Origin of the sequence: [Pseudopropionibacterium] massiliense (genome assembly GCF_900607225.1) — a bacterium.
In the GTDB taxonomy this organism is placed as follows: Bacteria; Actinomycetota; Actinomycetes; order Propionibacteriales; family Propionibacteriaceae; genus Arachnia; species Arachnia massiliensis.
In genome coordinates this window covers 2,520,284-2,577,954 of sequence record NZ_LR027842.1, presented here as the reverse complement: position 1 = coordinate 2,577,954, position 57,671 = coordinate 2,520,284, and the positions used below count along the sequence as shown (strand labels likewise).

Sequence of the window (57,671 nt, the reverse complement as noted above, 5' to 3'; positions counted from 1 at the left end):
GCAGCGCGGAACCGAATGACCTCCACGCCGCCCCGCGCGGATCAGCCCCGGCGAAGATGCGAAGAACAGCCGAGAACTCGCCTCACTCGGGCAGCGAGCGGGTGCCGTAGATCTTCTCCCAGTCGTCGATGAAGGTGTCGACGGCGGCCTCGATGCCCGGCGCCGACAGGGCGACGCGCAGCAGCTTCGGCGACAGCGTCACCGCGTCGGCCCCCGCTTCGAGCGCGTGGGAGACCTGGGAGACGTTCTTGAAACTCGCCGCCATGATCTTGCTGGGGGCATCGAATCGGCGGATGAAACCGGCGAGGGCCTCCAGGGTGCCGCGGGTGTCGATGTCGAGCGACTGCATCCGGTTGTAGTACGGCGCCAAGTAGTCGACCCCGGTCGCGATCGCCAGGAATCCCTGGGTCTTGGAGTAGATCGCGGTAGCGGTGACCCTGACCCCCTCGGCCTTCAGGTGCCGCATGGCCGCGATACCGGCCTCGGTGGTGGGGATCTTGGGGTAGACCCTGTCGTCGATCCTGTCCAACAGCTTGTGGGCATCGTCGATCATGCCCCGGGTGTCCTTCGCGAGGACCTGCACGTGCAGGGTGCGATCCGGGCCGATGATCTCCCGGATCCGGCGGAAGTGCGCGTAGAAGTCGACCCTGCCCTCGGCCTTGAGGATCGTGGGATTGGTCGTCACGCCTGTGACGGGGTAGATCGGGGTCAGCCTCTCGATGTCGTCGAGATTGGCCGTGTCGAACAGGATGTCCATGGCGCACACCCTAACGCCGGGCCCGCCACCACTGCATCCAATGTTCAGCAGTGCTGTGTGACCACGTCAGTCACTCCTTCAGCGCGTACAACCAGGCCAGCAGGAGGGAACGGGAGAACCCGTCGTCGATGGGCACCGTCTCCGCCAGGTCGATCGCCTGCTTCCGGGCATCCGGCCCGGACATGGCCCAGTAGGCCAGCAGCAGGTCCCCGTAGGTGCGGTTGAAGGTGTCAGCCGTCAACGCCTCGTCCACATTGGTTGCCACCCGGCTCCGGTCCACCCCCAGATAGGTTGATGCGGGGGTCACGGGAAGGACCTGGATCGCCAGGCCGGCTTCCGGGTCGGGGGAGAACCACGTGGCGAAGTCCCGTTTGCCGCCGAAGTTCAACGGCAGGTAGCTGTGGTCGAGCGGGGCGTACAGCGGATCGTCGACGTTGAAGTTCAACCAGTACTTCAACGCGGCGTCAGCCTCGCCGGACTGCATCCATGTGGCCTGATCCGCCAAGGCCTGATCACCACTCGCCTCGGCCCAGAGCCGCAGTCCCATCCAGGCGGCGACGGCCTCGCTGGTGGATTCCTGGTTGTTGGCGTCGGCGAAGGGTGAGGTGCCGGAGGCCCACGAGTGGGAGGCGTAGACGTCGTAGACGCGCATGGCGGGGAAATTCTCCGAGGCCGCTGGGCGGGCGATGTCGGAGGCCAGCAGGGTCGCGACCGGTGACAGTTCCGGGAGCAGGGCCGGGTCGTCCATGGCGACGAGGGCCGCGGCGTGCAGGAAGTAGCCGTAGTGGAAGTGGTGGTCGTTGAACTCGTCGCTGCCGAAGGTGGACACCAGACCGACCATGCCGTGATTGGTCTGGTCGTAGAAGAAGCAGCGGTCGGCCTTCGAATCAGCGCATCCTGCGGGGTTCAACCACGTCTTCAGCTCGGGCACCAGACGGTTGCGGACCACGTCGGCCAGGTCGTCACGCCCCAGCGTTTTCGCCAGGTGCATGAGCTGGGCGTCCCGGGCCAGTGCCTTCCCGGCGAAGTAGGTGTCGGCAGGGTAGGCGGCAAGGTTCTGCACGTCCGTCTCGAGATGTGTTACGAGGTTCGTCCGGGCGGTGTCGTCCAGACCTTCCAGGGCGTAGGTCGCCGGTGCTGGCTGCTTCGGTACGCTCCATGTCACCGATGGGGAAAGACACAGCTGGAGCGTGCCGTAGACGCTCTTGTAGGTTCCCAGGTTGCATTCCTGGGTGGTGCCCGCCGACTGGTGGGGCATGATGGCCACCAGGGCGGGTGCCCCGTCGCTGGTGTGCCACTCGATGGTTGTGGAGACCTTCTCGTCACCGACCTGCCACGACGTTTCGGACGACGTCACGGGGTGGATCTTGTCGAGCAGGTCCGCCTTCGACATCCCGTCGGGGACGGCGGTCCACGTTGCCGTCTGCCCCTCCGTGAGCTGCAGCTGGGAGGCCCCGGACCCGGGGTCGGGGGTCAGGGCGAAGTGGTCGGGCAGCGGGGAGGTCTCCAGACTCACCGACCTCGATGCGGTGAAGGTGACCTGGGGGGAACCCTGGGCCAGTGTGACGCGGCCCACAGGGCCGGATGCGTCCCGCGCCTCCGCGACGACGGTGACCGTGTCGTAGGCCACCACGTGCCAGCCATCAATGCCCGGCAGGGTCACGGAGACCTCGGGCCTGTGGCCACCGAACAGGGTTTTCTCGGTGGACTGCACATCCGGAAGCCCGAAATCGAACCCGGTCGTCTTCAGCTGGAAGCTCAGCGGCAGGGGGAAGACCGGTAGGGATTCGGGGCCGAAGACCATCCCGGAGAACCATCGGTTGGTGGGTGGTACGAGACCATCCGCGAGTCGGGCCGGGTTGAGATCCTTGCCCTGGCGATGGTCCACCGCATCCAGGGCGGTGGCCTCGCCGGACATCTCGCTCGTCGGTTGGGCCGTCGGCGTCGGTGTCGGGGGTGTGGGTGACGGCTGGCCCAGGCACCTGCTGATCAGCAGAATGATCGCTATCAGGCAGACGAGGGCCAGAAGATACTTGAAATAGCGTTTCACCGCAGACCGATCTTCACGAGGAACTCCCGCAACGTTTGAGTGGGGCCGGCCAGGATCCCGTCGTCACGCAGGCTCATGACTGCGGTGACGGGTGTGTTCCGGCGGGTGAGCAGCGCGAGATCCTCCTCCTGGAGCCTGTCGCTCGAGACCGTCACCTCGGTGATGGTCTTCTTCGACTCCTCGTCGGTGCCGATGTTGACACCCATGACCTGTCCCTCCACGAGCTGGCCGTCCGGCAGGTGGATGGCAACCTTGGCGTTGGTCTCGATTCGCCCGTAGTCGGAGGGGTTGAGCTGGAAAGTCGCCACCACTGTCTTGTTCGTACTGGCGACGATCTCCGCCAAGCGTTCGCTGCTGTTGACATAGCTGCCCTTGACCGCCGTGAAATTGTCCAGATAGCCATCGACGGTGGCTTTGAAGGTGATGGTTCCGGCATCCATGTCCACTGTGTAGGCGTCGGTGCTGGTGGGATTGATACCGAGCCTTATCAGGTCTCTCAGATTGCTGCTGATGGTGAAGAGGTCTTCACCGCTCGACACGGAGTCACCGGTGTTCTTGTAATGCTCCTTGACCACGCCGGAATACGGGGATGCTACCACCGTGCGAGGAGCTTCGACACGAGCCGCGACGCTGGTCACCTGGTTCTGCCGTTGGTTGAACAGCAGTGTCAAGACACCGAGGAGAAGGATTACCAGGACGATACCGACGAGGAGTTTGAGGCGATTCAGGAAGGACACGGGTCAGCCCTTTCGGTTGTGAAGTTCGGGGTTCTCGGCAAGGACGCCCTTTGCTGCCTGGGCGTCCAGAATTGCTTCTGCGTCCAAGGCCTCGGGGTGTTTGGTCTCCGATGTCAGTTGCTTGTTCGAATCGAGAGGATCGGATGCCGCCACGCCGCGCTTGGGTCGGGTGTCATCACTTCGATTCCGCTCTTGCTTCCTCTGCCGGTTCTCCAAGAAGGCCGTCACGACGAAAGCGCCGAGGAAGAAGGTGTTCAAGAGGCACCAGAACGTGGCAATGTTGACGTGCCCCATCGAGTAGTCCCGATAGATCGAGACGATGGAGGTTCCGAGCATGAAAACGAATGCCCACACCTGCACCATCATGAAGTTGAAGGCCGATGCCTTGCCGCCGGTAGCGCCAGTTACCGACCATTTCGTGTCCACCTTGAGCAGGGCGTTGAAGAACGCCTTGATGTAAATCGGGAAAGAGTTCGCCGCCAGTAGGAGTACCTCCCAGCGGAAAGTTCCTGCTATCACTGCCGCCAGCAATATCTGCATGCCATAGAAGCCGGGGTAGAACAAGGCCCATTCGTACCATTTGACTGCAAGCGTCACGGGGCGTAGATCGAAGAAAACCTCCAAGATCGGGACCAGCATGAGAAGACCCGGGGCTATACCCGTGAAATAGAAGGTGCATGTTGCGAAGTACATGATTCGCTGGTCCATGCGGAGGCGCCGGCGTGGGCTGAGAGGGTTGTGTGTGAAGAGGATCTCGAACCCGCCGGTGGCCCAGCGGAGCTGCTGCTTGCTGTAGGACTCGATGGTGTCGGGGGTGTCGCCGACGGCGAGTTCCTTGGGCTGGAAGATCGAACGCCAGCCCCGCTCGTGCATGAGGATCGAGGTCCAGATGTCCTCGGACTTGGACTGGGTGTAAATCCCGCCGATGTCCTTGACCGCGGCGCGCCGGAACAACACGTTGGTGCCGACGCAGAAGGCAGCGTTGAACTCGTTGCGTCCCGGCTGGATGAAGCGGTAGAAAACCATCTGGATGAAGCCGGCGCCCCGGGAGACGATGTTGTTGAGGTTGCCGTAGACCTGAGGGGTCTGCACGAAGGCCACGTTCGAGTCCTCCATGAACGGAACCGTCTCGTAGAGAAAATTGGGTTTGGCCACGAAATCGGCGTCAAAGATGACGAAGAACTCGGCTTTTGCAACGGACAACGCGTTGTTGATGTTTCCCGCTTTTGCTCCGGAGCTGCCGAGGCGACGAACGTAGCGACAGCCGAGGGATTTGGCGAGGTCGCGTACCTCGTCGGAATCTCCATCGTCCAAGATCCACGTGGTGTGGCGGCCGTGCATGGCCATGGCGGCCTTGACCGTGGTCTCGATGACATCCAGTGGTTCGCCGTAGACCGTGATGAGCACATCCACATCGACCTGACGATCATTCAGGTACATGGGCCACTTCGTGGGGTCGGAGTTGATCCTCAATCGGCTGTTGAGCTGCGGGTTGAACAACTTGGCCTGGGCGGTTTGGAACCTGTAGCTGGGTTGGCGGCCATAGCCCGACAGCATCGTCCACAGCGCCATGGAAGCCTGGAAGATGAGAATCAGCTCGCATGTCATGACGATGAGCCAAGGAATGAGGTCACCCCTGAAAGCGGGAGTGAGGATGAAAGCCGTATAGGCGAATACGCCGATCGACGCGAGTAGGGCCACCAGAAGCAGGGTGGGGGAGTAACGACCCGAGGTTGAGGCTCGGCGTTCCTCGGGGGCGAGGTCGTCGACGAGCGCGAGTTCGGTATTGGCATTGACTGTTGATAAGTCAACTTTCGATCGGTGGCGCCGGGAACGGCGTGACGATGACACGGAGCCTCCTGCTGAAGTTTGTTGTGCGGCTATCGCCTTTGGGAGCTGAAGGTTGTGGGGCGCGGCTACGGTTAACTTTCGCCGATCGAGAGCATACCGTACGTGCTCCGTTTTTCGTGTATTGACGGGGCCGTGCGGGGGAAGGTTATTCGCGGCCATCTGCAAGTGCGGTCTGGCTAGGGGTTTCGCTGAGCAGGGGGGTGATCTGTGAATAAGTTTCGAGGATTGTGGGTTCGCTCGGGCCTCTGGGGCCGCAATGCGATTGTGTCGGTTGTTCGGCCGGGTTGGGGTGGGCGTGGTCGTTCCCTCGTACCCGGGGATCTGTCCCGTGCGTGCTGACCGAGTGCATGCTGATCGATGGCGGGGCTCCGGCGCCCGCCGTCCTCGGGCGGGCGGCGTCCGGGGCGTGCGAGGGCGTGGATGATGCGTGTTGTTGTTTCTTGACGCTCTCAAACGATGGAGTATCGTAGGTCTTACGAAAGAGTTTCGTAAGTGAATGGAAGGGTCCAGCGATGGCGGTGGAACGCACGGAACGCGAGAGCGCGATCCTCGCGAAGCTGGCCGACGACGGACGACTGAGCGTCTCCGGCCTGGCCAGCGACTTCGGGGTCTCCGAGGTGACCATCCGCGGCCACCTGCGCACCCTCGAACAGCAGGGCATGCTGGTGCGCACCCGGGGCGGTGCGCGGCCCATCACCCTCCAGGGAATCCTGCAGCGCCAGCAGGTCAACGTGGAGGCCAAGGAGAGGATCGCGCAGGCCGCTGCGGAACTGATCGGTGACGACGACACCGTCATGATCGAGGCCGGTACCACCGCGGCGCTGATCGCCCGGCACCTGACCGGCAGGCGGGGAGTGCAGATCGTCACCAACTCGACGCTGGTGTTCAACAACGCCCGCGCCAACCCCGCGCTCAACATCATCCTCGCCGGCGGGGTGTTCCGGCCCGAGTCGGAATCCCTCGTCGGACCCCTCGCGGAACGCGCCATCGCCGATTTCAACACCCGCATCGCCTTCCTCGGCACCGACGGTTTCTCCCCCGAACGCGGCCTGACGACGCGTTTCGTCGAGGGGGCGCAGGTGGCCACCACCATGCGGGAACGCGCCGAACAGACCTGGCTGGTGGCCGACTCCACCAAGTTCGGGCAGGCGGGGTTCGTCTCCTTCCTGCCGCTGAATGCCATCACGGGCATCATCACCGACTCCGGTCTCCCCGCCGATGCCGTGGAGGCCCTCAAGGAACACACCCACGTTCGCATCGTCTAGGAGAAACCAAATGGCAACCGTCATAGTCATGCCGGCCCTCGGGAACAGCGTCGAGTCCTGTCTCATCGTGTCCTGGTCGGTCAGGGAGGGCGACACCATCGCCGAGAACGGCATCCTCTGCGAGGTGGAGACCGACAAGGCCTCCATGGAGGTGCCCAGCACCGCGTCCGGGACCGTGCTGAAGCTGCTGTGGGCCGAGGGCGACGACGTCCCCGTCATGCAGCCCCTCCTCGTGGTCGGGGAACCCGGCGAGGACCCCGCCCCCGTGCTGGCCGAGGTGGGTTTCGGCGCCGCGCAGGAGGAAGCACCCGAACAGGTCGCCGCCGCGGTCGCCGAACCCCCGGCGCCGCCGGCCACCGTCGCACCGGCGGCCGGCGATGAACGCGGCTCCAGCCCGCGCGCCCGCAACCTGGCCGCCGCCGAGGGCATCGACATCGCTGCCGTTCCCGCGGGCACCGGCCCCGGGGGGCGCGTGATCGCCCGCGACGTCGCCGCCGTCGCCGAGACCACCACCAGGGCGGCGGCCCGGGCCGGAGCGGTCGCGGGGCAGGGCACCGGGCTCGGTGGCCGCGTCAGCCAGGCCGACCTCACCACCCCCGCCGCACCGGCGGAGGAGACCCCCGCGCAGGCCCCGGTCCCCGCGGCGGCCGCGGGAGCCGACCCGGACTTCCCCGGGCCCAGCGCGACGACCCCGCTGAAGGGCATCCGCAAGGTGATCTCCGAGCGGATGATGCACTCCCTGGCCAGCTCCGCGCAGCTCACCTACACCACCACCGCGCGCGCCCAGGGCCTCCTCGACATGCGCAAACGGCTGAAGAACTCCGACCCAGCGCTCGGCCTGAACAAGGTGACCATCGGCGACCTCGTCGGATTCGCCGCCGTCAGGACCGCCGTCAAGCACCCCACCCACAACGCCCACCTCATCGACGGCGCGCTGACCACCTTCGAACGGGTCCACCTCGGTTTCGCCTGCGACACCCCGCGCGGCCTGCTGGTCCCGACGGTGCGCAACGCCTCGCAGCTCAGCCTCGGCGCGTTCTCCGCGATCTGCAAGGACCTCGCCGCGCAGGCCATCGAGGGCAGCATCAACCCCGACCTGCTGGGCGGGGCCACCTTCACCGTCTCCAACTTGGGTGGGTTCGGCATCGAACACTTCACCCCGCTGCTGAACGTGCCCCAGACCGCGATCCTCGGCGTCGATGCCATCTTCCCGCGCGCCCACCTCGACGAGAAGGGCAAGGTCCGCATCGAGCAGCGCATCGGGTTGTCGCTGACCGCCGACCACCGGGTCATCGACGGCGCCGACGCGGCCCGTTTCCTGCAGGACCTCGTGGCCTTCATCGAGAACATCGAACTGGCCGCCCTGAGCTGAGAGGACGAACAATGACCGACCACGACGTCATCGTGCTGGGCAGCGGCCCCGGCGGCTACATCGCCGCCGAGAGGCTCGGCCACGCGGGGAAGAACGTGCTCCTCGTCGAGGCCGCCTCGCTGGGCGGCACCTGCCTGAACGTGGGATGCATCCCCACCAAAACCCTCCTCGGGGCCGCCAAGACCTACGACCACGCCCGCCACGGCGCCCGGTTCGGTGTGAAGGTCGACGGTGCCCATATCGACTGGCCCGCCCTGCAGAAGTGGAAGGACAAGGTGGTCTCCACCCTCGTCGGCGGGGTCGCCGCCACCGAGAAGAAGGCCGGGGTCACCGTCGTGCACGGCCACGGCACCTTCGAGGGTCCCGGGAGGGTCACCGTCGACGGCGTCACCCACACCGCCACCCACGTGATCCTCTCCACCGGGTCGGTGCCCGTGATGCCCCCCATCCCCGGAGCCGAGGACAACCCGTTGGTCATCGACTCCACCGGCGCCCTCTCGCTGCCGGAGATCCCGGAACGCCTCACCGTGATCGGCGGCGGCGTCATCGGGGTGGAGTTCGCCTCGCTCTACTCGATGCTCGGCACGCAGGTCACCGTCGTCGAGATGCTGCCCGAGATCGTCCCCTTCGCCGACGACGACGTGGCCGCGCAGCTCCGCAAGGCCCTCGGCGAGGTCACCTTCAAGCTCGGCTGCCGGGTCACCTCCATCGACGGCGGAAAGGTGAACTGGACCACCGCCGACGGCGCCGAGGAATCCGTGGAGGCCGATCACGTGCTGATGGCCGTCGGGCGCCGGCCCGCCGTCGAGGGCTGGGGCGCGGAGAACACCGGCCTGGAGTACACGGGACGCGGAGTGGTCGTCGACGATCGGATGCGCACCAACCTGCCGAACGTGTGGGCGATCGGCGACGTCACCGGCCGCAGCCTGCTGGCCCACGCCGCCTACCGCATGGGCGAGGTGGCCGCCGCCAACATCCTCGACCCCGAGGCCCACCGCCGCGGCGAGGTGATGCGCTGGCACACCGTCCCGTGGGCCGTCTACACCGCCCCCGAGTGCGCGGGCATCGGACTCACCGAGACCGCGGCCAGGAAGGCGGGCCACGACGTCGTCACCGCGAGCGTCCCCGGCTACATGTCCGGCCGGTTCGTGGCCGAGAACGGCCTCCAGGCCCCGGCGCTGGCCAAGCTCATCCTCGACGCCGGGACCCGCCGGGTGCTGGGCATCCACGTGCTGGGCAGCTACGCGGCCGAGATGATCTGGGGAGCCTCCGCCGTGCTGGAAACCGAACTGGACCTCACCGACCTGCGCCAGCTCGTCTTCCCCCACCCCACCGTCAGTGAACTGATCCGCGAGGCCGCCTGGGCGGCCAAGGCCTGATCGACAAGGAAAGAGACAACGAAACCATGACCCGCTCACTCATCGTCGATCCGACGAACGTGCGTGCCAAGGGCGTCATCACGGCGCCCGAGATCCCCGTCAACGCCTACGAACCCAACTTCAAGGCGGAACTGAAACGCCACGGCAGGCAGGGGCTCATCGACATCCTGCACGACATGATCGCCGTGCGCTCCTTCGAGACCATGCTCAACTCCATCAAGACCACCGGCGCCTGGAACGGCGTGGAGTACAACCACCGCGGCCCCGCGCACCTCAGCATCGGACAGGAATCCGCCGTGGTGGGGCAGGCCTCGCAGCTCGGTGCCGACGACTTCGTCTTCGGATCCCACCGCAGCCACGGCGAGATCCTCGCCAAGTGTTTCTCCGCCTCCCGTAAACTCGATGCCGCGGACCTGGAACGCATCATGAAGGAGTTCCTGGACGGCGAAACCCTCTCCTTCGCCGAGCAGGTTTCCGACGATGACCTGCCCGATGTCGCCGAGAACTTCATCCTCTACGGTGCCGTCGCCGAAACCTTCGCCCGCAAGGCCGGTTTCAACCGCGGCCTCGGCGGCTCCATGCACGCCTTCTTCACCCCGTTTGGTTCCATGCCGAACAACGCCATCGTCGGTGGCTCCGCGGACATCGCCACCGGTGCGGCCCTGTTCAAGCGCATCAACCGCCGGGCAGGCATCGTGATCGCGAACATCGGTGACGCGTCGATGGGCTGCGGTCCCGTCTGGGAATCCATGATGCTGGCCGCCATGGACCAGTACCGCACCCTGTGGAAGGACGGTGTGGAGGGCAACCCGCCGATCTGGTTCAACTTCTTCAACAACTTCTACGGCATGGGTGGCCAGACCTCCGGCGAAACCATGGGCTACGACATCCTGGCGCGCGTCGGTATGGGCGTGAACCCGGAGGCCATGCACGCCGAACGCGTCGACGGCCTCAACCCGCTCGCCGTCGCCGACGCCGTCGCCCGCAAACGCGAGCTCCTCGACGCGGGTCGCGGACCGGTGCTCACCGACACCATCACCTACCGCTTCTCCGGGCACTCCCCGTCGGACGCCTCCTCCTACCGCACCCGCGAGGAGGTGGAGCTGTGGGAGAAACACGATGGCCTCAAGAACTACGCCGCCTACCTGATCAAGAACAAGGTGCTCACCCAGGCCGACGTGGACGCCATCCAGCAGGGGTTCGACGAGCGCCTCACCAAGGTGATCGCTCTGGCGACCCGGACCGAGGACCTCAGCCCGCGCGTGCACATGGACTTCATCGACACGGTGATGTACAGCAACGGCACCAAGGAGAGGCTGTCGGAGGAGGAACCGCAGCTGCTCACCCCGCTGGCCGAGAACCCGCGCGTCAAGGCGCTGAGGAACAAGATCCGCACCGCCCGCGACGAGAACGGCAAACCGGTCTCCAAGAACAAGGCCTTCGCCTACCGCGACGCGATCTTCGAGGCCGTGGCGCACCGTTTCGCCACCGATCCGACGCTCGCCGCGTGGGGCGAGGAGAACCGCGACTGGGGTGGCGCGTTCGCCGTCTACCGCGGCCTGACGGAGCTGCTGCCCTACCACCGCCTGTTCAACTCGCCCATCTCGGAGGCCGCGATCGTCGGTGCCGGTGTCGGCTACGCCCTCTCGGGGGGTCGCGCGCTGGTGGAGCTGATGTACTGCGACTTCCTGGGGCGCGCAGGTGACGAGATTTTCAACCAGGCCGCGAAATGGCAGGCGATGTCCGCGGGTCTGCTGGAGATGCCGCTGGTGATCCGCGTCAGCGTCGGCAACAAGTACGGCGCCCAGCACTCCCAGGACTGGTCGGCGCTGTGCGCGCACATGCCCGGTCTGAAGGTCTACTACCCGGCCACCCCTTATGACGCCAAGGGCATGATGAACCTGGCGTTGCGCGGCACCGACCCGGTGGTGTTCTTCGAATCCCAGTTGCTCTACGACAAGGCCGAGGAGTTCCAGCCCGGCGGTGTTCCGGAGGGCTACTACGAGGTTCCGGAAGGGGAACCGGTGGTTCGCCGCGAGGGCACGGACCTGACCATCGCCACCCTTGGCGCCACCTTGTACCGGGCCCTCGAGGCCGCCGACATCCTGCAGTCGAAGTACGGGCTGTCGGCCGAGGTCATTGATCTGCGGTTCGTCGCCCCGCTGAACCTCGACCCGGTGGTCGAGTCGGTGAAGAAAACCGGTCGGCTGCTGCTCAGCTCCGACGCCGTGGAGCGTGGCTCCTTCCTGCAGGACGTCGCGTCCAAGGTGCAGAGCATCGCGTTCGATCACCTCGACGCGCCCGTCACGGTGGTGGGGTCGCGCAACGCCATCACCCCGGCGGCGGAACTGGAGAAGGAGTTCTTCCCGCAACCCGAATGGCTGGTCGACGCAGTCCACGAACGGATCCTGCCGCTGCCGGGTCACGTGACCATCAGCAACCAGACCACCGCCGAACTGGCCCGCCGCACCCGCGAAGGGCTCTGACCCCACCCCTCGAAGTTGGTTGAGCCGTACTGCGATGTCTCCTCCCGAAGCTGGTTGAGCAGGACTGCGACATCCCCTCCCGAAGCTGGTTGAGCAGGACTGCGGCGTCCCCTCCCGAAGCTGGTTGAGCAGGACTGCGACGAAGGAGCAGTCCGTGTCGAAACCATCTGGCCCAGGTCCTCGGAGATGGTCGTCTTGGTTTCGACTCGATCTGCTCGCTGGCGCTCGCGGATCGGCTCAACCAGCTTCGAGAAAGGCAGAGCTGGTTGAGCCGGGTCGCGACGAAGGAGCAGTCCGTGTCGAAGCCATCCGACCCGGGTTCTCGGACAGGCGCGGTTCGGCTCAACCGACTTCAAAGGAAACAGGAAACACATGAAGCAGATCAATGACCCGGGGATCTCGCCTGAGGAACGGTTGGCGGTGTTGCGGATGGTCGCCGGCCAGGAGACTTTCCCCGACTGGGTGGTGGAATCCAACAACCACATTCACACCTGCTACTCCTTCAGCCCCTACACCCCCTCCGGTGCGGCCCTGGGGGCCAGGCGCGCCGGGTTGCGTGTGGTCGGTTCCGTCGACCACGACTCCATCGCTGCCGCTGCCGAGATGACCGAGGCCACCCGCATCCTCGGGATGGGCAGCGTGACGGGGTTCGAGTGTCGCGCTTTCTTCGACCCCGGCGGCCCCTTCGCCACCAGGAAACTCAACAACCCCGACTCCGCGGGGATCGCCTACATGACCGTGCAGGCAGTCCCCGCCCCGGCCAGGGCGGCGGTGGATGCGTGGCTCGCCCCGCGGCGGGCCGCGCGGCTGGAACGCACCCTCGCGATGGCGGAAGCCGCGAACTCCATCCTCACCGGCCTCGGCCTGGCGCCCTTCGACCCGCAAACCGGCATGGTGGCCCGCTCCCAGTACGCCAGTGGCGGCGGCATCACCGAACGCCACCTGCTGGCGGCCATGGCCGACGCCCTCATCGACGGTTTCGGCCGGGGAGACGCCCTCGTCACGGGGCTGCGCGGGATGGGCGTGACCATCCCACTCGCCCTGGAGAAAACCCTCGCCGAGACCCGCAACCCGCACCTGACCTACGACCTGTTGGGCGTGCTGAAATCGGAATACCTGGCCCGCATCTACATCCAGCCCACCGGTGACGAGTGCCCGACAGCCGAGGAGGTGGTGACCCTCGCCGACTCCGTCGGGGCGATCGCCACCTACGCCTACCTCGGCGACGTCTCCGCCTCGCCGACCGGCGACAAGAAGGCCGAGAAGTTCGAGGACGACTACCTCGACGAACTGTTCGACGCCATGGCCGAGCGCGGACTGCGGGCCGTCACCTACATGCCACCCCGCAACACCCCCCAGCAGCTGCGGCGCATCCACGAGCTCGCCACCCGCCACGGCATGTACGAGATCTCCGGGGTGGACATCAACCAGCCCCGGCAGTCGTTCACCTGTCCCGAGCTGCGGGATCCAGGGTTCGCGGCACTCAACGAGGCAACCTGGGCGCTCGTCGCCCACGAGGCCCTGACCTCCATCGACCCGTCGCTGCACATCCTCGGCGAGGGCCGTCCACGACCCGAGCGGCTCGCCGCCCGCATCGCCGCGTTCGCGCCTCTTGGTCGCGCCTTGGCCGACGGTGCCGACGCCGCCGAACTCGCCGCCACCGCCCCCAGACTGTGAAACCTGAAACCGGGAGAACACCATGAGCAATGCCCCGAAGGTGAGGGGAGCGTTCCTCACCGCCCTGAACCGCCCCGTCCTGGTGCGCCCCAGCGACGCCGAGGCCACCATCGTCCTCGACGAGACCACCATCCCCGCCGACGTCTCACTGCCCGCGGTGGTGCGTCTGGGGGAGGAGACCTACGAGGTCACCGCCACCCCGCGCGGCGAACGCGAGATCAGCGGCCGCGTCGCCCTGGTCACCGGCGGCGCGCAGGGATTCGGCGCGGAAATCGCCAAGGGCCTCGTCGACCAAGGGTGTTTCGTCTTCATCGCCGACCTCAACGGCGACGGGGCCGCCGCCAAGTGCGCGGAACTCGGAGCGGACCTCACCCACCCCATCACAGTGAACGTCGCCGACGAGGAATCCGTCGCCGCGATGGCCGCCGAGGTGGAGCGGGTTGCGGGCGGACTCGATCTGGTGATCTCCAACGCCGGGGTCGTGCGCGCCGGATCCGTGCTGGAACAGGACGCCTCCGCGTTCAGGCTTTCCACCGACATCAACTACGTGGCGTTCTTCCTCGTCACCAAACACCTGGGCGGTCTTCTGGCGCGCCAGCATGAGGCCGCACCCGGGTGGCTCACCGACATCATTCAGATCAACTCGAAATCCGGGCTCGTCGGCTCCAACAAGAACGCCGCCTACGCCGGCTCCAAATTCGGCGGCATCGGCCTGGTGCAGTCATTCGCGCTGGAACTCGTCGAACACGGCATCAAGGTCAACGCCGTGTGCCCCGGGAACTTCTACGACGGCCCGCTGTGGTCCGACCCCGACCGGGGACTGTTCGTGCAGTACCTCAACTCCGGAAAGGTACCCGGTGCGACAACGATCGAGGACGTGCGGGCGTTCTACGAGGCCAAGGTGCCGATGCGCCGCGGCACAACCGGCATCGACGTGCTGCGCGCCATCTACTACATCGTCGAACAGGCCTACGAAACCGGCCAGGCCGTACCCGTCACGGGCGGCCAGGTCATGCTCAACGCCTGAACCCCGAGAAATCGAAGGAAGAAACATGAGTGACATTCCCGCAACCCAGCAGGCCATCCAGATCGTCGGGGTCGATGAGTTCGTGCTCAACCCCGCCAAACCCGTCGACAAGGTGGGGCCTCACCAGATGCTGCTCAAGGTGGAGGCCTGCGGCATCTGTTTCAGCGACACCAAACTGCTGCACGCCTTCGACTCCCACCCGCGCAAGGCGGACGTGATCTCGGGGATCGCGCCCGAGGCCCTCGCCGAGATCCCGGGCTACCGTCCGGGCGGGCAGGCGACGGTGCCCGGCCACGAACCGGTGGGACGCATCATCGCCGCCGGGGAACGGGTGACGCACTTCAAGGTGGGGGACCGGGTGCTGGTGCAGGCCGACTGGAAGCACCTGCGCACACCGAAATCGAACGGTGCGTTCGGCTACAACTTCGAGGGTGCGCTGCAGGAGTACGTCGTCATCGACGAACGCTGCGTGGTCTCGCCGTCGGGTGAGGAGTTCCTGATCCATGTCACTGACGGGCCGTCGGCGGCCGCCGTCGGGTTGATCGAGCCGTGGGCCACCGTCGAGGGTTCCTACGCGTGGGCGGAACGCAATCACGTCGCCGATGGTGGTCGGTTGCTGGTGGTCGGCGACGGTGACCTCGGTTCCCTCACGTCGCAGCACCAACCAGCGGAGACGGTGCTGGCCGCCCTGCAGGAGGTCGCGGGGCTGGGCGGGGAAACCTTCGACGACATCGTCTGTTTCTGCTCCGACGCCGAGGTGATTGAGGCCTGCGCGAAGCTGCTCGGCACGCGCGGTGTGCTGTGTGTCGTGCTCGGCGGTGGGCGGATCGACCGCACGGTGAGCCTGGACATCGGTCGCGTGCACTACGACTTCATCCGGTTCTGCGGCACCACCGGCGATGATCCCGCCGATGGCTACGCCTGGATTCCCGCGACGGGTGAGCTGCGCACCGGCGACAAGGTGGCGATCATCGGGGCCGCCGGTCCGATGGGGCAGATGCACACCATGCGGGCCGTCACCTCCGGGGTGCCGGGCGTCACCGTCACGGGCACCGACGTGAGCGACGACCGCCTGGAGCATCTGCGCGGGGTCGTGGGGCCGGTGGCCGAGGCCCGGGAGGTGCCGTTGGAGATCGTCAACACCAGCACCGCCCCGCTGGAGTTCGGCTATACCCACCTGTCCTGCATGGTGCCGGTGCCGGCGCTGGTCTCGCAGGCCGTCGACCTGGCCGGCGAGGGCGCGATCGTCAACGCCTTCGCGGGCATCCCCGCGGGCACCTTCGGTGATTTTGACCTCCAGGGCATCATCGAGCGTCGCGTGTTCATGCTGGGCACCTCCGGGTCGGACGTCTCCGATATGCGCACGGTGCTGCGGAAAATCGAGGACGGTGTGATCGACACCACCATCTCCCTCGACGCCATCACCGGCATGGCGGGGTTCGCCGATGCCATCGGTTCGGTCATCAACCGCACCTCGGGAGGAAAGATCATGGTCTTCCCGTCGCTGCACGACCTCGGCCTGATCCGTCTGGCCGAGCTGGAGACCAAGCTCCCGCACGTCGCGGTGAAGCTGAAGAACGGTCGCTGGACGAAGGAGGCCGAGGAGGCTCTGCTGGCGGGGGAGTGATCCCGTCAACGATCGCTGGTCGTGGATCGTTGGTTTCCACGACCAGCGATTCTTCGCATCCACCGCGGTGCTGGGACGTCGCACCGGCAGGGTTGTGACGAACGATGATGTTCACGCGGTTCTCGAGGATGAAGGCGGGTGGCCATCACACACCACCTCCTCGAGGTGAAAGGCTGGAAACGGAGCCCGGTCAACCGATCCCTGACCGTCTACTGCACTTATAGGGGCACGATGTCCTCGATGGTGGCCAGGTTGGCGCGAGACGAGCAGCCCTGCGGTTTTCATGACCGTGAGGTGATCGGAGAGCGTGGAGTCGGGGATGCCCAGGTCCTCGGTGATCTGGCCAGTGCGGACGTAGTCCCTTGCCCTTGAGGTAGGTGAGAATCTCGGACCGGGTCGCATGTGCCAGCGCCGCATGGGCCCCATGAGATCCTTCGGTAATTCGGGCCATAGTGAAATACGGCTCTCGGGTGGTGTCTGCGACTAGTCCAGACCGAGGTGATTGCCGCTCTAGGCGAGTTGGAGCGCGTGGGTTTGTAGAAAGCCGTGAAGCGACGCGCCGCCGCTGTGTCCGCCCGCTTCGATGATCAGCGTCACCGGTCCTCCATGAAAACCCGCTGAAATCGTTGTGCGTATGTGAGTGCCTGCACGGGCGACACTCGCATGTCCTGGGTCCGTTTCGCGACGAGGTTAGGGGGTGGTGTGTCCTGTAAGGATTCAACCCTCCCGATCAATGGCTGGCATTACCGGGGGTGTCGGCGTCCGTGGGGCATCGAGATCAGGTGTCTCCAATGCCGAGTGCCGCAAGCCAATCGTGGACCGAACTGATCCGACGCAGAAAGCTTACTAGGTTGCGCATTACCCTCGGGTTGGCCTCGGAGAGTGTTTTGGAGATGGCGTGGCGGGCTTTTGTTCGTTCTTTGTCGTTTGGTTTCAGCTCCGACAGTACGCGAACTAGGTCGAGAACTCCATTAGGGCTGACATTGGGGAGTGTTGCGAGCATAGCACGGCAGGTTTGTGTCCGCTCGTTATCGGTGGTTACCAGTGTGTGAAGCTCGCGCATCAAGAAGTGAACCTCAATGAGGTTGGCGTCGGGGAGTGTTGTGAGGATGATTTGGCGGGCTTCCGCTCGTTCTTCATCGCTTGGCTCCAATGTCGACAGCGCGCGGACTAGGGTAGGAACCCTTCGTGGGTTGGCGTTGGCGAGTGTTGTGAGGATGGTTTGGCGGGCTTCTGCTCGTTCTTCATCGCTTGGCTCTAGTTCCAAAAGTACGCTGACTAGGTCAACCATCCATGAGTTGGAGCTGAGTGTTGTGAGGATGGTTTGGCGGGCTTCTGTCCTTTCTTCATCGCTTGGTCCCAGTTTTAACAGTGCTCCAATCAAGTCGTGAAGTGCACACGGACCGGCGTTGGGGAGTGTTGTGAGGATGGTTTGGCGGGCTTCCGCTTGCTCCTCTTTGCTTGGTTCCAGTGTGGACAGCACTTTACTCAGGTCGTGAAGCGCCCATGGGTCACTGTTGGGGAGTGTTGTGAGGATGGTATGGCAGGTTTCTACTCGCTCCTTGTCGGTGGTTACCAGCGTGCGAAGTTCATCTACAAGGTAATGAAGATCTGCAGGACTGATGTCGGGGATTTGGGGTATTGCTGCGATGATCGCTTTGCGGGCTTCGGCTCGTTCTTCATCGCTTAATTCCAGTGTATGCAGCGCGTCAATCAGTGAGAAAATCTCGTTGGGAGCGGTGTTGGGGATTTGGGGTATCGTTGTGATGATCGCTTTGCGGGCTTCGACTCGTTCTTCATCGCTTGGGTCGAGTGTGTACAGCGCGTCAATCAGTGAGAAAATATTGTTGGGAGCGGTGTTGGGGATTTGGGGTATTGTTGTGACGATGGCTTTGCGGGCTTCGGTTCGTTCTTCGTCGCTTGGGTTCAGTGTATGCAGCATGTCGATGAGTAGGGAAAGCCGGTAGGGGATTTGGGGTATTGCTGTGATGATCGCTTTGCGGGCTTCCGTTAGTTCTTCATCGCTTGGCCCTAGTTTCAACAGTGCTTCAATCAAGTCGTGAAGTGCACGCGACCCGGCGTTGGGGAGTGTGGCGAGGATGGTTTGGCGAGCTTCTGTTAATTCTTCGTCTTTTGGTTTTAATTGCAAGAATGCGGATGCTAGGCTGGGAAATTCCCACAGGTCGTTATGGGTGAGGGTGATTCTGCGGGCTTCTTCTCGTTCCTTGTTGCTTGGGCTAAGTGTCGAGAGTGCGCCAATCAAGCTGGGAATTCTCCTTGAGGTGGCGTGAGTGAGTGCCGTGAGGATGGCCTCTATGTGGTTGAGGCCACCCCAGTGGGCGGAACTGACGATCACTTCAAGGTAGTGGGGAATGAGACTCTCTCTTAGAGTACAGATTCGAGCCCGGTTAGCCTTGTTCCAGTCTTCCGGATCGGTCTGGGCGGCCACCTCCAGCAGGAGTTCCTCGAGGCGTTTGTTGACCACTTCCTGGGCCGGGGAGGGGTGATCCGTGTGGTGGGCCCAGAGTCGGTCAACCAGCCTGCTGCGCCTTCTATGGGCGGCGATGGCCATGGGCAGAGTGATGTGCCACTCCGGGTCGAACCAGATGTGGGGTAGCAGTGCCTTTGCCGCCTCGGTGGCGGAGAAAGTGGCCAAGTGTTCGGACACCAGGTACTCCCACAGGGTGCGGTGCAGGAACCGGCGCTCAACCCGTTTGTGGTCGTAGAGGCTGGAGCGGGGGTGTTCCTGCTTGGGTGCGACATTGTCGAGGGCACGTTCCATGGCAGCCGACATCTGGAGCGGAGTGCGGTTCGTCGTGATTGTCTCGGGCCACACGCCCAGCCCCGCAGGGGTGCCCGCGTCCTTGACGGCCTCCCAGGCCCATTGCTGCAGGATTGCGCGGCATTTGGTCCTGTCGACATCCTCCTCCGTCGTCGCCCAGCCTCCGGCCAGCAGCAGATCGATGATGGTTCGGTAGAGTTCTCGGCGGCGTCTCGGCAGCTCCTGATCCGGTTCCTGCTCGGTCAGCATGCAGTAGAAGGTCAGCAACAGCGGGCTCGTCGCGGTGGCGCGGAGTTCATGTTGTTCTTCGAGCTGCCGGATCAGGTGCTGGGCCGTTGGCGGGTTCTCTGTGAACCAGGCCTTGATGTAACCGTGGACATCCTTGGGATAGCGCAGCTCGGTGAGGGTGCCGACCCGGGTGTTCTGCGTTGTGCGCAGGCCCGCGGTCGCGCTGTGCCACGCCTCGGGCCGCGACGTCACCACCAGTCGAGTAGGCGAGCTCGTCAAGGAGTTGAGCAGCGTCCTGGCGCTGTTAACCGAGACGCCTTCGTCCAGGGAGTCCGCCACCGCCAATACCCGCGCCCCTGGGCGTAGGGCCAGTCGGCGAATCTTCTCCTGCGATTTGTTTGGGAGTGCCGCCTCGACCAGCCCCTCGAAACCGGTGCCATGCCGTTTGATCCACTCGGCCACCGTGGTGAACAAGGGGAGCTCAACCGATGCGGGATCTACCCGTGGGTCCCGTAGCTGCTCCAGCGCCTTCTCGGCGGCTTCACGCGCGAGGCGCCGAGCGAGCCACGTTTTACCTGAACCCGGGCCACCCAGCACCGTCAACAGCCAGACCCCTTCCAGGGCCTCCGCCGGGGACATGGTCTTGTGCTCGTCCGCGATCTCCAGCGTCCGCTCCAGTTGCGACGGTTTCCGATTCTGTGACCATTCCCGGCCTTGAGTCCACGGCGAGTAATCCCAGTCTGGAATCTGTTTCTCCAGGTAGTCGATCAGTTCATGCCTGTCTGCTACTCCCAGCAGTTCCTCGCGCAGCTGGTCGATGCTGCCGCGTATCTCGCTCCGAGACGCCTGGATCGCCGCGAGAACCACCCCACCCTCGGCCTTGAGCTTCGGGCACAACGCGTTATAGGTGATGTGCACGGCGCGTTCTGCGACGCCGTACTCGGGGTCCGTTCCCCAATACTCATCCCTCGCCTTGGCCGGCGTGAGCACGACCTCGGCTGCTCGCATGGGATCGAAATCCGCTTCGGCGATCAACTCGTGTTGGCAGCCGGCTGCTTGAACGTATTCGATCGCCCAGGCCAGTCCGCGGTCCACGACGTCGGGGTCGAGGCGTTCGCCCTCGGCCCACGCGGTGATCGCTTCCCGGACCTGTTTCCGCAGTTCCCGTTCCTCAGACGCTCGGCTACGGGCGTTCCGGAGGAGCTTCACCAGCTCGCGGGCGGCACTCACCCCAATCGCTCCGAGCGGTTCGCTCAGGGCGCTGACCGCGACGGCTGCCAGCGCGTCCACCAACTCGGATCGCCGCACCATCGCCATGAGCTCCGCCCTCCATCGAGCAACCTGTAGAACCAGTGCCAGTATCCCGCCCGACCCGGCGGCCGCGCCAGAAGGACTGCCCGACTGATGGGGCGGCTGGCCATGTATGTCGTGGTCACTGCTTCGGTTGTTCTCTTTGGCACATCGTCGGACAGTTCCCCGGAGCCGAACCATCCGGGCAGGTTGTCGATCATGATCGACAAACCAGGGCTGAAGGTGTGTTTTGTCGACTATGATCGACAACGAGAGGACGGTGGTTGCTGTGGAACGGATCGTTGATCGTCCCCGCTACCTGGAACGGATCCGGCCTTTCGTGGATGTCCCGGTCATGAAGATCCTGACCGGGGTGCGGCGCTGCGGAAAGTCGACGCTGCTGGACATGCTGGCCGACGAGGTGGTTGCGAAGAACCCCGGTGCCTCGATGGTCTGGCTCAATTTCGAATCCAGCGAGGGGCTGACCATTCGCACCGTGCCGGCGCTCATGGAGCATCTGGCTGCGTGCCTGCCCGACAGGAGGGCCCGCGCCTACGTGTTCCTGGACGAGGTCCAGCAGGTTCCAGGCTGGGAAGACGTGGTCAATGCGCTGCGGGTCGACTGGAATTGCGACCTGTACCTCACCGGATCCAACTCGACGATGCTCGCGAGCGAACTGAGTTCCCACCTCGCGGGCCGGTTCGTCGAGTTCCCGATCCGTCCCCTGTCCTTCAGGGAGTTCGTCGAGCTGCACCGCCCACACGGCGTCTCCAGCGCCGAAGCCCGGGAACTCTTCGAGCACTACCTCGTCCTGGGTGGATTCCCACTCCTGAAATACTTCGACTTCGATTCCCAGGCCTCGGTGCAATACCTCGACAGCCTGCTCGACACCGTGGTGGTCAGGGACGTGCTGGAGCATTTCGCGATCCGCGACGTCGACATGTTCCGCCGCATCCTGCGCTACTGCGTGGGCAACGTGGGACGCACCTTCTCGGCGCAGTCGGTGAGCAGGTATCTCAAAAGCGAGGGGCGTGCGGTCAGCGTCGATACCGTCCTCAACTATCTGCAGCACTGCGCCGAGGCGTACCTGGTGGACAAGGTGCCGCGGTTCGATGTCGTCGGGAAGCAGACGCTTCGAGCGGACGAGAAGTACTACGTGGTGGATCAGGGGCTTCGGACTGCTCTCGGTTTCGACAATCGTGCGGACATCGAACTGGCGCTGGAAAACATCGTGTACCAGGAACTTCGCTCACGGGGTTGCACGGTTCATGTGGGGTGGCGCGGCTCCAGGGAGGTTGATTTCATCGCCCAGCGTGGTGCGGCGACACGCTACATCCAGGTCAGCTACCTCCTCGCCGACGAGGCGACGGTAGAACGCGAGTTCGGGGTCCTGGAATCAATCCCGGACAACCACCCCAAGACCGTGGTCAGCATGGACCCCGTCTCCCGAGGCCGCAACGGCATCGAGCACGTGAACATCGTGGACTTCCTGCTGGAGGACCCGCTGGCCGAATGGAATGGGTAATTCTCGGCGACGTGTGGGTGGCGGAGAAGCCGCGGAAGATGCATGTGGAAGCCGGTCGAGCCGGCCTGCTCGCTCAGCGAGCAGACCACCTCGAACCCTCGGCGGTCACGTCCGGGGAATTACAACGGGCTCTGTTGTGCGGCTGCCGGGTGGTTTCGACACGGACCGCTCCTTCGTCGCGGTCCGGCTCAACCAGCTTCAGGGAAGCTTTGCGGACTGGCAGGCCTCGGGCTCAATCTCTAATTCAGCCGACTGTTCAGGAGGGCCACCACCTTCGTCAGTGACACCGCACCGGGATCGGGGGTGCCGACGGATTTCTCACCCAGCGGGCGGGCCCTGCCCAGCCGGGCGACCAGTGCCCGGGTGGATTCGGTCCCGGCCTCGGCTGCGACGACGGCGGCCGCGGACTTCGCGGCCAGGTCGCCGTCGGTGGCCACGAATGCCGCGACGAACGGGGAGAGCGCGTCGACGAGGGTTTTGTCGCCCACCTCGGCCCCGCCCAGGCGCTGCACGGCGGACAGGGCGGCCTGGAGTGCTGCAGCGATATCGTCGCTGCTAGGGGTTTTCTCGTCACCCAGCGCGCTGCCCAACGCCGTGAGCAACGCGCCCCACAGCGCCCCGGAAGTGCCGCCGGCCCGGTTGGACCAGGCATCCCCGGCGGCGGTCAGCGTCGTCCTGAGTCCCCCGCCGGCCGATACGGCGGCGTGTGCCGCCCCGGCCGCCGCCTTCGACCCGTTGGCCATGCCGATCCCGTGATCGCCGTCCCCCGCCACCGAATCCAGCGCCCCCAGCTCTTCCTGCGCCCGAGCCAGCATCTCGGCGACATCGTCGAGCAAACCGGCCGCGACCTCGGCCGCCTCCCGGGATGCGGTACTGCCCGGGGTGGTCACCTCCACGGGGGCGGCGGCCTGGCTGAGTGCGGCGTCGTCGCGCTCGACCGAACCCACCGATCCCTTCCGGTACGCCGGGGCATCGCACGGCGCATCCCAGTAGCCGAGCAGCTCGTCGTCCACCCACACCAGGGTCAACGACACCCCCGCCATGTCCAGGGAGGTGACGAACTCGCCGGCCTCGACGTCGGCGCATTCGAGCCCGGCGGCCTCCAGCCGGGCCACGACGCAGGCCGTCACCACGAACAGTTCCTCGTACTTGCTTGATCCGAGTCCGTTGACGATGGCCACCACCCGGTTCCCGGCTCCTGCGGGACGATCCGCCAACAAGCCATCGACGAGAGTGCGGGCCACGTCGTCGGCGCTGCCCAGGCCGGCCTCGGCGACCCCCGGTTCACCGTGGATGCCGAGCCCGATCCCCATGCGACCCGCGGGTACGGTGAACAACGGTCCCTTCGCGCCGGGCAGTGTGCAGCCGGCGAAGGCAACCCCGAAACTGCGGGTGGCCGCGTTGGCCCGGGCGAACACCCGCTTGACCTCGTCGAACCCGAGCCCGGCCTCGGCCGCCGCGCTCGTGATCTTGAAGACCGGGAAATCCCCTGCGATTCCCCGCCGCTTCTCCGGCTCGGCGGCATCCCCAGAGGCGATGTCGTCGGTGACCACCAAGGTGTCGGCCTCGATGCCCTCGGCGCGAAGCCGTTCAATGGCCTGCCCGAAGTGCAGCACGTCGCCGGCGTAGTTGCCGAACCCCATCAACACCCCGGCCCCGCGATGAACCGCCTTCAGCACCGAATAGGCCTGGGCGGCCGAGGGGGAACTGAAGATGTTGCCGCACACCGCGCCGTCAGCGAACCCGTGGCCAACCCAGCCCGCGAAGGCCGGGTAGTGCCCGGAACCACCGCCATACACGACCGCGACCTTCCCGGCAGGAGTGAAGGTGGAACGCGCCACGCCCCCGTAGACGGGTTTCACGTAGCGTTTGTTGGCCGCGATGAAACCTTTGAGGGCCTCGGCGGGAAAATCAGCGGGATCGTTTGTCAGTCGCGTCACTGCGTGCCTTTCGATTGCTGGCCAGAGGTTTCGGCCCGACACGTTCGCTGGTGCTCGCGAGTCGGCCCAACCAACACGGGTTCTCGGCGAACCCGAGCCCAGTTTAACCCCGCGTAAACCCCTGTTGCGGGGCCCCTGACCCCTAGGCTTGCCCCATGATGCGAGCGGCTGTGCTGGAGGAGGTCGGCAAGTTGAGGCTGAAGCAGGTGCCCGTCCCCGAACCCGGGCCGGGCGAGGTGCTCGTGAGGATCGAGGCCAACACCATCTGCGGCACGGACCTGCGGATCATCTCCGGGGCCAAGACGGCCGGGGTCCGGCCGGGGGTGATCCTCGGCCACGAGTTCGCGGGACGTGTCGCGGCCGTGGGCCGGGGCGTCGACGGTGTGCCCGTCGGGGCGCAGGTGACCTGCTCGATCGTGGTGAGCTGCCAGCGGTGCCGGGCCTGCCTGTCGGGCCGGGAACAGCTGTGCGAGAACCTCGTGCTGTTCGGCTACGAACTCGACGGCGGGCTGGCCGAATACCTCCTCGTGCCCAGGATCGCGATGGACCACGGCAACCTCGTGGTGCTGGAGAAGGAGATCCCCGCAACCACGCTGGCCCTGGCCGAGCCCGTCTCGTGCTGCCTCAACGGGGCGGGGCAGGTGGCCGTGGCGCCGGGGGAGAGCGTGGTGGTGCTGGGAACCGGGCCGATCGGCCTGCTCCACATCGCCTTGGCGAAACTGGCCGGCGCGACGACGATCCTGGCGGCCGGCCGGGAGGGCAGGCTTGCCGCCGCGACGGACTTCGGCGCGACCTGCGCTGTCGCCCTCACCGGGGAGGCCCTGACGGCCGAGGTGCGCGAACGCACAAACGGCAGGGGAGCCGACGTTGTCATCGTCGCCGTGGGTGATCTCACCTTGGCGAACCAGGCCCTCGAACTGGCTGCGATCGGCGGTCGCGTCAACTACTTCGCGGGTTTCCCGAAGGGGAAGACCGCCAGCATCGATCCGAACCTCATCCATTACCGCGAACTCGCCGTCACGGGTGGATCCAACGCCAGGCGGGCGGACGTGAGACGGGCCGTGGAGCTGCTGTCCAGCGGGGCCCTCGACGTGGGGAGGCTCGTCACCCACCGGTTCCCGCTCGCCGAACTGGAAGCCGCCGTCACTGCGGTGGCGCGACGCGACGGACTCAAGGTCGCGGTCATGCCCGCGGCGGGGTGAGACCCCGCGACCCACCGGAGATCCCGGGCAGGGCATCAACTGACGCCCCGGCTGTGAACAGGCCCCGGAGCCGGCGCGAGGACGCGGACAGCCGGGGCCGCCACGCCGTCACGCGAGCAGGGCGATCCGGTCTCCCTTGGAGGCCACGAAGCGGCCGTCGAGCGTGTCGTAGGTGTCGTAGTTCTTCAGGACGTCATCCCACAGGGTGCCCGGTTTCCCGGGATACAGGACAAACCAGGCAGAGACATCGCTAGTGCCCGTCGAGATCAGCAGGGCACCCCCGATGGGTGGGAAAACCTCGCGGATTTCGGTGATCTGATGGTCCACGAGGTCGACCTGCCCGGTCTTGGAGTCCAACACCCCCGTCTGTATGGAGGGGTCCAGAACCATGACGCTCAGGGGGCCGTCCTGAGGGGAGGGGGTCCTGTCGAAGACCGGAGTGAGCCAGGGACCTCCGTCCCTGTCCCTGCGCCAGAGCTCTTTCCCCGTCGCCGGGTCCAGACCCACGAAGCTTTGATGCGTGCCCTCCGTGACGTATATGAGGTCGTCTCCCCAGCCCAACGGGTAGCCGTCCTCGACCTCGACCGTCCACAGCTTCTTACCCTGCTGGTCGAAACCCTTCAACGGCCCATCGTTCTTCCGGCCTGCCAAGACGTTGCCCACCCAGGCCGAGCGGTACCGCACCCCGTCCTTCACCACTGGGCTGCCGTCGTCGGTGTGAACGCTCAGATAGCAGGCGTACTCGTGGACGGGGCCGGCCTGTCCGTCGACGCAGAAATCGGTCACGCCGTCGTGTTCCCTCACCCAGAACCATTCCCGGTCCTCCTCAGGCAGGTCGAAGGACCACTGCTTGGTGTGTGCCTCCTTGACGGAAGATGCGCGGCTGATTCGGACCGTACCCTCGTTGGACGTGTCCATCTCGTAGATCGCGCCCGATGCGGCCATGGCCAGGTAGCGCTCGGGTTTCTCGTCGAGCCGGCCGATGAGGCTGCCATCGGCGGTGCTGTAGACGAAGAGGGATCTCCGCCGGGAAGCTTTGGCCCACAACGCCACCTGCCCGGGCGGCGTATCGGGTACCTTCCTGAGTATGTCGAAACCGGCGAGGTCGCCGGAGATGTCGACCGACCACACCTCGGATCCGTCGGCCCAGTTGAGCATTCTCAGTTTGCTGCCGCCCGTGGCGAGGTCCGGAGCGACCACCAGGCCCTCGTGGGCCCCGATGAGGGGACCGGATCCGGTAACCGTGACCTCCCAGGCGGTTGTGAGCCGGGCCGGGGGAGTCGGCGGCGGAGAGGACTCGGGCGATGATGGGATCGTGGGGGCCGACGACGGTGTCTCGGATCCTGTGCCCCAGCAGGACGTGGTCAGCAGGACGGCACCCATCAGGGCGGCGGCCCCGCGAAGTCGCCACCTAGAGGCGGGTCTCGCCGCGGCGTTGGGGGAGTGGGTGACCGCTTTCATGCTGGCTCCTCTTCGGTTTGACGGATGGGCTGCTGTGGGCTCTCTGGATCCACGGGGGTGTTTTGAAGCTTCAACGAATCTTTGGTGAAGCATCAATTGCTCTGTTCACAACCTGTTTCGCGCCTCATGGTATCCGGCCCGCACGTCGCTCGCCGGTTCGGATGACAGCTGAGGACCGGATGGGCGAGCAAGAACCCGGTTACGCAGCACTCAACGCCGTTTCGGGCTGTTTCGGACGGTTTTTGGGCATTGAGCGCTGCGCAACCGGGTGAAACGCCCCGGCAGGGACGTTCAGTGGACGGGGAGGGCCTTGTCGGTTTCTTCCGCCCGGATGTCGACCATCTGCGCGCCGGTCAACCAGCCGGACAGGCTGCGGTGGGTGCGGGTGAACGGAACCATGACCAGGGACAGCGGCACCACCAGGGGCAGCAACCAGATGAAGGGCGAGGATGTGCCGAAGGGGGCCAGGAACATCGGGATCAACCACGATGCGGGTACCACCAGCGACCTGACAACCCTGCGGAGACGGGAACCGTCGTGCAGGGTGCCGTCCGCATTGCGCCACTTCGGGGTGAGCCACACCACGGTCTGCCCGACGGAGGCGGCGAGATGATTCCAGGCGGGCCACACGAACACCGCGATGGTCGCCAGCACAATGGCCGCGGGAGCGATCAATAGGGTCCACTCCTCAGAAACGTCCCCCAGGAACAGCAACGTCGCCACGCGGAGGCCCACCGCGGTGGTTCCGGCCACCAGGGCCATGAGAATGGCGTCGATCAGCATGCCTATCCAGCGTCGCCACATCGTCACCGGGCGCGGCGTCAGCCTGTCCTGCACCAGCTGGTGGGCGCGCGGCATCCACCACAGCAACACCGGGGCCAGGACCGCTCCCAGGATGGTGCCGAGGGTGTTGGTCATGAGGTCATCCACATCGGCGGCCCGGAAGGCGCAGGGATAGATGAACCACAAACCGGTGAGCTGGGTCAGTTCAATGAGGAGGCTGGTGGCCGCCCCCAGGAGGGTCGTGACGAGAACGGAGCGGTTGAAGTAGCGGCGCAGGATGACCCCGAACGGTACGAACAGCACCACGTTGAAGGCCACCTGCAACACCGCGAAGCTGGTCAACAGCCCCCGCAGCGAACGCCCCGGCGCGGCCTCCCGGATGTCGTCGATGAAAGCGAACGGCCGCAGGTTCATCCCGCGGGCGTGGAGCTGGCACCACTCGACGGAACGCTCCGGCAGCGGCAGGAGGGTGTAGGTGAGCAGCGCGGCGGCGTAGAGACACACTGCCGCGAGCCCGAGCAGACGGGCGAAACTCAACCGACCGAAGCGGCGGTACTGCCAGACCAAGCCTGGCAGGAACAGCGCCGCGAACGCCACGGCTCCGATGATTGCGGCGAGCAGACCATTGTTCACCCAGTCCTGCAAGGTTCCTCCAGTTGTGACGGCCGAACGGAGGATACCGCTTGGGGGAAATGCCGGACCGGGGTCTCGTGACGCGGTCAGGTCTCACCGCAGATGAGGCCGACCGTCCGGCGTCCCGGATGTGACATAGTGAGCCGCGTTGTTCACGCGACTCATGAAGGCGACGCAGAAGATGTAGGAGGAAGCCCCGATGTCCTCTCCGGCAGGCGACCTGAAGGTCGCGATGAAACCCCGTCACCTCGTGATGATGAGTCTCGGCTCCGCCATCGGAGCCGGGCTGTTCGTGGGCTCCGGCGCGGGTATAGCGACGGCGGGACCCGCGGTGCTGCTGTCCTATGTCATCTCCGGGGCAATCGTCCTTGCCGTGATGCGCATGCTCGGCGAGATGGTGGCGGACGACCCGAACCCGGGGGCGTTCTCCTACTACGCGGACAAGGCCCTCGGACCCGCCGCCGGATTCGCGATCGGCTGGCTGTGGTGGATCGAGATGGGACTGGTGGTGGCAACCGAGGCAACCGCGGCGGCACGCTATCTGAGCACACTCATCCCCGGTTTCCCGCAGTGGGGTTTCGCGCTGATCATCATGGTGGTCTTCACGGGAATCAACCTGGTCAAGGTGGGGAGCTTCGGTGAATTCGAGTTCTGGTTCTCGCTGATCAAGATCACCTTCGTGGTGGTTTTCCTGGTGCTCGGGGCGGCTTTCCTGCTGGGGTTCACCCCCGCCGCCTCACCCGGGTGGGGGAACCTGCTGGGAAGCGACTTCATGCCCCACGGAATCAAGGGAGTCGCATCGGCGCTGCTGGTCGTGATCTTCGCCTTCGGGGGCGTGGAGATAGTCGCGGTGGCCGCCGCCGAGACCGCCGACCCGGAACGCAGCATCAGGAAGGCCGTCAACACGATCCTGTGGCGCATTCTCATCTTCTACATGGGTGCTGTGACGATCATGCTCCTGGCCCTGCCCTGGAACGACCCCTCCCTCAAGGACGCGCCCTTCGTCGCGGTCCTGAACGCGGCGGGACTGCCCGCCGTCGCGGCGATGATCGGGACCGTGGTCGTCGTCGCGCTGCTGTCCTCGCTCAACGCGAATCTCTACGGCGGGTCGCGCATGATCTTCTCGCTCGCCGAGCGACGCATGGGGCCCGCAGTGATGCGCGGCACGAACGCTCGTGGCGTGCCCGTGGCAGCCGTGCTGGCCACCTCGTTCCTCGGGTTCGTCGCGGCGGCGCTGAACTACTTCTGGGCCGAGGAGGTGCTGAGTTTCCTGCTGAACATGGTCGGCTCGACCATGATCGTCATCTGGCTGGGGATCATCGCCTCGCACCTGGCGCTGCGCCGTCGCGCCGCCCGCGACGGCAATCCCTCGCCCAAGGGTTTTCCGGTCGCCCTGTCCTGGGCGACGCTGGTCGCGGTGGCCGCGGTGGTCGCGCTCGGGTTCACGGTGCCCGAGATCGCGGTGCAGCTCTCCAGCACCTTCGCGCTGACGGCCCTGCTCGCGGCGGTCGGTGGCTGGCTCGCCAAACGCGCGGGTGTTTCCGGCCCGGAGAGCGAACCAGCCGCGGGCAACGGGATGTGAAGAAGATCCGCGGGCCCTGGGGGGATGCCGAGCAGCGGCCCTGGTGCCCCGGCCCCGAAGATGCCTGACCTCTTTGGTGGTAGCGTTTCGTCCTCGAACGACTCGCACGATGCTCAGCGCCCCGATGCGCTTCGAGCAGAACAACCCGGCCGGGACGTCACCCATGCCCGGCAACCAATCCCGGAAGGCACTGTTGTGACCCAACACACCATGAGCGAGAACACTCGCACCGCCATCGAACTCGTCGACACCTACGCGGCACACAACTACTCGCCGCTGCCCGTCGTCGTCACCGAAGCGTCGGGTGCGTGGCTGACGGATGTGGACGGTCGCCGCTACCTGGACTGCCTCGCCGCCTACTCGGCCCTCAACTTCGGGCACGGCAACCCCATCTTCATCGATGTCGCGAAACGGCAACTGGACCGGCTCACCCTCACCAGCCGCGCCGCGCACTCCGACTGGCTCGGCCCGTTCGCCCAGAAACTGGCCCGCCTCGCGGGCAAGGACATGGTCCTGCCGATGAACACCGGCGCCGAGGCCGTCGAGACCGCCATCAAGGTGGCCCGCAAGTGGGGTCACCAGGTCAAGGGGCTGCCGCAGGACCGCGGCGAGATCATCGCCATGCACGGCAACTTCCACGGCCGCACCACAACGATCATCAGCTTCAGCGACGACGAGACCGTGCGCGCCGACTTCGGCCCCTACAGCCCCGGATTCCTGCTCGCCAACTTCGGCGACGTCGAATCCCTGCGGCAGGCCATCACCCCCGAAACCGTCGCCGTGCTGCTGGAACCCATCCAGGGCGAGGCCGGCATCATCGTCCCGCCTGCGGGATACCTCCGCGAGGTGCGGGAACTCACCCGCAGGAACAACGTCCTGCTGATCTGCGACGAGGTGCAGACCGGCATGGGCCGCACCGGAACCACGTTCCGGTTCCAGGCCGAGGACATCGACCCCGACATCATCACCGTCGGCAAGGCGCTGGGCGCGGGCATCGTGCCGCTGTCAGCGGTGATCGCCGACCGCGAGATCCTCGGGCTGCTGCAACCGGGCCAGCACGGCTCCACCTTCGGCGGCAACCCCCTCGCGTGCGCCATCGGGGCGGCCGTCTGTGACGCGCTGGCCACCGGCGAGTACCAGCGCCGCTCCACCGGGCTGGGCGAGCGCCTGCACGCCGGGCTCGAGGCCCTCGTCGGCCACGGTGTGACCGCGGTTCGGGGTGCTGGGCTGTGGGCTGGCGTCGACATCGACCCCGCGATCGGCACCGCCAAGGACGTGAGCCTGGATCTCCTGGATCACGGCATTCTCGTGAAGGACACCCACGGCCAGACCCTCCGGTTCGCGCCCCCGCTGGTGATCACCGAGGACGAGATCGACCTCATCGTGCGCGAGTTCCGGGCCGTGCTGGAGCAGCGCCTCGCGCGGCACGCCTGAAACGGGAAACGACCCGGTCGATGCCGGATGCAGCCGCCGAACTGACCGTCGAACGGGTGCTGTGTGCCGTGGAGTGCATACCCACCGGACGGGTGGTCAGCTACGGTGACCTTGCGGAGCTGGTGGGCACATCAGCCCGGTGGGTGGGGGCCATCATGGCCTCCGCCGGGCCGGGGGTGCCGTGGTGGCGGGTGGTCAACGCCTCGGGACGCCTGCCCGGGCACCTCGTGGCGGAGGCGTCCCGGCGCTGGGCCGAGGAGGGGACCCCGGCGGTTGACGGGCGGTGCGTGATGTCGCGGGCCCGGGCCGACCTGCCCCGGCTCGCCACGGACCACGAGGCCCGGCTCGCCGAGTGGGGGAGCCCCGCCCGGGACCTGCCCTCATCCGCAGTTCAGTAGTCCCGCCGACTCCTTCAGCGCCAGCACCCGGCCGGCGGATTCGGCCAGCCGGTCGGCGTTGCCCGGGTTCTCGGCCGCCCATGCGATGGTGGCCTTCAGCATCTCGTCCATCAGCGACGGGTCGGCGTTGATGAGCAGATCCCCGCCCGCCGCGAAGAACCGGACCGCCCGGTCGCCGGGTTTGACGTTGTCCACGGCGACCGCCGCGCCCAGGTCGTCGCTGATGGCCACTCCCTGGAAGCCGAGGTCGCCGCGCAGCATGTCGGTGACGATCTTCCTGCTGAAAACCCCCTCTTGGTCCGGGTCGATCCGGGTGAAGATCGCCGACGAGATCATCACCGAGCCGGCCCCGGCCTCGATACCCCTGCGGAACGGTTCCAGGGATTCGCCTCCGGCGGTGGTGTCGCCGTCCTTGGCCACGCCGTGGTCGGTGTTGACCGTCACCTCACCCAGCCCGGGAAAGTGTTTCAGAGAGGTCACGACCCCGGCGTCCTGCATGCCCTGGGTGAACTCCACCACCGACCTGCTCACAGCGGTGACGTCGTTGCCGAAGTTGCGGTTCATCTTCCCGATCGGGGCGTTGCTGCTCTGCTTGTGCTTCGGCACCACGTCGGCAACCGGTGCGAGGTCGTAGTGGACACCCGCAGCTGCCAGTTCCGCACCCCATGCCTGTGCTCGGGCTCGCAACTGCCCGTCCGCCAGCGAACCCTGCTCGACGGCGTTCGGGATGTCGCTGAATCCCGGTCCCTTGAGGCGCTGCACCTGACCGCCCTCCTGATCGACGGCGACCAGGAGCGGCATTCCGGCGGACTGCATCGTTCCCAGTTCGGAGGTGATCGCGCTGATCCGGGCAGCACCCTCGCTGCTGCTGCCGAGCAGCACCACGGATCCGACGGACCCCGACTCGATGGCACTACGGGTTTTGTCGTCCAGCCCGGAGGTGCCCACCCCGATCATGAACAACTGCCCGGCCTGCTGTTCGGTGGTCAGGGAATCCGCCTTCGCGCGGCACCTCACGGTGGCCGGGGTCGGTGAGGCGGACGGCGACGATTCGGGCGGCGCCTCCGATGCGGCTGCGTCCGAGGTCTCCGTTGTGACCTGCGAAGCCGGGGAGGTCGCCGCGGATTCCGCTGAACAGCCGATCAGGATCGATGCGCAGGCCGCTGCCGCGGCGATCCGTTGCAACGGAGCACGCCGCCCAAGGATCTGCTTCTTCGTGTTCCTTGCGCGTGTCCTGTGTGCCGCATCTGCCATCACTGCCTCCATCCTCGCTCCTCCATGGTCCAGCCCGGCGTCTGGGTGGGATGGTAGTCATTCAGCGGCTCGCGGCCGTCTCGCGGAGCCGGCTGCGAACAGGAATCATGGTGTGGGATCCGGATGGTCCTTCCCGGCACGTACCGCACTGACGAGAGCCGATACGAGGGACAGGAACAGCAGCACGGCGATGAGGGTTTTGTGTGCGTGCAGCTCGGGGATCAGCATCAGACAGGAAAGCACGATGGCCGCGAAGAGCGGGAGAAGTATCCATGTCCTGCCCTGAAGCACCATTGCGACCTCCTGCGCGTCGAGATGGGTGTCACGTGATTTCTGACGTGTCGAGCCCCTTCCATGTTAAGAGGGTTGGAGGCGGTGATCAATGAGGTGCGTTGGAAGAACCAGCGGATGCCATGGCCAGATTTCCCGGGTCCTACGATGATGCGCATGCGTCATTTCACCGTTGATCTGAACCAGGAGAGATCCGCCACCCTGGAGGCGGTCCTCTTCGACGCCCCCTCCGCCGAGGAACAACCGACCCCGCTGGAGCATCCCCGGCCCGCGGTGATCATCGCCCCGGGCGGGGGATACATGATGCTGTCGCAGCGGGAGTCCGATCCGGTGGCGGTCGCCTTCCTGCGCCGCGGGTTCAACGTCTTCGTGCTGCGTTACTCGCTGCGGGAACACGCCGCCTACCCCAATCCCGCCGTCGACGCGGCGCAGGCCGTGCGGTGGATACGCGCCCATGCCGGCGAGGTGGGTGTCGACCCAGGGCGGGTGAACCTCCTGGGATTCTCGGCGGGCGGGCACGTCGCCGCGCTGCTGGGCACCCACTGGAACCGCGACGACCTGGTGGCGGCCGAACGCGCCGAGTACGAGGCCACCGGCCGGGGTGATCTGTTGCGTCACGGTTCGCGACCCGACGCGCTCGTGATCTGCTACGGGGCGTTCAACGCCGACTGGGTGGACGGTGACGAGGAGATCCTGCGCACCGCGGCCCGCGTGGACTGCATCTCGGCGGTGACCGGGGAGACCCCGCCCGCCTTCGTGTGGACCACCGGTCAGGACGAGGTGGTGCCGCCCTCGCAGTCGCTGCGTTTCGTCACCGCGCTGGCCGAGGCCGGGGTGCCGTTCGAATACCACCACTTCCAGTGGGGCTGTCACGGCCTGTCGACCGCCGACGAGCTGTGCAGCGCAGACCGGGAATCGCTGCCGGTCAACGTTGCTTCCTGGGTGGACCTGGCAGCCAACTGGCTGCGCAAGATTGGAGAGGAAAAATGACCAACGCATGGAGTGATCTGGGCGACTACACCAACCTACCGAGGCTGGGGTCGCTGGCGATCTCCCCGCAGGGACGGGTGCTGGTGTCCGTCGCCCACCGGAACCGGGAACGCACCGGCTACCGGTCGTCGTGGTGGGAGCTCGACCCCGAGGGCCAGCGACCCGCGCGGCGCCTGACCCGTTCGGAGGAGGGCGAGAGTTTCGGCGCCTTCACCGCGGACGGGGATTTCCTGTTCGGCTCGAAACGACCCGTGCCCGGCACCGGCGAGGTGAAACCGGACGAGGACGACGGCGTGGTCTGGTTGCTGCCCGCCGAGGGCGGTGAGGCCCGCCCGGTGGCGCGTCGCTCCGGTGGGTTCAGCGGGGTCGTCGCCGCGACCGGTTCCCGCACGGTGATCGCCCGCACCCCGGCCCACATCGGCGTCGCGGACGACGAGGCTGACGCCGCCAAACGCAAGGCTCGCCGCGAACGCAAGGTGACCGCCATCCTCCACGACAGCTACCCGGTCCGGTACTGGGACCACGACCTGGGGCCCGTAGCGGACAGGCTCGCCGTCCTGGACCTCGACGGTGGCTGTGAACCGCTGACCGGGGACGTGGGCCGCGCCCTGGAGGAGACGACGCTGTCGCTGAGCGCCGACGGCCAGAAACTCGCCGCAGGCTGGGCCTCGCCGCGGGGAGTTGCGGAGGTGGCCCTGTCTGTGGCGGTCATCGACGTGACGACGGGGCAACGCCGGATGGTCGCCTCCGACGACGCCGACGAGTTCACCGGTCCTGTGATCTCCCGCGACGGCCGGTTGATCGCGTGCGTGCGCATCATCTGCTCCACTCCGGAAACCGCCCCGGTGCAGCGCCTGTGGCTGGTCGGGGAGGATGGCGAGGGCAGGGAACTGGCCCCCGCCTGGGATCGCTGGGGTACGCCGGTGGCCTTCAGCCCTGATGCCGGGACGCTCTACGCCGTGGCCGACGAGGACGGCGACGCCCCGATCTTCGCCATCGAAGTGGCCTCCGGGAAGGTGCGCCGCCTCACCGGTGAGGGTGCCTTCACCTCGGTGCGGATCACCGAGGATGGCCGGAGACTGTACGCGGTGCGGTCGTCCTACCAGGATCCGGGCAGCGTCGTCGCCATCGACACCGCCACCGGGGAGACCACCAAACTTCCGGTGCCCGTCGACCACCCGGAGCTGCCCGGCAGGCTGGAGCGCATCGAGACCACCGCCGCCGACGGGGCGCGCGTGCCCGGTTACCTGCTGCTGCCTCCCGGTGACGGTCCCGCGCCGTTGGCGCTGTGGATCCACGGCGGCCCGTTGAGTTCCTGGAACTCGTGGAGCTGGCGCTGGTGCCCGTGGCTTCTGGTCAGCCGGGGCTGGGCGGTGCTGCTGCCCGATCCGGCGCTGTCCACGGGATACGGCCAGGACCACATCCAGCGCGGCTGGGGACGCTGGGGCGCGGAACCGTTCACCGACCTGATGGCCCTGACCGACCACGTCGTCGCCCGGGACGACATCGACCGGGACCGCACCGTCGCCATGGGCGGGTCGTTCGGCGGCTACATGGCCAACTGGGTGGCGGGACACACGGACCGGTTCCGGGCCATCGTCACCCACGCCAGCCTGTGGAACCTGGACACCTTCGGCGACACCACCGACGCCGCCTGGTACTGGGAACGCGAGATGTCGCCCGGGATGCGGGAGCGGTACTCGCCACACAACGCCGCAGCCGACATCGTCACCCCGATGCTGGTGATCCACGGCGACAGGGACTACCGGGTGCCGATCGGCGAGGGCCTGGCCCTGTGGCGGGAACTGGCCGCGGGCTGGGCGGGGAAACCGGAGGACTTCCCGCACAGGTTCCTGTACTTCCCCGACGAGAACCACTGGATCCTGTCCCCGCAGCACGCCGAGCTCTGGTACGAGACCGTGCTCTCCTTCATCGAGGCGGGCATCGGCAAGGCCGGTTTCACCCGGCCCGAGCTGCTCTGATCCGGTTCACCGGCCGGTCGGCGGGGTGGTGCCCCGGGGTCCGGCCGCCGGGGACCGGGGCACCGGGTATCCCGCCAACCGGTCCGCGACGGCGCCGGTCAGCTGCTCCAGGGGACCCGAGGCGAACATCTGCGACCACAACCCGCACGCCACCACCAGGCCGAGGCACAGCCAGCCCCCGGTTCCCCCGTCGGCGACGAGACCCTCCGGTTGGGCGTCGGTCAGGACCACGACGTGGACCACGTATGCCGTCAACGCCATCGACCCGACACCCGTCAGGGGCAGCAGCACCCACCGCGACCACGGCAGCCGGCCCAGCAGCACCAGACCGGCGATCAGCGCGAGCGCCAGGCCTCCCGAGGAGAGCACCTCGAAGACGGTGCCCGAGTTGGGTTCGAAGGACCACAGCGCCCGCTGCCAGTCGATGCCGGTCGCCGGATCCGTGGTCGGGTCGATCCCGGTGGTGGGGGTGGCCGAGCGCTGGACGTCGGTGAACAGCGGTGCCGGGGAACCGGCGGAGATCACGAACGGGGCCGCGAAACCGGCGAACAGCACCAGACCAGCCACCAGGAAACCCCGCAGCGCCCTGGTGTTGTCCAGGCCGAAACGCCCCAGGGCCATGCCCGCCAGGACGAAGGCCATCCACACCAGCGCGGGGGAGACGGTGGTCACAAGCAGGGTGGGGACGAAATTGCCCCCGAGATCGGGGGAACCGTACCCCCATGTGGGGATCCACAGCGGCAAACCGGTCACCAGCAGCTTGCCTGCCAACGCCAGGCAGCAGGCGACGACCAGGAGGGTGCGGGGCCGCCAGCGCAGCGCGGGCAGGGAGAGGACGAACCAGAAAGCGTAGGAGGCCAGGATCACCTGGATGGTGGTCGGAAGCATCGACAACGCCCCGGCGATCACCAGCAGCACGACGGCCCTGCCCAGGACGGTGGCGCGGGCCCGCAGCAGGTCGTCGCCCCCGAGCCTCCGGGAGCCCCCGCTGATGATGGCCAGCGAGACCCCCGCCACGGTGGCGAACAGAATTCCTGATCGGCCGTGGACGAAACCGAGCAGCGCGGCCGGTCCCGAACCCCAGGCAGGAGTGAGCACGGAGTGCGCGATCACCATGCCCAGGACGGCCAGGCCGCGGGCGGCGTCGAGCCCGGGGACGCGGTAACCCGGGGCCTGCACGTGGCGTGGCTGTGGCCACCAGGGGCGGGCCGGACGGAGGGAAAGCGGCATCTGCTGTGTGACTGACACCCAGCCAACCTAGGCCACTTCGGGACCGAGCGCGGGTTTTCCGCGAACGCCGGGCGTCCGGCCGCCGGGCGCGGGCCGGGGAACCCGGTGGGACAACCCCGGTGGCTTGAACGCTGTTCAAGCGTTTACCCCTGTCAGTGGGGGGTGAAACCCGGATTGGCTGGTTGCGCCGATGCAGGGGGGTGCGTTCCCCGAAGTTGTCCCGGCATGGTTGGATAGGGACCATGAGTCCTCGAAAGATCGGCGTCACCGAGCTGGTGCTCAGGGACGCACACCAGAGTTTGATGGCAACCCGAATGGCCTTGGAAGACATGGTCGACGCCTGTGCAGACATCGATGCCGCAGGTTACTGGTCCGTGGAGTGTTGGGGTGGTGCAACCTTCGATTCCTGTATCCGCTTCCTCAATGAGGATCCCTGGGTCAGGCTCCGTACGTTCCGTGAACTGATGCCCAATACCCGTCTCCAGATGCTGCTGCGTGGCCAGAACCTTCTCGGCTACCGCCACTACGAGGACACGGTGGTGGAAGAGTTCGTCGAGAAGTCGGCTGAGAACGGCATGGACGTCTTCCGTGTCTTTGACGCCCTCAACGACCCCCGCAACATGGCCCAGGCGATGCAGGCCGTCAAGAAGGTCGGCAAGCACGCCCAGGGCACCATCTGCTACACCATCTCGCCGGTCCACACCGTCGAGGGCTACGTGAAGCTCGCCGGGCAGCTCATCGACATGGGCGCCGAGTCGATCGCCCTCAAGGACATGGCCGCCCTCCTCCAGCCGCAGCCCGCCTACGACATCATCCGCGGCATCAAGGAAACCTACGGCGACGTCCAGATCAACGTTCACTGCCACTCCACCACGGGCGTCACCCTCGTCAGCCTCATGAAGGCCATCGAGGCGGGTGCCGACGTGGTCGACACGGCCATCTCGTCGATGAGCCTCGGCCCCGGCCACAACCCGACCGAATCCTTCGTGGAGATGCTCGAGGGCACCGACTACACCACCGACCTCGACATGGACCGCCTCGTCAAGATCCGCGACCACTTCGCGAAGATCCGCCCGAAGTACGCCGAGTTCGAGTCGGCCACGCTGGTGGACACCGGCATCTTCTCCTCCCAGATCCCCGGCGGCATGCTCTCCAACATGGAATCGCAGCTCAAGGCCCAGGGCGCGGGCGACCGCATCGACGAGGTCATGGCCGAGGTGCCGCTGGTCAAGGCCGACGCAGGCCATCCGCCGCTGGTCACCCCGTCCTCCCAGATCGTCGGCACCCAGGCCGTCTTCAACGTCCTGATGGGCCGCTACAAGGTGCTGACGGGCGAGTTCGCGGACCTCATGCTCGGCTACTACGGCGAATGCCTCGGCGAGCGCAACCCCGAGGTCATCAAGCTGGCGCAGGCGCAGGCCAAGAAGGACCCCATCACGGTGCGTCCCGCGGACCTGCTCAAGCCCGAATGGGACGAACTCGTCGCCCAGGCCAAGGAACTCGAAGGTGCCGACGGCACCGAGGAGGACGTCCTGACCAACGCCATGTTCCCGGGGGTGGCTCCCGGGTTCTTCAAGACCCGCGCTGAGGGTCCCAAGAACGTCGGCAAGACCGCTGAGCAGCTGGCCGCCGAGGAAGAGGCCGCCAAGCGCAAGGCCCAGGGGATCTCCGGTCCCGTCAAGTACAACGTCACCATCGCTGGCCGTTCGCACAGCGTTTCCGTCGAGCCCGCCTGAGGAGCGAAATGAGCAAGCAACACACCATGGCCGAGCGCCTTCAGCAGCTCGAGGAGGCCCGGGCAAAGGTCGAGGCCGGAGGCGGCGCCGACAAGCTGGACAAGCAGCGTGCCCGCGGCAAGATGACCGCCCGCGAGCGCATCGAAGAGCTGATCGACGAGGGCTCCTTCCAGGAAACCGGCGCTTTCCGCCGCAACCGCACCACCACCTTCGGCATGGACAAGACCTACATGGCCGCCGACGGTGTGGTGACGGGTTCCGCGACCGTGCTGGGCCGTCCCATCCACCTGGCCAGCCAGGACTTCACCGTGATGGGTGGTTCGGCCGGTGAGACCCACTCCATCAAGGTCACCGAAATGCTGGAGGCGTCGCTGTCCACCGGAACCCCGTTCATCTTCATCAACGACTCGGGCGGCGCCCGCGTGCAGGAGGGCATTGATTCCCTCTCCGGCTACGGCAAGGTCTTCTACGCCAACGTGCTGCTCTCCGGTGCGGTGCCGCAGATCTCGATCATCTCCGGTCCCTGTGCGGGTGGCGCGGCCTACTCGCCGGCCCTGACCGACTTCATCATCCAGACCCGCAAGGCCCACATGTTCATCACGGGCCCGGGCGTGATCAAGCAGGTCACGGGCGAAGAAGTCACCCAGGACGCCCTCGGCGGCGCCGACGCCCACATGGGTCGCTCCGGTGTCATCGACTTCGTTGCCGACGACGACGAGCAGGCCATCCTGATCGCGAAGAAGCTGCTCAGCTTCCTGCCGCAGAACAACTCCGAAGAGCCCCCGATCGTCGATCCCGACGACTCGATCGAGCCCAACGAGAAGCTGCGCGAGATCATCCCGCTCGAGGGCAACAAGGGCTATGACATCCGCGACGTCATTGCCGAAATCGTCGATCACCGCGACTTCCTCGAGGTGCAGGCCGGCTGGGCCAAGAGCATCGTGGTCGGCTTCGCCCGCATCAACGGCCGCTCGATCGGCATCATCGCGAACCAGCCGAGCGTCATGTCGGGTGTCCTCGACATCGACTCCTCGGACAAGGGCAGCAAGTTCATCCGCTTCTGCAACGCGTTCAACATTCCCGTGGTGAACCTCGTCGACGTCCCCGGCTTCCTGCCCGGCGTCGCCCAGGAGCACGGCGGCATCATCCGCCACGGCGCGAAGATGCTGTTCGCCTACTCCGCCGCGACCGTCCCGAAGATCACCGTCGTGCTGCGCAAGGCCTACGGCGGCGCCTACCTGGCGATGTGCTCGAAGGACCTGGGTGCCGACAAGGTGTTCGCCTGGCCGACCGCCGAAATCGCCGTCATGGGTGCCGAGGGCGCCGCGAACGTGGTGTTCCGCCGCGAGATCGAGGCCGCCGAGGACACCGAGGCTCGCCGCGAGGAGCTCGTGGAGGAGTACCGTGAGACCTTCTCGACGCCGTACATGGCTGCCTCCCGTGGTCTGGTTGACGACATCATCGACCCGGCGGACACCCGCCGCGAGATCGCGCTGTCGCTGGAACTGCTGGCCGGTAAGCGCCAGCTGCGTCCCGCGAAGAAGCACGGCCTCTTCCCAGCCTGATCGGAGTCGTAGATGTCTGACAACAACGCTGCGCTCCTCGCGGCGGTCGAGAAGCTGACGGCTCAGCTCAAGACCCTCGATGAGCGTCTCGCCAAGCTCGAAGCCCGGCAGGGGATCCCCGAGGAGGATCTCGTTGCGATCGGAGCCGCCGTCGCGGCCTCCCTCGGGCACAAGGCCAAGGTGCGGGCGGTCCGTTTCAGCGCCCAGTCCGGCTGGGTCCGGGCCACCCGCGAACAGTCCCACAACCGTGCTGTCCCGCACGTTCGCTGATTGAAGGAGACAACCCATGAAACTGAAGGTGACCGTCAATCAGACGGAGTACGAGATTGACGTCGAGGTCGAGAAGGAAACCCCAAGCCTTCCGCCGATCGTGATCGGTGGCTCGGGTGGCGCACCGGCGGCGGCCCCGGCCCCGTCGGCCGCTGGCGCGGCTGGCGCCAACGCCGTCGTCGCACCGCTGGCCGGGTCGGTGGCCCGCATTCTCGTCGCCGAGGGCGACGAGGTCGAGGCAGGCCAGGTGCTCCTGGTCCTGGAGGCCATGAAGATGGAAACCGAGATCACGGCCCCCGCGGCCGGCACGGTTTCGGCCATCCTCGTCAAGCCGGGTGAGCCCGTCCAGGGCGGCCAGGGCCTCATCGAGCTCTGACCCGTCAACCACGCGAAGGGGCCGCACCCATTGGGTGCGGCCCCTTCAAAGTGGTGTCGTACCTGAGGCGAAGCTAGGGAAAGCACACACCAACCACTATTTTATACTTAAAGTAAATCAGGAAACGGTGGAGCTTGGGCAAGCGTGATTGACGAAAGTCAAAATAAGAACTTGCGGACTAGTCTAATATATTTAGCTGAGGCTACCCCAACTATAGTTGCTGATGCTTGGGCTTCTGCATAAAACGCCGGCACTGACTAGGGAACCCTAGTCGCAAGCCACGGGGAGGTGGAAACATGTTGGAGTTGCTCGGAAGCGTTGAGCCGAATGGATGGATCTGCGGAGGTATTTGCGGCTTGGGATGCGGCGCAGCATGTACGGTCGGCTGCACAGGGGCCTGTGCTGCGGATGGCATGCTCCCGGTCCTCGATAGCTTCAGCTGGAAGCTGGCTGTCGTTGGCGGTGGAGGTGGTCTCGGAACTGTTCACGGATGGGTTAGAAACTACTAGGCGAGCGGCGGTTGGGCGGTTGGCAGTACCGCAGGCTGTCAACCGCCTTCCGCGTGGGAGGTCGTGCTCTATGAAACCATTTCAGGTGGAACTGAATTCTGAAGGCCGAACCTGTTACACATATGACACAGAGCATTGTCTGATTGCGCCGTCGAGGTTGCTTCCCTTATGGCCTAAAGGACGGCGCCATGTGCCATCGCTAGATCCTGTAAGCGCAAAAACCATAGAACATCATGTGCGTCGACAGGGGTTCGGGGAGCTGATCCTTGAGCTTACTGAAGTCTGTAATTTTCGATGCCGGTATTGTGTGTATTCTACTGTATATCCTAATTCGCGCGCGCATGGAATACGTCAGATGAGTCGTGAGCGAGCGCTGGCTGCAACTAAGTGGTACATAGATTCGGTGCAGACATTCGAAGAATACAACCCGAGAAGGCGGCCTATAGTCACTTTTTACGGTGGAGAACCGTTGGCAAACTGGAGTGTATTGAGAGAATGTGTGAATTTTGCTGAAGAATACTCCCCTCGGCCATGCCTTTTTCTGCTCACTACTAACGGCTCATTGGTCACTGATAGAGTAGCTAAATTTTTTGTGGCTCACGATATGTTGCCGACTTTCAGTATAGATGGTCCTGCGTCAGAGCATGATAGGAATCGACGTTTCTCGGGAGGAAAGCCAACGCATAGTCGCGTGATGACCGGAGTCCAGCGCTACATCCAAGCGTCTGGATGCGAAGCTTTTGTGAATACCGTCTATGACCCTAAAACAGATCTCGAAGCTGTGATGAATTTTTTCATTGAGCATCCAGAACTTGTTCCCTTTAGTGTCACACCCGTCAATCCGTTTGATACGTTGTACTATGAGCAGTTTACGGCAGGCGAGAAAGAGAGATTAATTACCCAACATCGGGAAATGTTGAACCTTTTCATTCGTGTGATGACTGACCCTGCAGACGCGTCTGATCTTGGTCAGCGACGATTTTTGTATGCTCTTGTAGGTCGGTCGCTACTTCAACCGTTCCTCAAAACGCATGAGCGCGAGGAAACCGATCGAATCATTCAGTACACGGGAACTTGTGTTCCGGGAGACAAGATTTACGTTGCAGTTGACGGGCGCTTGCATGCTTGCGAGAGGGTTGAACATAGTCGCCCGATTGGTACGGTTGAAGATGGACTTGACTTTGAAAGTATTGCTTCATTAGTCAATGAGCTTCGAGCCCTGATGAAGGGTTGCACCGCATGTGACATCAGAAACAGCTGTGGTTCCTGCCTGCAAACATTCCTTAGTGGTGCTGTCCTCCGGCGCAATGAGGGGATATGCTGCGATGGGGTAAATGACTTCTATGGTGCCCTAACCGCAAGTATTGAGCTTGCAGAAATCGATCCTTCCTGGATTGAACGATATACTTCAGAGTATCATTCAGCTATAGCGCGTGCGGCGGTGAGATTACAGTGACTAAGAGATTTTTTCGATTGAAAAGCGATGTGTATCTTGCTAAGGGCGAGCCCAAATCTGCTCTTTATGATGGAGGGCATCAGCGAGTTTTTCTTCTTGAAGAAGATCGTATGAGAGCGCTAGATCTTGCAGAAAAAAACATCCCGCTCGAAGCTGTTGCTGACGAACTTCATATAGCAGTAAATGAAGTTGTTGCGTGGATGAATGAACTGCAAGCAGAGGGGCTAGGTGACTATCTGGCTGCCCCTGCTTTCGTGGAGAAGGTTAACTACTTCCCGCGCTGGCAGACTGAGTATGTTTTTCAGACTCCTCCTGTGATCACTACTGGTTTCTTGGTTGTTGCAGCTCCATGTAACCTAAATTGTAGTTATAGCTCCCATTTAACAAGATGTCGTTGTGTTTGGTGTTTTCTGGGGTATTACCCAAGGTTTTGCTGCGGGGGCGGCATGTCGTGTTGCATCATTTTTACCGGAGCGCTTGAATAAGAGTTGTGGAAGGATTCGCTGCCGGATATGAAGAACTTTTGCAGGATTATCAGGTGAATGCTGTGTATCCGTCGATGCGGAAACGAGCGATGGGGCTGTTGATGCTGCATGTCGGGATCCCGGTGGAACAGGTTTCCAGGGTGGTCGGGAAGTCCGAGAGGTCGTTGCAGCGCTGGGTCGCTGAATGGCGTGATGAACGGATGGCCTCCTTGTACACCGGGCACATCGGGAACCGGAATGCAGCGAAACTGTCCCAAGCACAGCATGACGAGGTGATGCGGGTACTGCAAACCCCTCCCACCGACCCTGACGGGCTGCCGGTGGGGTTCTGGAGTCTGCCAAGGTTGAAGGACTACATTGCCACCGAGTTCGAGGTCGTCCTCGCGTCGGACTCCTCCTACCAGGTGCTGCTCCACCATGCTGGACTGTCGTTCAAGCAGCCCGCCGCCCGGGACCAGCGCCGCCCCGCCGAGGAGGTCGTGGCAGCCCGTGTGGAACAGATCCGCGACCTGGTCGATCACGCACGTGCGCAAGGGTATCTCGTGTTCGCAGCTGACGAGGTGCGCATCGAACACGAAGCACTCACCCGACGAGCCTGGTGCCGCCGAGGGGTACCCACCGTGCTGGAAGTGGACCGGCAACGCCGCTGCCAGTCCTACATCGGGTTCCTCAACCAGGCTGACGGGAGTGTGGAACTCACAGCGCTGGACTGGCAGAACAGTCACACCATCATCGATGCCCTCACCCAACTCGTCGACAAACATCCCGGCCAGAAGATCACGATCGTGTGGGACAACGCCGGATGGCACAAATCCCGGGAACTGAAACAACACCTCGGTAAAGGAAACAGGTTTGCAGACATCACCCTCCTGTGGCTGCCACCCTACTGCCCTGACCACAACCCCATCGAGCATGTTTGGGGCGAAGCAAAAACCCACATCAGCAACCTCCAACGCCCCCACTTCACCGACACCCGAAACGCATTCGAAACCTACATACGAAAGAAGAAATTCCCGTACCGCCTATAAACGACATCCTGTTTCAAGACTGCTATACTGCGACTCGCAAGAGCTCGATTTGCACCTTAGCTGCTGGCGCTGCGTTAAGGGTGAGGGTTTGAGGGAGCGTGGAATCAAGAACTTGGTCAGAGTGATTAGAAAGTACTGGAATCTTGGTGTACAGAAGCTCTGTATAACCACACCGCCAACTGTGGACATTATGAGCATTCTTATGCCGTTGGTAGCCGAGGCGGAAAAGTATGAGTTTAAGCCAGAAATTATTTCGGATATATCGATAGTAATGAATTCGGGATATCGCGCCTTGAAGAATCGCGTCAATTTGCTTTTGAAAGTTGATGTCGAGCGTTACCCGATACCCACTTTTGTGGAAGCAATTTCCAAAATTCCTGCGGAGTCTTGCTTGCTCTTGGTTGGCGATGAATCGAGGCTTCTTGAAGACTTCAAGAGCATACTTGGGGATTTAAGGATTGACTGGTTGGAAACATCGGTCATAATGCCGCGGTCGTTCCATGTCCCACATAGGTTGTCCTCCCCACTTCCAGATACAAAGACGCTTAATAGGCGACAAAGAATGCATAGTTGTTTAGGATCTACGCTGGCGGTGCATTCAGATGGTATCGTTTCTACGTGTCCTATGCTGCGTACCCACTCTTTGGCGAGTGAATTTGATATTGTCCGGGCGCTACAGTCTGATGATTTCCTGCGGCAGCGGAGTCTAGCTATGGATACTATTTTCCCGTGTGCTTCCTGTGGGCTTCGTTATGCATGTACTGATTGTCGGTACATTGACTTACGTGCTGGAGCGGAAATTGATCAGTGTGTAACTTGCGATCGATTGGATGGGTCCAATGCAGTTGGAAGTTAAGTCGGTTTCGAAATCCCTCCGGGGGATTCAAGTTCTCGAAAAGGTCAGCTGCTGCGTGGAGCAGGGGGAGGTCGTAGGGTTGGTTGGTCCGAACGGTGCGGGAAAAACCACCCTGCTCAGGCTGATCCTGGGGCTCCTGTCGCCGGATGAGGGAAGGGTCATCATTGATGGCCGCCCGGCAGAGGACGCGCTGTCCAGGAAACGTGTTGGGTACTGTCTTGACAACGACGGGCTGTATCCGGCCTTGACCGGTTCGCAGAATCTGGTCTTCTTCCAGAAGGCTTTGGGGGTGAATGCCGGCCGCGTCGATGAAATGATCGAGCTGCTCGGGTTGAGCGATGTGGCGAACGTCCCCGTGTCAGCTTATTCCAAGGGAATGCGAAGGCGCTTGGCAATTGCTCGCTCGATGCTTTCATCTCCCGCTCTTCTGCTGCTTGACGAACCCTTTTCCGGTCTCGATCCATCCGGTCAGAGGCATCTGATCTCCTTCCTTGAGGAGTTGCGCGGTCAGGTTGGGGTTCTTTTCTCCTCGCACGACCTGCACATAGTGTTCGCGCATGCGCGGCGGGTGGTCGGCCTCAAGAAAGTGGTTGTCTTCGACGCCGCTCCCGGGCAGTTCTGGGATGGTTCCGAGGATCTGCTGGAGAGATATTCGGAGGCGTTCGATGAGTAGGGTCCCGAGATTGATGAAAGCCGTCGCCTACAAGGAGTGGCGGGGGCTCTTGGCGAAAGGGCTGGCCGGAAGACTGGGGTTTGCTTTCCTGTTCCCCGCGATGATGCTCGGTAAAGCTGTCTCGGCTGCGGAAAGCAGTCCGGCAGAATCCGTTTCGTGGTCGCTGTTCGCAATTCTTTTCTCCGCCATGGTGGGGATGTTGTCCACCACCCGGTTCGGGGAGGAGAGAGGCTATGGCACCCTGGAGTCCTTCCTTGGGCTTCCCTACGGGGTGCGCTCGCTCTTTCTCTCGAAACTTCTTGTTCCCTTCCTGGTGAGTTTCGGTCTCGGCTGCATTTTCGCCGTATTCAATCTGTGCTGGGCTCACGCTCAGGGCTTTGAATCAAATTGGGTGCTTTCCGTTGTTCCGGCGGTCTTGGTCTTCGGGTGGGTGCTGGCTGTTGAATCGGCAATACTGGTCGGCTACGCCATGTGGATGATGTCGGAGAACGCCGCGAAGTGGGCTCAGATGTCCGTGGTGGGGTTCTACGGGGGCGGCATGGCGCTTCCGATGCTGGGGGGCGTGGCCGTGTCCGTTAGCGCTCTCGTCCTGGTCCTGGCCCTGGCGGCCGCGGTGCTTGGTCTGCTGTGCTTCCTCGCCCTGAGAAAACTGTCGGTCGAGAGAATCGTGCTGAACTCCGGATAGGTGCGATCCGTGGTGCCGGGAGCCGATCCGCCTTGATTTCGGAGGCAGAGTGAGCTGAACGACCAGCGGGCGAGTAGCGGCGTCGTGGGGTCGGCAAGGCCGGCTGGTGGGGTAGTAGCCTGATGGCTCGGCGCCGTTTGGGCGAGAGGGCGTGCATGTTATCTGCCGGGAAGCACCAAGGACAATCGAAACCCGACCGCGCGATGTGGCGATTCGCGTTCCTGATCTGCCTGGAGGCGGACGCCACCTCCCGGGCGCGGAACCTGACGGTGATCGGCGCCGTCGTTGCGGGGGCGTTCGCGCGGATCCTCGCCCCGGTGGTGCTGGGGCTCGGGTTGGAGCTCGCCCTCCAAGGCGCGTGGTGGCGCTGGGGTCTGCCCGTCGTCGCGGTGCTCTACGCGGCGATCTGGTGGCTGGGAAGCGCGGGCCGGGCCTGTTTCCTGCCGACCTACGGCCGCCTGGAACAGGCCATGCAGTCCCGTTTCATGGTTCGTGCCCTGGACCGCAGCAACCGGTCCGACCCGCGCGCCAGGGGACGGGTGGACGAGTCCACCGTGGGTTTCGCCATCGACTCCGCGGCGTCCGCCCTGCGCGAGGGACTGAGTTGCCTGCACCTGTCCCTGCTGCCCGCCGGGGTCAGCATTCTCGCGGGTACGGCGACGGTCGGCCTCGTGGGAGGAATCGGGGTGCTCGCCGTCTTCCTGGCCACCGTGCTGGTCTACGCCGCCATCAGCACCCCACTGATCCGCCGCCATCAACGCCTCCAGACGCTCTTCTTCAAGGAGGCGATGCGAAGCTTCGGGGTGCTGGTGAACCTGCTGTCCCTGTGGCGGGAAACCAGGATCTTCGACGGCCACGCCCACGCCCGGCAGTGGTACCGGCGCGACAGATCGAGGGTCGAGCGCCGCGCCATGCGCTCCTACCGCGCCACCCGCGGCCTCCAGGTGAGCCAGGCCCTGGTGCTCGCGGCCGGGATCGCCGTCGCGCTCTGCCTGTTCGCCCGGGCCGGCGAACCCCCGTCGCTGGGCGTCATGATCGCGGTCTCCGGGGTTTTCCTGTCCGCCGTCGCGCCCCTGCAGGACGCCGGTTTCGGCCTGTCCACCCTGGCGGTCTCGGAGAGCCAGTACCGGGAGGCGCAGACCAGGATCGACCCGCCGGTCGACGACGCCGCCGGGGCGCTGGGTGCCGCGCCGGAACCGCCGGCGTGGACGCCCGGGAGGCCCGTCTGGTGTCTTGGCGACAGCGGGGCCGGCAAGACCACCTGGGCGGAGCGGTTCCTGGGGATCCGGGGCCTGGCCGACGGGAGCCTCCGCGCCGGAACCGGCCGCGGGGGAACCCTCTCCTACCTGCCCCAGGAACCGGGTCTGCTGGCAGGCACGGTCATCGACAACGTGCGTTTCGGACGCGACCTGCCACCCGGTGCCGTCGACGGGATCCTCCGGGAACTCGGCCTGGGGGAGTTCTCCCGGGGCGGGGCCCGCGAGCACGAGGTGATCGCCCCCGAGCGGGGCGGGGGCTCGGGGGGGGGGGGGCGGCGGGTCGCGCTGGGCAGGGCGGTCGCCGACGAGGCCAGCCGGGCCGCGGGCCTGGACGAACCGGCCGCCGGGACGGGCGGCGACCTCACGGACCGGGGGTGGCGCATCCGCGAGGCGCGTGCCGAGCGGGGCGCCCTGGGGGTCGCCACCCCCGGGGGCGGCGGGTCGCGCTGGCCAGGGCGTTCGCCGACGAGTCCAGCCGGATCGTGGTCCTGGACGAACCGACCGCCGGGATGGACGCGAACCTCAGGGACCGGGTGTGGCGCATCATCGAGTCGCGTGCCGAACGGTGCGTCGTCGTGGTCGCCACCCACGACCCGCAGGCCCCCATCCGACCCGACGACCCGGCCATCACCCTCCCTGCGGACTGATCCCTGGTTTCCGCCGGGACCGGGCAGACTTGGTGGGGTGACGAGGAAGAAGACCGCGAAACCCCAGCCCCCGGTCGCGTTGTGGCATCCGCTACTCGCCCTGGCGGCGCGGGTGGTCCCGCTGCTGGCGTTCGGTTTCTGGCTGCTGTCTGCCGGGCACAATCCCTACTGGTACGACGAGGGCCGGGCGATCCTCGGTGTGCTCAACCTGGCGTTGCTGTGGTGGCTGCTCAAGCGGGAACGGACGGGCCTCCGGAGGTTCATGGGGTCGTTCACCGCCAGCGATCTCAAGTGGTCGCTGGCGGTCGGTACATGCATGGTCTGCATCTCGCTGCTGGCCTACGCCTTCGCGGAGAGCTGGCTCCGCGTGGAGGGGAAACCCACCCCCACACCGGACACCCCGCTGTGGTTGCTGGTCGCGCAGATCCTGCTGATACCGGCCTGGGTGGCTTTCGTGGACGGCCTGCTGTTCTTCGGCTACGCGCTGCCGCGGCTGCGCGAACGACTCGGGGCGGTGTGGGCCGCCGTGATCGTCATCCTGGGGTTCACGCTGCTGCAGGTCGGTTTCGCGCCCCTTTCCCCGACCCGGGTGGCCGCCGAGGCCGTCCGGGGGGTGTTGCTGGCGATCCCTCCTGTGCTGGTGGCGCTCAGGACACGGAACGTGTGGCCGGGTTTCCTCGGCTACCTGCTCATGATCCTGCTGAACGACTGGCCGAGCGTCCTGTACACCCTGATTCTGCTGCTCAGCTGGTCGGGGCTGTGGATCGGCCTGTTCGTCGGTTTCATCGTCATGATCTTCTGGCTCGGCATGAGCCGCCGGAGTTGACCCCGTCGCCGGCGCAACGTTGTGGAGGGGCCGCCGAAGCGACCCCTCCATCTTGTTCACGATCTGCCGTGCGACCTGTCACGCGTCGCTTTCCGGGCGGATCTGGTCGCCCTCGTCCGGGTTGACCGGGCGGATCACCAGCACGTCGCAGTGGGCTCGCCTGACGACGACGCTGGCGACGTCACCGAGCAGGCGGCCGGCGATCGAGCGGTCGCGGATGGCGCCGATCACGATGAGATCCCCGAGGTGCTGTTTCGAGCTGCTGAGCAGCGCCTCGGCGGGATCCGCTTCCACCAGCAGGGTGGCCTTCACGCGCGCCCCGGCGGCGACGGCGATGTCCTTGGCGTGTGTGACGGCCAGCGTGGCCGCTTCCTTGCCCGGAACCTGCCCGATGCGGCTCGGTGCGGTCTCGGTCAGCGGCACCTTCGCGTCGGCCCTTCGGGAACCGCCGCCGTAGGCGCACACGATGACCAGGTCGGCGTCCTCCTTGGTCGCGATCCACGCGGCCCGGGCGACGGTCGGCACGGCGAGTTCGGAACCATCGGTTCCGACGACGACCGTGGTGTAGTCCTTGAGCATTTCCCCTCCAATCGTGGGAGATCAGTTTTCGGCAGGCACGGGTTCGGACAGATCGTCGACGTCCTTGACGATCGGCGGCTCCTTGATCCAGAGCATCGCGATGGCCGCCAGGGCCAGGAGGACGGCGGCGAAGGTGATCGCGTTGCCGGGCTGGTCACCGATCAGCTTGTAGACGGTGCCGAAGGTGGCGGTCTGGATGAGCATCGGGATGACGATCATCATGTTGATGATGCCCATGTAGACGCCGTAGCGGGTGGACGGGATCATGCGGACTGCCATGATGTAGGGAACGCCCAAGATGGAGGCCCACGCGATACCCAGGCCGATGATCGGCACGAACAGCAGGTACTTGTCGGTGATGTGCGGGAAGAAGGCCAGGCCGACCGCCGCCAGCAGCAGGCAGGTGGTGTGGACGAACTTCGCACCGTGCCGCTTGGCCAGGACCACCAGAGCGAAGGCCACGCAGAAGGTCACGACGTTGTAGGCACCGTTGACCAGGCCGGTCCATGCCGTGGCCTGCTCGAACAAGGTCTTGTACCGATCCGGATCGGCTTCCTTCAGGGCATGGGTCGCCCCGAAGATGGACTCCCCTACGGACAGCGACACGTACTGCCAGTAGCAGTTCATGGCGTACCACTGGAACAGGTAGACCAGCGCCAGCTTGCGCAGCTGGACGGGCATCTCGACGATGGCGTCCCAGATCTCCTTGACGGTGCCGACGAAACTGGTCTTGTGGGCGCGCAGCTCGGCGAGTTCCTCGGGCGTGGGTTCGAGTTCCTTGGTGCTGAGGATCGAGACCAGCACGGTGGCGATGGAGGCGACGGTGCCCAGCATGAATGAGGCCATCACCCAGGAGGGAAGGCTGCCGAAGATGCCGGGGATGACCTGCTGGAACACGAACAGCGACACGTTGGCCAGGGTGATTCCGAGGCCGGCGAAGAAGGACTGGGCCAGGAAGCCCTTGGCCAGCTGCGACGGCGGCAGTCTGTCGGAGATGAACGCCCGGTAGGGCTCCATGGCGGTGTTGTTGGACACATCGAGCAGCCACAGCAGCAGCACGGCCATCCACACCGCGGAGGCGAAGGGGAACAGGAACAGGCACACGGAGCAGCCGATGGCGCCGGCCAGCAGGAAGGGACGCCTGCGGCCCCACTTCGGAACCCATGTCTTGTCCGAGATGGCGCCGATCATGGGCTGGATCAGCAGGCCGGTGATCGGCCCGGCCAGGTTCAGCAGCGGCATCTCCTCGGGGTCTGCGCCGAGGAACTGGTAGATGGGGTTGATGGCCGTCTGCTGCATGCCGAAGGAGTACTGGACACCGAAGAATCCCAGGTTCATCAGCAGGATCTGCGGCATCGTCATGAGCGGCTTCCGCCGCACAACCGTCGCGCTCATCGGGAAACTCCCTCAGGGTTGGCGGCCAGGAAATCCTCGAGGCGGTTCAGTTCCCGTTCCCAACCAGTGGCGTGGTACTCGGCGCGGGAGGGTTCGTAGGGTCCCTGAACGATGCGCACGAGGGTTCCGCCGCCGTCGCGGCCGTACTTGGTGAACTCGACACGCAGTTCCATGGGAATGTCGGGATCGATGCCGGGGTCGCCGGTGATGCGCTGGCGGGCAACGAAGACGTCCGGATCGAAGTACTCGGTGAAGACCGCATCCGTGGTGACCCTGACAGTCGGGTCGTTGTCGCGGATCTTCACGTGGTGGTGCTTGCCGCCGAGCTTCAATTCGGAGGAAACCGTTTCCTGCTCGACGTGCCACCCGGGGCTGCCTCGCCACAGCATCATCTCCTCGGGTGCCGTCCACGCCTTGAAAACACGTTTCTGGGGGTAGTCGAACTTTCGCTCGACGATCAACATGACATTGGCGACCATTGCTCACTCCTGTTGATGTGGAACTGCCCACATGACTTGGTACCCACCCTAAACCTGTCCATACTCCAGGGGTACGTTCCTCGACAAAGATTTCAGGATGTTGCCTGCATTCTTTCGAGCGCCAGCAGGGGTGTCAACCCTTGATACCAGGACGGGAGAGGTCGGCATTGTCCTCGCTGCTTCCCGTTCGAACCGTATGGGTGGCGAGGTGCCGACCGGTCATCGTGGTCCGCCGCCTGACCAGGTCCGCGGGGGTCCCCTCGAAGATCAGCAGCCCGCCGGCGTGCCCGGCGCCCGGTCCCAGATCGATGATCCAGTCGGCATGGGCGATGACCGCCTGGTGGTGTTCGATCACGATCACCGATTTCCCGGAGTCGACGATCCGGTCCAGCAGCGTCAACAGCTGCCTCACATCGGCGGGATGCAGGCCCGTCGTCGGTTCGTCCAGCACATGAATGGTGCTGTCGGAACCGAGCTCCGAGGCCAGTTTCAGACGTTGACGTTCACCGCCGGACAGGGTGGTCAGGGGTTGCCCGAGAGTGAGATAACCCAGTCCGACGTCCAGCAGGGAACTCAGAATCCGGTGCGCCGCGGGAACACGCACCCCACCCGCACCGAAGAAACCGACCGCCTCGGAAACCGGCATCGACAGCACCTCCGAGATGTTGCGCCCGCCCAGGCGGTGGTTCAGCACCTCGTCCCGGAAACGCCGTCCCCCGCACTCGTCGCAGGTGGTTGCGACCCCCGCCATCATCGCCAGGTCCGTGTAGATCACCCCGGCCCCGTTGCAGGCCGGGCAGGCGCCTTCCGAATTGGGGGAGAACAGGGACGGCTTCACCCCGTTCTCCTTCGCGAAGGCCTTGCGAACCGGGTCCAACAGACCCGTGTAGGTGGCCGGGTTGCTGCGGCGGGAGCCCTTGATCACCGACTGGTCGATCACCGCGACCCCGTCGCGGCCGGCCACCGAGCCGTGGATCAGCGACGACTTGCCCGATCCCGCCACCCCCGTGACGACCACCAGACACCCCAGCGGGATGTCGACGTCCACCCCGCGCAGGTTGTTGGTGTCCGCGCCCCGGATCTCAAGAAAACCCCGGGGTTCGCGTACTCGGTCCTTCAGATGCGCCCGGTCGTCGAGGTGACGGCCCGTGAGGGTGCCGCTGGCGCGCAGCTCGTCGACGGTGCCCTCGAAACAGATCCGCCCACCCCCGTACCCGGCACCGGGGCCGAGATCGACGACGTGATCGGCGATGGCGATCAGCTCCGGTTCGTGCTCCACCACCAGCACAGTGTTTCCCTTGTCCCGCAGCTCCAGCAGCAGGTCACCCATGCGTTTCACGTCGTGGGGATGCAACCCGATGGACGGTTCGTCGAAAACGTAGGTGATGTCCGTCAGCGACGATCCCAGGTGCCGGATCATCCGGGTGCGTTGCGCCTCACCACCCGACAGGGTCCCCGAGGGGCGATCCAGTGACAGGTAACCGAGCCCGATGCGGACGAAGGCGTCGACGGTTTCCCGCAGGGAGGTGAGCAGCGGGGCCACGGACGGCTCCTCGATTTCCCGGAGCCAACTGGTCAGGTCGCTGACCTGCATCGCGCAGGCATCCGCGATGGAGACACCAGCGATCCTGGATTCACGGGCAGCGGTGTTCAGCCTGGTGCCCTCGCACTCAGGACAGACCCCGAAGGTGACAGCACGCTCCACGAAGGATCGGACGTGGGGTTGCATCGCCTCGACATCCTTGCCCAGGAAGGATTTCCGGATCCTCGGGATCAGACCCTCGAATGTGACGTTGACACCGTTCACCGTCGTCCGAGTGGCTTCCTTGTGCAGCAGAACGTCAAGCTCGCGCTCGGAGTAGTGACCTATGGGTTTGTTCGGATCGAGGAAACCGGAATTGCGGTAAATGCGACCGTACCAGCCGTCGATGGAATAACCGGGAACCAACAACGCACCCTCGTTCAGCGACCTCTCCGCGTCGAAGAGGGCGGTTGGATCGAAATCGGACACCCTCCCGAGCCCTTCGCAGCGCGGGCACATGCCACCCACCACCTCGAATTCACGCCGTTGTTTCCGTGTTCTGCCTCCCCTGGTCGTGGTGATCGCCCCGGCCCCGGAAACGGATGCGACGTTGAACGAGAACGCCTTCGGACCGCCGATGTGGGGTTTCCCGAGACGGCTGAAAAGAATGCGGAGCCGGGCGTTCACGTCGGTGGCGGTGCCGAGCGTGGAGCGGGGGTTCGCGCTCAGCCTTTCCTGATCGACGATGATCGCGGTGGTGAGGCCGTCGAGAAAATCGACGTCAGGCCTGTCGAGGGTGGGAAGGAAACCCTGCACGAAGGCCGAATGGGTCTCGTTGATCATCCGCTGCGACTCCGCCGCGATGGTGTCGAGAACCAGCGATGACTTCCCGGAGCCGGAGATCCCGGTGAACACGGTGAGACGGCGTTTGGGCAGGTCGAGGTTGACGTCCTTCAGGTTGTTCTCCCGGGCGCCACGGATCCGGATCACGTCATGGGAGTCGGCGGGATGGGGTTTCGGCATGGGCGTCCTCGGGTGATCTGCGGTGCACGTGTCATCCGTCAGGAATCCCGGGCACCGGGTGGGTGCTGTTCGCAGGGATAAGGAGTTCTAGAGTAGGAGAACGTGAGTTCCGATCCGTCCTCGATGTACAACACCACCACATCACACACCACCGCCGGAGCCCCGGGGCTCCGGCGTTTCGCTGCCGCCGTCATTCTGGCGGGAATCACCGCGGGTGTCACCGGATGGGCCTGCGCGCACCTGCTGCACACCGTGGAACACTTCGTCTGGAGCATCTCCGAGGGACACCTGATCACGGCCCTGGAAACCGTCCCGTGGTGGCGTCGGCTCCTCACCCTCGCAGCGGCCGGTGTGATCGGTGCGGTGTCGTGGGTGCTGCTGCACCGCACCGGACCCGGACCGGTGTCGACGGAGCAGGCCGTGGCAGGCAGCCGCATGCCGGTGCTGCGCACCATCTGGCACGCCGCAACGCAGATCGTCATCATCGCCATGGGCGCCTCACTCGGCCGCGAGGTCGCGCCGCGGGAGGCCGGTGCCGCACTGTCCGGATGGATCAGCGACCGGTTCGGCCTGGACGAGGAGGACCGGCGGATCCTGGTGGCCTGCGGGGCCGGGGCGGGCCTGGCGGCCGTCTACGGCATCCCCCTGTCCGGCATCTTCTTCGCCCTCGAGGCGCTCCTCGCCACCTTCTCGAAACGCTCCCTGGCCGCTGCGCTGGCGGTCTCAGGCATCGCGGTGTTCGTCTCGACCGGGTGGGGCAGACCGGAGGTCTACTACAGGATGCCGGAGCTGGTCTCCTCGCCCGCGCTGGTGGCGTGGGCCGTGTTGTGCGGCCCGGTGATCGGTCTGGCCGGGGCGCTCTTCGGTGAAGCGGTCACACGCGCCGAACGGAAACGCCCGACCACCACCCGGCTTCTGTGGATCATGCCCCTCGGATTCGCCGTGGTCGGGGCGATCTCCATCTGGGTGCCGTGGGTACTGGGCAACGGCCACCCGGTCACGCAGACCGTCACGAATCAGGTGGCGGAGGTCGGGCCTCAGGCGCTGGGGCTGATCGCCCTGCTGCTGATCGCCAAGGCGGTCACCACACTGATCACGGTCAGGGTGGGCGCCTGGGGAGGCACCCTGAACCCCGGCATCGCGCTGGGCGCGGCCCTCGGCGGATTGACGGGACTCGTGTGGTCGCTGATCTGGCCGGGATCCAACCTCGTCGCCTGCGTGTTCATCGGTGCCGCGGCCTTCCTCGGCGCCTCCATCAAGGCCCCACTGACCGGATTCGCGCTGGTGCTGGAGCTGACGCACTCCGGCGCGACGATCCTGGTGCCGACGGCCCTGGCGATCGCGGGAGCCACGGCGGCCGCATCCTGGTGGCGGAACCGCGGAAAGAAACAGGACGAAGGCAAGGACGACGAGGAAACGGGTCCCGTCGCTCTCACGACAGGACCCGTTGAGAAGGCGAACTGAACTTTCCGAGACTACTTCTTGCCCTGGTTCTTGACGGCCTCGATGGAGGAGGCGGCGGCCTCCGGATCGAGGTAGCGACCACCTTTGACGAGGGGTCGGTGGTTCTCGTCGAGTTCGTACAGCAGGGGGATCCCGGTGGGGATGTTCAGCCCCGCGATGTCCTCGTCGGAGATGCCGTCCAGATGCTTGACCAGCGCGCGCAGGGAGTTGCCGTGCGCGGTGACCAGGACGGTGTGACCGGCATCCAGATCCGGGATGATGGACTCCTCCCAGTACGGCAGCATGCGCGCCACGACGTCCTTGAGACACTCGGTGCGGGGACGCTCGTCGGCGGGGATGTCGGCGTAGCGGGGATCGTTGAACTGCGAGTACTCCGCGTCGGTGTCCTGCACCGGCGGCGGGGTGTCGTAGCTGCGGCGCCACAACATGAACTGCTCGTCACCGTACTTGTCACGGGTGGCGGTCTTGTCCAGGCCCTGCAGCGCCCCGTAGTGGCGTTCGTTGAGACGCCAGCTGCGCCGCACCGGAATCCAGTGTCGGTCGCAGCCGTCGAGGGCCAGGTAGGCGGTGTGGATGGCGCGACGCAGCAGCGAGGTGTGCAGCACAGTCGGCAGCAGCCCCTCCGAGGTCAGCAGCTCCGCTGCTTTCCGGGCCTCGGCCTCACCCTTCTCGTTGATGTCGACGTCCACCCAGCCGGTGAACAGGTTCTTCGCGTTCCATTCGCTCTCGCCGTGACGGAGCAGGATCAGCTTTCCGGTCATGGCGTCAGCCTACAAGGCGGGCGAATCCTTGCACACGGTTCACCCGTGTCGATTTCACATCGGCCTCAGGCGATGACCCCGAACTTGTAGCCCGCCTCCTTGTAGGCGCTGATGATCTGGGGCATCGCCTTGACCGTCATGTCCTTGCCCTCGGCGTCGTGTGCGAGCATCACCGCGACCTTCAGGCCCTCACCGATCGCGGAGGTCGCCATCTTCACCATGCCCGCGACATCCTTGGGTTGGCGATTCTTCGGCTCGGCATCACCCGTGAGGCAGTTCCAGTCGATCCAGTGCACACCCTCGGCCGCCAGGGCCTCGTCGGCGGCCTCCAACCTCTTCCAGCTCATGTGGCCGCCGGGGTAGCGCCAGGTGTTGGTCTTGAAATCGGAGCCCAGGACCTCCTCGAGGGCCGCCTTGGTCTTCTCGTACTCACCCTTGATGGCCTCCACGCTTCCGGCGCGGCCGGGGTAGAGCTTGTTGTAGTTGTGGGTGTAGCTGTGCATGGCCACCGAATGTCCCTCCGCGATCTCGCGTTTGAGCGTCTCGGGTGCGCTGCTCACGATGTTCCCGACCACGAAGAACGTGCCGTGCACCCCGCCCGCCTTCAGGGCGTCCAGGATCTGCACCGAATTGGTATGGTTCGGGCCGTCGTCGAAGGTGAGGAAGACGATTTTCTCGGGGGCAGAACTGGGGTCCTTCATCCACGCCTGGACCTTCTCCGAGGGGTAGGCGTACTCGGCCGCGGCGTTGTTGTGGCTGGTGTTCGGCTTCAAGGCCTCGGGAGAAGCGCTCGGGGAAGGTGACGGAGAAGGCTCGGGGGATGGCGACGGGGAAGGCTCGGGGG

At 65.1% G+C, this 57,671-nt stretch carries 44 protein-coding genes (1 of these 44 cut by a window edge); 26 read left to right on the top strand and 18 right to left on the bottom strand.

Going from position 1 to position 57,671, the window contains the following annotated elements:
- A protein-coding gene (locus tag E0E39_RS11455; RefSeq protein WP_130874857.1) for a helix-turn-helix domain-containing protein crosses the window boundary here: on the top strand, positions 1-19 show its 3' end. 803 nt of this gene lie to the left of the window's left edge; 19 of the gene's 822 nt are visible here — the last part of the coding sequence; its start codon lies off the left edge, out of view; it ends in the stop codon at positions 17-19.
- A 63-nt stretch (positions 20-82) separates the two neighbouring features.
- Here E0E39_RS11455 and E0E39_RS11450 read toward each other — a convergent pair whose 3' ends face one another.
- The 4 genes from E0E39_RS11450 to E0E39_RS11435 all read right to left on the bottom strand — a co-directional run bounded on the left by E0E39_RS11450 (position 83) and on the right by E0E39_RS11435 (position 5,554).
- Positions 83-757, bottom strand: a complete 675-nt coding sequence (locus E0E39_RS11450) for a fructose-6-phosphate aldolase (RefSeq protein ID WP_130874856.1) — start codon at positions 755-757, stop codon at positions 83-85.
- 70 nt (positions 758-827) lie between these two features.
- Complete coding sequence (locus tag E0E39_RS11445) at positions 828-2,807, bottom strand: glycosyl hydrolase (RefSeq protein ID WP_130874855.1); 1,980 nt, start codon at positions 2,805-2,807, stop codon at positions 828-830.
- Complete coding sequence (locus tag E0E39_RS11440; protein WP_130874854.1) at positions 2,804-3,544, bottom strand: efflux RND transporter periplasmic adaptor subunit; 741 nt, start codon at positions 3,542-3,544, stop codon at positions 2,804-2,806. Before E0E39_RS11440 ends, E0E39_RS11445 begins: the two co-directional genes overlap by 4 nt.
- A 3-nt stretch (positions 3,545-3,547) precedes the next feature.
- The gene (locus E0E39_RS11435; protein ID WP_245988480.1) at positions 3,548-5,554 is read right to left on the bottom strand and encodes a glycosyltransferase family 2 protein; all 2,007 of its coding nucleotides are present in this window, start codon (positions 5,552-5,554) and stop codon (positions 3,548-3,550) included.
- Positions 5,555-5,907: 353 nt separating this feature from the next.
- Here E0E39_RS11435 and E0E39_RS11430 point away from each other — a divergent pair, with 353 nt between their 5' ends.
- From E0E39_RS11430 to E0E39_RS11400, 7 genes are all read left to right on the top strand, one after another.
- Positions 5,908-6,660, top strand: coding sequence for a DeoR/GlpR family DNA-binding transcription regulator (locus E0E39_RS11430; RefSeq protein ID WP_130874852.1), 753 nt, complete (start codon positions 5,908-5,910; stop codon positions 6,658-6,660).
- Between the two features lie 10 nt (positions 6,661-6,670).
- Positions 6,671-8,032 carry a dihydrolipoamide acetyltransferase family protein gene (locus E0E39_RS11425; protein WP_130874851.1) on the top strand — a complete coding sequence of 454 codons (1,362 nt, stop codon included), beginning with the start codon at positions 6,671-6,673 and terminating at the stop codon, positions 8,030-8,032.
- An 11-nt stretch (positions 8,033-8,043) separates the two neighbouring features.
- Complete coding sequence (gene lpdA / locus E0E39_RS11420; RefSeq protein ID WP_130874850.1) at positions 8,044-9,411, top strand: dihydrolipoyl dehydrogenase; 1,368 nt, start codon at positions 8,044-8,046, stop codon at positions 9,409-9,411.
- 26 nt (positions 9,412-9,437) lie between these two features.
- Complete coding sequence (locus E0E39_RS11415) at positions 9,438-11,897, top strand: alpha-ketoacid dehydrogenase subunit alpha/beta (protein ID WP_130874849.1); 2,460 nt, start codon at positions 9,438-9,440, stop codon at positions 11,895-11,897.
- A gap of 372 nt (positions 11,898-12,269) precedes the next feature.
- The gene (locus E0E39_RS11410) at positions 12,270-13,574 is read left to right on the top strand and encodes a PHP domain-containing protein (protein WP_130874848.1); all 1,305 of its coding nucleotides are present in this window, start codon (positions 12,270-12,272) and stop codon (positions 13,572-13,574) included.
- Between the two features lie 22 nt (positions 13,575-13,596).
- Positions 13,597-14,601, top strand: a complete 1,005-nt coding sequence (locus E0E39_RS11405) for an SDR family NAD(P)-dependent oxidoreductase (RefSeq protein WP_130874847.1) — start codon at positions 13,597-13,599, stop codon at positions 14,599-14,601.
- A 25-nt stretch (positions 14,602-14,626) separates the two neighbouring features.
- A complete protein-coding gene (locus E0E39_RS11400; protein WP_130874846.1) occupies positions 14,627-16,228 on the top strand; it encodes an alcohol dehydrogenase catalytic domain-containing protein in 1,602 nt (533 codons plus the stop codon).
- Positions 16,229-16,339: 111 nt separating this feature from the next.
- Here E0E39_RS11400 and E0E39_RS16820 read toward each other — a convergent pair whose 3' ends face one another.
- Together E0E39_RS16820 and E0E39_RS11390 are read right to left on the bottom strand one after the other, a co-directional pair.
- A complete protein-coding gene (locus E0E39_RS16820; protein WP_425470712.1) occupies positions 16,340-16,630 on the bottom strand; it encodes an ArsR family transcriptional regulator in 291 nt (96 codons plus the stop codon).
- Between the two features lie 376 nt (positions 16,631-17,006).
- Complete coding sequence (locus E0E39_RS11390; RefSeq protein ID WP_165444760.1) at positions 17,007-20,555, bottom strand: NACHT domain-containing protein; 3,549 nt, start codon at positions 20,553-20,555, stop codon at positions 17,007-17,009.
- Between the two features lie 232 nt (positions 20,556-20,787).
- On the opposite strand from E0E39_RS11390, the gene E0E39_RS11385 reads away from it, so the two are divergent.
- Positions 20,788-22,053, top strand: a complete 1,266-nt coding sequence (locus tag E0E39_RS11385) for an ATP-binding protein (RefSeq protein ID WP_207302481.1) — start codon at positions 20,788-20,790, stop codon at positions 22,051-22,053.
- Between the two features lie 239 nt (positions 22,054-22,292).
- Here E0E39_RS11385 and E0E39_RS11380 read toward each other — a convergent pair whose 3' ends face one another.
- Complete coding sequence (locus E0E39_RS11380) at positions 22,293-23,993, bottom strand: dihydroxyacetone kinase family protein (protein WP_130874843.1); 1,701 nt, start codon at positions 23,991-23,993, stop codon at positions 22,293-22,295.
- A gap of 155 nt (positions 23,994-24,148) precedes the next feature.
- Here E0E39_RS11380 and E0E39_RS11375 point away from each other — a divergent pair, with 155 nt between their 5' ends.
- Positions 24,149-25,195, top strand: coding sequence for an alcohol dehydrogenase catalytic domain-containing protein (locus tag E0E39_RS11375; protein WP_207302480.1), 1,047 nt, complete (start codon positions 24,149-24,151; stop codon positions 25,193-25,195).
- Between the two features lie 108 nt (positions 25,196-25,303).
- Here the strand turns inward: E0E39_RS11375 and E0E39_RS11370 are convergent, their stop codons facing one another.
- Together E0E39_RS11370 and E0E39_RS11365 are read right to left on the bottom strand one after the other, a co-directional pair.
- Positions 25,304-26,656 carry an outer membrane protein assembly factor BamB family protein gene (locus E0E39_RS11370; RefSeq protein WP_165444759.1) on the bottom strand — a complete coding sequence of 451 codons (1,353 nt, stop codon included), beginning with the start codon at positions 26,654-26,656 and terminating at the stop codon, positions 25,304-25,306.
- Positions 26,657-26,947: 291 nt separating this feature from the next.
- Positions 26,948-28,084, bottom strand: coding sequence for a VanZ family protein (locus E0E39_RS11365; protein WP_165444758.1), 1,137 nt, complete (start codon positions 28,082-28,084; stop codon positions 26,948-26,950).
- A 187-nt stretch (positions 28,085-28,271) separates the two neighbouring features.
- Here E0E39_RS11365 and E0E39_RS11360 point away from each other — a divergent pair, with 187 nt between their 5' ends.
- From E0E39_RS11360 to E0E39_RS11350, 3 genes are all read left to right on the top strand, one after another.
- Positions 28,272-29,654 carry an amino acid permease gene (locus tag E0E39_RS11360; protein ID WP_130874840.1) on the top strand — a complete coding sequence of 461 codons (1,383 nt, stop codon included), beginning with the start codon at positions 28,272-28,274 and terminating at the stop codon, positions 29,652-29,654.
- A 210-nt stretch (positions 29,655-29,864) separates the two neighbouring features.
- Positions 29,865-31,088, top strand: a complete 1,224-nt coding sequence (rocD, locus tag E0E39_RS11355; RefSeq protein WP_165444757.1) for an ornithine--oxo-acid transaminase — start codon at positions 29,865-29,867, stop codon at positions 31,086-31,088.
- A 20-nt stretch (positions 31,089-31,108) separates the two neighbouring features.
- Complete coding sequence (locus E0E39_RS11350; RefSeq protein WP_130874838.1) at positions 31,109-31,486, top strand: MGMT family protein; 378 nt, start codon at positions 31,109-31,111, stop codon at positions 31,484-31,486.
- On the opposite strand, the gene E0E39_RS11345 is transcribed toward E0E39_RS11350, so the two are convergent.
- Together E0E39_RS11345 and E0E39_RS11340 are read right to left on the bottom strand one after the other, a co-directional pair.
- Positions 31,469-32,752, bottom strand: a complete 1,284-nt coding sequence (locus E0E39_RS11345) for a glycoside hydrolase family 3 N-terminal domain-containing protein (RefSeq protein ID WP_130874837.1) — start codon at positions 32,750-32,752, stop codon at positions 31,469-31,471. The genes E0E39_RS11350 and E0E39_RS11345 overlap by 18 nt on opposite strands.
- 93 nt (positions 32,753-32,845) lie before the next feature.
- Positions 32,846-33,034, bottom strand: a complete 189-nt coding sequence (locus E0E39_RS11340; protein WP_130874836.1) for a hypothetical protein — start codon at positions 33,032-33,034, stop codon at positions 32,846-32,848.
- Positions 33,035-33,187: 153 nt separating this feature from the next.
- Between E0E39_RS11340 and E0E39_RS11335 the strand changes: the two genes are divergently transcribed.
- On the top strand, positions 33,188-34,021 hold the full coding sequence (locus tag E0E39_RS11335) for an alpha/beta hydrolase (protein ID WP_165444756.1): 834 nt from the start codon (positions 33,188-33,190) through the stop codon (positions 34,019-34,021).
- Complete coding sequence (locus E0E39_RS11330; protein WP_130874834.1) at positions 34,018-36,003, top strand: alpha/beta fold hydrolase; 1,986 nt, start codon at positions 34,018-34,020, stop codon at positions 36,001-36,003. The genes E0E39_RS11335 and E0E39_RS11330 overlap by 4 nt, the downstream gene beginning before the upstream one ends.
- Positions 36,004-36,009: 6 nt before the next feature.
- Here E0E39_RS11330 and E0E39_RS11325 read toward each other — a convergent pair whose 3' ends face one another.
- Positions 36,010-37,251: a heparan-alpha-glucosaminide N-acetyltransferase domain-containing protein gene (locus tag E0E39_RS11325; protein WP_130874833.1), complete on the bottom strand. Its 1,242-nt coding sequence runs from the start codon at positions 37,249-37,251 to the stop codon at positions 36,010-36,012.
- Between the two features lie 224 nt (positions 37,252-37,475).
- On the opposite strand from E0E39_RS11325, the gene E0E39_RS11320 reads away from it, so the two are divergent.
- The 10 genes from E0E39_RS11320 (at position 37,476) to E0E39_RS11275 (ending at position 49,604) form a co-directional block, all read left to right on the top strand.
- Positions 37,476-38,969 (top strand): methylmalonyl-CoA carboxytransferase subunit 5S, encoded by a 1,494-nt coding sequence (locus E0E39_RS11320; RefSeq protein WP_130874832.1) that lies wholly within the window; start codon positions 37,476-37,478, stop codon positions 38,967-38,969.
- Between the two features lie 8 nt (positions 38,970-38,977).
- The gene (locus E0E39_RS11315; protein WP_130874831.1) at positions 38,978-40,534 is read left to right on the top strand and encodes an acyl-CoA carboxylase subunit beta; all 1,557 of its coding nucleotides are present in this window, start codon (positions 38,978-38,980) and stop codon (positions 40,532-40,534) included.
- 12 nt (positions 40,535-40,546) lie between these two features.
- Positions 40,547-40,804: a hypothetical protein gene (locus E0E39_RS11310; protein ID WP_051014921.1), complete on the top strand. Its 258-nt coding sequence runs from the start codon at positions 40,547-40,549 to the stop codon at positions 40,802-40,804.
- Positions 40,805-40,820: 16 nt separating this feature from the next.
- The gene (locus E0E39_RS11305; protein ID WP_014845770.1) at positions 40,821-41,180 is read left to right on the top strand and encodes a biotin/lipoyl-containing protein; all 360 of its coding nucleotides are present in this window, start codon (positions 40,821-40,823) and stop codon (positions 41,178-41,180) included.
- A 327-nt stretch (positions 41,181-41,507) separates the two neighbouring features.
- Positions 41,508-43,145, top strand: coding sequence for a radical SAM protein (locus E0E39_RS11300; protein WP_130874830.1), 1,638 nt, complete (start codon positions 41,508-41,510; stop codon positions 43,143-43,145).
- A 17-nt stretch (positions 43,146-43,162) separates the two neighbouring features.
- Positions 43,163-43,630 (top strand): hypothetical protein, encoded by a 468-nt coding sequence (locus E0E39_RS11295; RefSeq protein ID WP_130874829.1) that lies wholly within the window; start codon positions 43,163-43,165, stop codon positions 43,628-43,630.
- A 53-nt stretch (positions 43,631-43,683) separates the two neighbouring features.
- The gene (locus E0E39_RS11290) at positions 43,684-44,658 is read left to right on the top strand and encodes an IS630 family transposase (RefSeq protein ID WP_130874828.1); all 975 of its coding nucleotides are present in this window, start codon (positions 43,684-43,686) and stop codon (positions 44,656-44,658) included.
- 839 nt (positions 44,659-45,497) lie between these two features.
- Positions 45,498-46,187 (top strand): ABC transporter ATP-binding protein, encoded by a 690-nt coding sequence (locus E0E39_RS11285; protein ID WP_165444754.1) that lies wholly within the window; start codon positions 45,498-45,500, stop codon positions 46,185-46,187.
- The gene (locus E0E39_RS11280) at positions 46,180-46,872 is read left to right on the top strand and encodes an ABC transporter permease (protein ID WP_165444753.1); all 693 of its coding nucleotides are present in this window, start codon (positions 46,180-46,182) and stop codon (positions 46,870-46,872) included. Before E0E39_RS11285 ends, E0E39_RS11280 begins: the two co-directional genes overlap by 8 nt.
- Positions 46,873-47,027: 155 nt before the next feature.
- Positions 47,028-49,604 (top strand): hypothetical protein, encoded by a 2,577-nt coding sequence (locus E0E39_RS11275; protein WP_130874825.1) that lies wholly within the window; start codon positions 47,028-47,030, stop codon positions 49,602-49,604.
- A gap of 78 nt (positions 49,605-49,682) precedes the next feature.
- Here the strand turns inward: E0E39_RS11275 and E0E39_RS11270 are convergent, their stop codons facing one another.
- From E0E39_RS11270 to E0E39_RS11255, 4 genes are all read right to left on the bottom strand, one after another.
- The gene (locus E0E39_RS11270) at positions 49,683-50,183 is read right to left on the bottom strand and encodes a universal stress protein (RefSeq protein ID WP_130874824.1); all 501 of its coding nucleotides are present in this window, start codon (positions 50,181-50,183) and stop codon (positions 49,683-49,685) included.
- Between the two features lie 21 nt (positions 50,184-50,204).
- A complete protein-coding gene (locus tag E0E39_RS11265) occupies positions 50,205-51,578 on the bottom strand; it encodes an MFS transporter (protein WP_130874823.1) in 1,374 nt (457 codons plus the stop codon).
- Entirely contained in the window at positions 51,575-52,057 is a 483-nt protein-coding gene (locus E0E39_RS11260) for an SRPBCC family protein (RefSeq protein WP_130874822.1), read from the bottom strand. Before E0E39_RS11260 ends, E0E39_RS11265 begins: the two co-directional genes overlap by 4 nt.
- Before the next feature lie 133 nt (positions 52,058-52,190).
- Positions 52,191-54,602, bottom strand: coding sequence for an ATP-binding cassette domain-containing protein (locus E0E39_RS11255; protein WP_130874821.1), 2,412 nt, complete (start codon positions 54,600-54,602; stop codon positions 52,191-52,193).
- A 102-nt stretch (positions 54,603-54,704) separates the two neighbouring features.
- Between E0E39_RS11255 and E0E39_RS11250 the strand changes: the two genes are divergently transcribed.
- Positions 54,705-56,066, top strand: a complete 1,362-nt coding sequence (locus tag E0E39_RS11250; RefSeq protein ID WP_130874820.1) for a chloride channel protein — start codon at positions 54,705-54,707, stop codon at positions 56,064-56,066.
- 11 nt (positions 56,067-56,077) lie between these two features.
- Here the strand turns inward: E0E39_RS11250 and E0E39_RS11245 are convergent, their stop codons facing one another.
- Entirely contained in the window at positions 56,078-56,827 is a 750-nt protein-coding gene (locus E0E39_RS11245; RefSeq protein WP_130874819.1) for a phosphoglyceromutase, read from the bottom strand.
- Between the two features lie 65 nt (positions 56,828-56,892).
- A partial coding sequence (locus E0E39_RS11240) for a polysaccharide deacetylase family protein (protein ID WP_207302479.1) occupies positions 56,893-57,671 on the bottom strand: 779 nt, incomplete at its 5' end.

What these genes read in the sequence shown, in the direction of transcription:
- E0E39_RS11450 (WP_130874856.1), bottom strand. Translation starts at nt 757, where the DNA reads ATGGACATCCTGTTCGACACGGCCAATCTCGACGACATCGAGAGGCTG.
- E0E39_RS11435 (WP_245988480.1), bottom strand. Translation starts at nt 5,554, where the DNA reads ATGGCCGCGAATAACCTTCCCCCGCACGGCCCCGTCAATACACGAAAA.
- E0E39_RS11430 (WP_130874852.1), top strand. Translation starts at nt 5,908, where the DNA reads ATGGCGGTGGAACGCACGGAACGCGAGAGCGCGATCCTCGCGAAGCTG.
- E0E39_RS11425 (WP_130874851.1), top strand. Translation starts at nt 6,671, where the DNA reads ATGGCAACCGTCATAGTCATGCCGGCCCTCGGGAACAGCGTCGAGTCC.
- lpdA (WP_130874850.1), top strand. Translation starts at nt 8,044, where the DNA reads ATGACCGACCACGACGTCATCGTGCTGGGCAGCGGCCCCGGCGGCTAC.
- E0E39_RS11415 (WP_130874849.1), top strand. Translation starts at nt 9,438, where the DNA reads ATGACCCGCTCACTCATCGTCGATCCGACGAACGTGCGTGCCAAGGGC.
- E0E39_RS11410 (WP_130874848.1), top strand. Translation starts at nt 12,270, where the DNA reads ATGAAGCAGATCAATGACCCGGGGATCTCGCCTGAGGAACGGTTGGCG.
- E0E39_RS11405 (WP_130874847.1), top strand. Translation starts at nt 13,597, where the DNA reads ATGAGCAATGCCCCGAAGGTGAGGGGAGCGTTCCTCACCGCCCTGAAC.
- E0E39_RS11400 (WP_130874846.1), top strand. Translation starts at nt 14,627, where the DNA reads ATGAGTGACATTCCCGCAACCCAGCAGGCCATCCAGATCGTCGGGGTC.
- E0E39_RS16820 (WP_425470712.1), bottom strand. Translation starts at nt 16,630, where the DNA reads ATGCGACCCGGTCCGAGATTCTCACCTACCTCAAGGGCAAGGGACTAC.
- E0E39_RS11390 (WP_165444760.1), bottom strand. Translation starts at nt 20,555, where the DNA reads ATGGCGATGGTGCGGCGATCCGAGTTGGTGGACGCGCTGGCAGCCGTC.
- E0E39_RS11385 (WP_207302481.1), top strand. Translation starts at nt 20,788, where the DNA reads ATGATCGACAACGAGAGGACGGTGGTTGCTGTGGAACGGATCGTTGAT.
- E0E39_RS11375 (WP_207302480.1), top strand. Translation starts at nt 24,149, where the DNA reads ATGATGCGAGCGGCTGTGCTGGAGGAGGTCGGCAAGTTGAGGCTGAAG.
- E0E39_RS11370 (WP_165444759.1), bottom strand. Translation starts at nt 26,656, where the DNA reads ATGAAAGCGGTCACCCACTCCCCCAACGCCGCGGCGAGACCCGCCTCT.
- E0E39_RS11360 (WP_130874840.1), top strand. Translation starts at nt 28,272, where the DNA reads ATGTCCTCTCCGGCAGGCGACCTGAAGGTCGCGATGAAACCCCGTCAC.
- rocD (WP_165444757.1), top strand. Translation starts at nt 29,865, where the DNA reads ATGAGCGAGAACACTCGCACCGCCATCGAACTCGTCGACACCTACGCG.
- E0E39_RS11350 (WP_130874838.1), top strand. Translation starts at nt 31,109, where the DNA reads ATGCCGGATGCAGCCGCCGAACTGACCGTCGAACGGGTGCTGTGTGCC.
- E0E39_RS11345 (WP_130874837.1), bottom strand. Translation starts at nt 32,752, where the DNA reads ATGGAGGCAGTGATGGCAGATGCGGCACACAGGACACGCGCAAGGAAC.
- E0E39_RS11340 (WP_130874836.1), bottom strand. Translation starts at nt 33,034, where the DNA reads ATGGTGCTTCAGGGCAGGACATGGATACTTCTCCCGCTCTTCGCGGCC.
- E0E39_RS11335 (WP_165444756.1), top strand. Translation starts at nt 33,188, where the DNA reads ATGCGTCATTTCACCGTTGATCTGAACCAGGAGAGATCCGCCACCCTG.
- E0E39_RS11330 (WP_130874834.1), top strand. Translation starts at nt 34,018, where the DNA reads ATGACCAACGCATGGAGTGATCTGGGCGACTACACCAACCTACCGAGG.
- E0E39_RS11320 (WP_130874832.1), top strand. Translation starts at nt 37,476, where the DNA reads ATGAGTCCTCGAAAGATCGGCGTCACCGAGCTGGTGCTCAGGGACGCA.
- E0E39_RS11315 (WP_130874831.1), top strand. Translation starts at nt 38,978, where the DNA reads ATGAGCAAGCAACACACCATGGCCGAGCGCCTTCAGCAGCTCGAGGAG.
- E0E39_RS11310 (WP_051014921.1), top strand. Translation starts at nt 40,547, where the DNA reads ATGTCTGACAACAACGCTGCGCTCCTCGCGGCGGTCGAGAAGCTGACG.
- E0E39_RS11305 (WP_014845770.1), top strand. Translation starts at nt 40,821, where the DNA reads ATGAAACTGAAGGTGACCGTCAATCAGACGGAGTACGAGATTGACGTC.
- E0E39_RS11300 (WP_130874830.1), top strand. Translation starts at nt 41,508, where the DNA reads ATGGATGGATCTGCGGAGGTATTTGCGGCTTGGGATGCGGCGCAGCAT.
- E0E39_RS11285 (WP_165444754.1), top strand. Translation starts at nt 45,498, where the DNA reads ATGCAGTTGGAAGTTAAGTCGGTTTCGAAATCCCTCCGGGGGATTCAA.
- E0E39_RS11280 (WP_165444753.1), top strand. Translation starts at nt 46,180, where the DNA reads ATGAGTAGGGTCCCGAGATTGATGAAAGCCGTCGCCTACAAGGAGTGG.
- E0E39_RS11275 (WP_130874825.1), top strand. Translation starts at nt 47,028, where the DNA reads ATGTTATCTGCCGGGAAGCACCAAGGACAATCGAAACCCGACCGCGCG.
- E0E39_RS11270 (WP_130874824.1), bottom strand. Translation starts at nt 50,183, where the DNA reads ATGCTCAAGGACTACACCACGGTCGTCGTCGGAACCGATGGTTCCGAA.
- E0E39_RS11265 (WP_130874823.1), bottom strand. Translation starts at nt 51,578, where the DNA reads ATGAGCGCGACGGTTGTGCGGCGGAAGCCGCTCATGACGATGCCGCAG.
- E0E39_RS11260 (WP_130874822.1), bottom strand. Translation starts at nt 52,057, where the DNA reads ATGGTCGCCAATGTCATGTTGATCGTCGAGCGAAAGTTCGACTACCCC.
- E0E39_RS11255 (WP_130874821.1), bottom strand. Translation starts at nt 54,602, where the DNA reads ATGCCGAAACCCCATCCCGCCGACTCCCATGACGTGATCCGGATCCGT.
- E0E39_RS11245 (WP_130874819.1), bottom strand. Translation starts at nt 56,827, where the DNA reads ATGACCGGAAAGCTGATCCTGCTCCGTCACGGCGAGAGCGAATGGAAC.